Origin of the sequence: Enterobacter sp. EC_50 (genome assembly GCF_019584525.1) — a bacterium.
Taxonomy (GTDB): domain Bacteria; phylum Pseudomonadota; class Gammaproteobacteria; order Enterobacterales; family Enterobacteriaceae; genus Enterobacter; species Enterobacter roggenkampii.
Window position 1 is genome coordinate 57,351 of record NZ_VDAF01000009.1, and the last position, 56,113, is coordinate 113,463.

Here is a 56,113-nt window from a genome sequence, read left to right on the forward strand (position 1 = left end):
GTTTGGCTTCAACGCCGGCTCAGCAAGTGCGGCCAACGAAATCGCCGCGCTGGCCTTCGTGAACACCGTTGTGGCCACGGCGGGTGCAATCCTCTCCTGGGTGTTTGGCGAGTGGGCGGTGCGCGGTAAACCTTCCCTGCTGGGTGCCTGTTCAGGTGCGATTGCCGGTCTGGTTGGTATCACCCCTGCGTGTGGTTATGTCGGTGTCGGCGGCGCGCTGCTGGTCGGCCTGGTGTCTGGTCTGGCGGGTCTGTGGGGCGTCACCGCACTGAAACGAGTTCTGCGCGTGGATGACCCTTGCGATGTGTTCGGCGTGCACGGCGTCTGCGGGATTGTCGGCTGTATCATGACCGGTATCTTCGCGGCGAAATCGCTCGGTGGCGTGGGCTACGCAGAAGGCGTCACCATGGTTCATCAGGTGCTGGTGCAGCTGGAAAGCATCGCTATCACCGTGGTGTGGTCTGCAGTCGTCGCTTTCATCGGCTACAAGCTGGCGGACATGACGGTCGGCCTGCGCGTACCGGAAGAGCAGGAACGCGAAGGTCTGGATGTGAACAGCCACGGCGAGAATGCGTATAACGCATGATCTGAGTGTCTTGCCGGGTGGCGGCTTCGCCTTACCCGGCCTACAACAGCACAAAACGTAGGCCCGGTAAGCGTCGCGCCACCGGGCTTTTTACATTAACCTCTGTTACGCATTACCCCTTCCTGCACCGTTGAAGCCACCAGCACGCCGTCCTGAGTATAAAACTCCCCACGCACAAACCCGCGGGCACTGGATGCCGACGTACTCTCCACGCTGTAGAGCAGCCACTCATTCATGTTGAAGGGACGGTGGAACCACATCGAGTGATCGATGGTCGCGACCTGCATCCCTTTTTCGAGGAAGCCGACGCCGTGCGGCTGCAGCGCCACCGGCAGGAAGTTGAAGTCAGACGCATAGCCCAGCAGATACTGATGGACGCGGAAATCTTCCGGCACGGTGCCGTTGGCGCGGATCCACACCTGGCGTTTTGGCTCGGCGGTGTGGCCTTTCATCGGGTTGTGGAACTCGACGGGGCGGATCTCAAGCGGCTTATCGCAGAGAAACTTCTCTTTAACCTGCGGCGGCAGGAGATGCGCCAATGCGCGAGCGATATCCGTTTCCGATTTAAGATCGTCCGGCGAGGGGGCAGGGGGCATGACTTTCTGATGCTCGTAGCCCGGCTCTGGCGCCTGGAAAGAGGCGGTCATGTAAAAGATCGGCTTACCGTTCTGAATGGCCGCGACGCGGCGCGCGCTGAAGCTGTTGCCGTCTCGCAGAACTTCAACGTCATACACGATGGGTTTCGCGCTATCGCCAGGGCGTAAAAAGTAGCTGTGGAATGAATGCACCAGACGGTCTGCCGGGACAGTCTCCTTTGCAGCGTACAGCGCTTGTCCAACGACTTGCCCACCGAAGACCTGGCGTAAGCCGAGATCTTCGCTCTGTCCGCGAAAGAGTCCTTCCTCAATTTTTTCCAGATTCAGTAATGTCAGCAGATTGTTCAGTGCCTGACTCATAGTTGTCCTCAATAAACGCCGTAGCGAAAGATAGGCAGAGTATAACGCAGAAATGAAAGTGGTCCGATGGGTAGAATAATCTGAATATCGGGATGATTTCAGGCATTAATCAGTGAGTTGTGCCACACTTAAAAACGTTATGTGATTGAAACGACATCGGATGGGATCGATCCCGCTGGTGCATTGATGATAAGGAGACTTCAATGAAACTCGTGCCTATGCTAAGTGGTGTAGCGATTGCGGTGGCGTTGTCCGCCTGTGCCGGTAAGAGCGCCCAGGTGCCAGTGCCAGCAGCTGACCCGAACGGGATTAATACCCTTTCGCAGCAGTCCATTCAGCAGCCTAACGTTTCCGGTACCATCTGGATTAAACAGAAAGTTGCGTTGCCGCCGGATGCGGTATTAACGGTGACGCTGTCTGATGCTTCCCTGGCCGACGCGCCGTCGAAAGTCGTGGCCCAGCGTGCCGTCCGTACTGAAGGCAAACAGGCACCGTTTAGCTTCGTGTTGCCGTATAACCCGTCGGACGTGCAGCCTAATGCCCGTATTCTGCTGAGCGCAGCGGTCACCATCAACGGTAAGCTGGTGTTTATCACCGATACGGTCCAGGAAGCGATTAACAACGGTGGAACCAAAATCGACCTGAACCTGGTGCCAGTACAGCAGACCGAAGTGCCGGTCGCACCGCAAACCAATCAGCCGTCTCTGCCAACCCCACCGACGCAGATGTAATGTGGTTATTCCCCTCTCCTTCGGGAGAGGGGTCAGTACACCCACCGGTACTTCTGTAAATCGATCTGACCCGACCCTGTCACCTGCACCCCTTCTGAAAGTAACGCCTGACGCTGACGCTGTAGATCCGGCCCGGTGAGTGAGATGGCGCCATGACGGTTCACCACCCGATGCCAGGGCAACGTACTGCCTTCCGGCAGCCGTTTCAGGACGCCTCCAACCTGTCGCGCCGCGCGCGGGGAACCGGCCAGGCGCGCGACATCACCATAGGTGGTGACATAGCCTTCCGGGATTGAAGCCACGATTTGCCATACGCGCTGTGGAAAAGAGTCCTGCTCGTCCATACCTTCACCTGCGGGGAGTTTCTGGAGAGCCATGGTAAACGAAGATCGCCATGAATGCTGCGCCTGTTTGCGCAAGAAACCAGCATCCGGTTCCTGGCGGCTTGCAATTGGGCCTTCGCACAGGGATAATGCGCCAGCGCGTTGGTTATCAACGCTCTCAATGGGGGCTCTGTTGGTTCTCCCGCAACGCTACTCTGTTCACCAGGTCAGGTCCGGAAGGAAGCAGCCAGGGCAGACGACGTGTGTGCCGGGATGTAGCTGGCAGGGCCCCCACCCATTTCTGAGCCTCTGCGTTCTTCCCTGATTTTTGCCTCTTCCCTGGACGTTATTCCCTAATAAGATTATGCCTATAGCATGTAATATATATTTCATCGCGCTGAAATATTAATGTCATAAACTTGTAATAATAGTCGGGCATTTTATCCTTGGCCGTCTATTTTCTGGCAAAACTCAAAAAAATATATATCTGGATAACATTGTTAACTTCGTGTATTAAATAAAGTACTTATTCCGAAGGGAAGTGATAAACATGGCTACAGCGGTATTAAACGTTAAGATTGATGACGCGCTAAAAGAAAGGCTTCGCCACTATGCGGAAGTGAATAACGAGAATTTAAGCGTGACGACAGAGAAACTGCTGCTGCTGGCGTTCGAGGCAGTAGAAGAGGCGGGAGTATCGGAAGAGGATATTGATAATCAGCATACGGAAGAAGAGAATGTTTCTCCATTTACTCCTAAAGAAATCAAGGCTCTACGTAAACTTCTGAAGAAGAGAAAATGAAACAACAACTGTCAACTGCCAGTGACTACAAAGAGGCCTGCGATTTGTTGCGTTCAGGCTACGTGAAGCATGTACGCCTTGGCTGGAATGTCGGAAGTGATGAGTTCTTTCGTATTGCGTCTGACTGGTGTGATACTGGCGCAAAAATAAAGAAAGACGGTGAAAACTTCGTTATTTCACTGAAAGGGTTTCCTATTCCTGCTCAGCATTAATTCCGGACTGGTGAAAACTGCTGACTGTATCCATGGCAGTCAGCAGTTTTTATTTTTTATGATCGGCTTCAAACTTTTTGCTATTAAATCACGCTGCGTTTTACAGGTGGCACGTTTTTATTCAGGGCGAGCCATAACGGTTTAATCCTCAGCAGCGCCTGTTCAAGTTCTGTCGGCTCGAGCGAGAAGGGCATCCGCAAATAGCGGTCAAACGCACCCGATAAACCAAACCGCGTACCGGTCCCCAGATTTATCCCCAGAATCTCAGCCCGCGCGGCAAGCTGCGTCGCCAGCATGCCGGGAAGCTCAATCCAGTATGAGAGCCCGCCCTCTGCTTCATGGAATGTCCACTCCGGGAAATGTTCACGCAGCAGTTCACCGCATCGATCGCGTCGTTCCGCCAGCATTTTGCGGCGTGCGGGTAGAAACGTCTCGCTGTTGTTGATGAGCCACAGCGCCGCTAGCTGTTCCAGCAGCGGCGAGCCTAAATCCAGCGTATCGCGCGTCTGGGCAAGCGTGGCGATCGTGCGCGAGGACGCGCGGATCCAGCCGAGACGCAGCCCGCCCCAGAAGCTTTTTCCGGCAGAACCTAAGGTGATGACGGTGGCCTGCGGGTTAAAGGAGGCCAGCGGGGGCGGAGGAGGGGCGTCAAACCAGAGATCCACCATCGTTTCATCCACCACCAGCGTCGTACGGGTTTGCGCAGCAATATCGGTAATGGCCTGACGGGTCGCGACATCCATGCAGCGCCCGGTGGGGTTATGAAAATCAGGCATCAGGTACGCCAGGCGCGGCGCGGTCTGGGCAAGCGTGGCGGCGAAGCCGTCCGTATCCCAGCCCGTTTCCGGCAGCGACACCCCCACGGGCCGACACTGCGCGCCCTGAATGGCGGCAATCGCCAGCGGATAGGTGGGGTGATCGACCACGACGCGATCTCCCGGCCCGGTCATCATCCGCAGGACCAGCGCGAAGCCGCTGACGGCGCCATTGACCACCATCACTTCGTCCGCGCGGGTGGGAAGGCCCCGCGCGGTGTAGCGCGCAGCGATGGCCTCCCGCAGCGTCGGGAGCCCTAGCTGATCGTAACCCGTCAGCGCGAGGTGCTGCGTAATGGCCGTGAGCGCGTGGGTATACGCCTGGTGGATTTCCGGCCCGGCATTGAGGGCGGCAGTGGAGAGATCCAGTGCGGCACTCGCCGCGGAAAGCGTGGGAACGGCGCGCGTATCCGGGAGGATCACGCGTGACCCGCTGCCGTGGCGGCTTTCAAGATATCCCTCCTCGCGCAGATGGGCGAGGGCGCTGCTGATGGTGGTCCGGCTCACGTCCAGCGCCGTGGCCAGCTCGCGCTCCCCCGGCAGCCGTGTATTCAATGCCAGACGTCCGTCAAGGATTAACAGGCGCAGCGCATTGGCCAGCTGCCGCCAGAGCGGCGTGCGGGATGAGGTTTGCTGCCAGTGACCTAAAAGGCGTACCAGCGACTGGCTTCCGAAGCGACGTGACGACATATGCAGTCCACTATTTGAAAACTGGACATTAATCATAGTGCCATTTTAGGCCAGGATGAAAGCCTGGTTCACTGGAGAAGATAAAAATGGTACGTCGTCTGCTACAACTCTATGTCGGTTTAGGACTGTATGGCCTGTCCACCGCGATGTTTATTCGTTCCGATTTGGGTGTCGATCCCTGGGATGTTTTTCACCTTGGGGTGGGGATACAGCTGGGGATGACTATCGGGACGGTGATCATTTTAACCGGTGCTGCGGTGCTGCTGCTGTGGATCCCCCTGCGCCAGATGCCGGGCCTGGGCACCATCAGCAACGTGATTTGTATCGGTCTGGCGGCGGATGCCAGCATGGCGCTGATCCCGGAACTGGACTCGTTACCTGTGCGCATCGCTTTCCTGGTGTCGGGTATCGTGATGAACGCGATTGCGACCAGCATGTACATCGGCGCCGGTTTTGGGCCTGGCCCGCGCGACGGCCTGATGACCGGCATTCATGCCCGGCTGGGATGGTCCATTCGCAGCGTGCGTACCTCCATTGAGGTGTCCGTCCTGCTGATTGGGTGCGTGCTTGGCGGCACGTTTGGGGTGGGAACGGTAGTGTACGCTCTGACCATTGGTCCACTTATCCAGCTCTGTCTGCCCTGGTTCCGCCAGAAGCCGCGGGTTGCTGAAATCGCGCAGCCGGAGCGGGTTGTTTAATTTTGCGAAGCGCTCACATGTTTTAACGGCGTCGCTGTGCCACAATAATGGGCCCCGACTCACGCGATGCCACAATGCATGAAAGCTATCACTCTCTATGATGTCGCCCTCCTTGCGGGGGTTTCTTATCAGACCGTCTCTCGCGTCATTAACGACGCGGAGCATGTCTCTGCCCGTACCCGGGAAAAGGTTCAGCAGGCGATGGCGGAGCTGCACTACGTGCCTAACCTGCGCGCGCAGCAGCTGGCGGGTAAACGCACCCGCACGCTGGGACTCATCACCACCGATCTGGCCCTGCATGCGCCCTCGCAAATTGTGTCGGCGGTAAAATCCCGTGCGGCGGAACAGGGGGCGAGCGTCCTTATCTCCATGGTGGATCAACCGCAGCAGTGTCAGGCCGCGCTTCAGGCGCTGCTGGCACAGCGGGTGGACGCGCTGCTGGTGAATGTTCCGCTTGATGATGAACACGCCGAACAGCTGAGGGCGCTGGCGTCGCCCGTTCCGGTGCTTTTTCTTGATGTCTCGCCTTCAGCACAGGTAAACAGTCTTGTGTTTAACGCCGGGCAGGGCGCGCATCTGGGCGTTGAGCATCTGCTTTCGCTGGGGCATCAGCATATTGCTCTGCTGAGCGGGCCGGAAAGCTCGGTCTCTGCTCGGGCGCGTCTGGCGGGGTGGAAAGCGGCTCTGGCCCGCGCGGGGCATGAAGCCGCTGCGGTGGCCTACGGAGACTGGAGCGCGGCCAGCGGTTATGAGAAAGGACATGTGCTGCTGTCGGGTACCGCATTGCCGGATGCCATTCTGGTGGCGAACGATCAAATGGCGCTGGGGGTAATGCGCGCCTGCGCGGAAAAGGGGATCGCGATTCCAGGTCAGATGTCGGTGGTCGGGTTCGACGATACGGCTGACAGCGCCTGGTTTTCCCCGCCGCTGACGACCATTCGCCAGGCATTTCGCGAGGCGGGCGAGCGTAGCGTGGAGTGGCTGCTGGCGCCCACCGAAGGCGAGACGTGCTGGCAGGTTCAGCTGCCGGTGACGCTGGTTACCCGCCATTCCAGCGCGCGCCGCGCGCCGCAGCAGGCCGAACGCGAGGATCTGGCGCAGCAGCTCAGAAGCCTGGCTCTCCTGGCCGAGCAGCTTGTCCGCAAATAAGACTTTTGTGATCGGACTCGCTAGCCTGCGATTGAATGCTTTACCGTCGCAGAATGCCAGGGCATGTTAACCAAAATTGTGAGCGCTTCGCAAAGAGGTTACTATGTCCAACACATCCCCGCTGACCCTCAGCGACATTCTGGCCCGTCGGGACTGGGAAAACCCCGGCGTTACCCAGTGGAACCGCCTGCCCGCACACGCGCCGTTAGACAGCTGGCGTAATGAATCTTCCGCCAGGGATGACGCTGGATCTATCAGCAGGCGCTCTCTTAACGGGATGTGGCGATTTAGCTATTTTTCTTCACCCGAGCGGGTTCCTGAGGCATGGGTCAGCGAAGATTGCGCGGATGCCGTCGCGATGCCCGTGCCGTCGAACTGGCAGATGCAGGGGTTCGACACGCCTGTCTACACCAATGTCACCTATCCCATCCCCGTTAACCCACCTTTTGTGCCGCAGGAAAACCCGACAGGTTGTTACTCGCTCACATTTGACGTTGATGACGCCTGGCTTCAGCGTGGGCAAACCCGAATTATTTTTGACGGCGTGAACTCGGCATTCCATCTGTGGTGCAACGGGCAGTGGATAGGCTATTCCCAGGACAGTCGATTGCCCGCCGAGTTTGACCTCTCGGCGGCATTACGCCCCGGGCAGAACCGCCTGGCGGTCATGGTCTTGCGCTGGTGCGACGGCAGCTATCTGGAAGATCAGGACATGTGGCGCATGAGCGGCATTTTCCGCGATGTCTCCCTGCTGCATAAGCCGGAGACGCACATTGCGGATTTTCACGTGGTCACCGATCTGAATGCGGAGCTGGACCGCGCGGTGTTGAACGTTGAGGTCGCGCTGGCAGGCGCAGACTACACGGAATGCGAGGTGGCGATCACGCTGTGGCGCAACGGTGAGCGGTGTGGCAGTACTACCCAACGGCCCGGATCTGCCATTGTGGACGAGCGCGGCAACTGGGCCGAGCGGTTAACGGCGGCGATCCCGGTTACAGCCCCCGCGTTATGGAGTGCAGAAACCCCGGAACTCTATCGTCTGACGATCGCGCTTTTGGATGCGCAGGGCAACGTGCTGGAGACGGAGGCCTGCGATGTCGGCTTCCGCCGGATTGAAATCAGCAACGGCCTGCTGAAGCTCAACGGTAAACCGCTGCTGATCCGCGGGGTTAACCGGCACGAGCATCATCCGGAAAACGGCCAGGTGATGGACGAAGCGACGATGCGCCGCGATATCGAGATCATGAAGCAGCACAACTTCAACGCCGTGCGCTGCTCGCACTACCCGAACCATCCGCTGTGGTACCGGCTTTGCGATCGCTACGGACTGTACGTCGTTGACGAGGCCAATATCGAAACCCATGGCATGGTGCCGATGAGCCGCCTTGCTGACGATCCGCGCTGGCTGCCCGCCATGAGCGAGCGCGTGACCCGCATGGTGCAGCGCGATCGTAATCATCCCTCAATTATCATCTGGTCGCTGGGCAATGAGTCCGGCCACGGCGCAAACCACGACGCACTGTACCGCTGGCTGAAATCCACGGATCCGACGCGTCCGGTGCAGTATGAAGGCGGCGGCGCGAACACGGCGGCGACCGATATTGTCTGTCCGATGTATGCCCGGGTCGATCAGGATCAACCCTTCCCGGCGGTGCCTAAATGGTCAATCAAGAAATGGATCGGCATGCCGGATGAAACGCGTCCGCTGATCCTCTGCGAATACGCCCACGCGATGGGAAACAGCTTCGGCGGATTCGCGAAATACTGGCAGGCGTTTCGCAGCCATCCTCGCCTGCAGGGGGGATTTGTCTGGGACTGGGTCGATCAGGCCCTGACGAAACAGGACGAAGAGGGCAATACGTTCTGGGCATACGGCGGGGACTTTGGCGATAAGCCAAACGACCGACAGTTCTGCCTCAACGGCCTGGTCTTCCCCGATCGTACGCCGCACCCGGCGCTGTTCGAGGCGCAGCGCGCGCAGCAGTTCTTCAGCTTTACGCGGGTCAGCACCTCTCCGCTGGTGATTGAGGTGCAAAGCGGGTACCTGTTCCGCCATACCGATAACGAAGTGCTGAGCTGGACGGTTGCCCGGGATGGGAAGGTACTGGCTTCGGGCGAGGTGACGCTGGCGATAGCCCCTGAAGGCGTTCAGCGTCTGGAGATCGCTCTGCCGGAATTGAAAGCCGAGCCGGGGGAAGTCTGGCTGAATGTTGAAGTGCGCCAGCCGCGGGCAACGCCGTGGTCACCGGCTGACCATCGCTGCGCGTGGGAGCAGTGGCTGCTTCCGTCTCCGCTGTTTGTCGCACCGCCAGCCTCTGCGGGCGAGCCGCCGGTTTTAACGCAAAACGACCGCATCCTGGCGATCGCGCATGGTCAACAGCGCTGGCAATTCGATCGCGCAACCGGAAACCTGGCTCAATGGTGGCGAAATGGCGTGGAAACGCTGATGTCGCCTCTGACGGATAACGTCAGCCGTGCGCCGCTGGACAATGATATTGGGGTGAGTGAAGCGACGAAGATCGATCCGCATGCATGGGTTGAGCGCTGGAAAGCGGCGGGCATGTACGATCTCACCTCGCGCGTTCTGTACTGTGAGGCAGCGCAGCACGCAGACAAGGTGGTGGTCACAACCCAGCACGTCCTTGAGTATCGCGGCAACGCGCTGTTTCTGAGTCGTAAAACCTGGCGGGTGGACGATCGGGGAGTTCTGCACGGCGACATTCAGGTGGATATTGCGTCTGATATCCCGGAACCCGCGCGCGTTGGCCTGAGCGTTCATCTCGCCGAAACGCCGGAAAACGTGTCCTGGCTTGGGCTGGGGCCGCATGAAAACTATCCGGACAGAAAGCTGGCGGCGCAGCAGGGGCGCTGGACATTACCCCTGGCGGAGATGCATACGCCGTATATCTTCCCGACGGAAAATGGTTTGCGCTGTGATACGCGGGAGCTGGCGCTGGGAACGCATCAGCTGAACGGCCGGTTCCATTTCTCGGTGAGCCGCTACGGCCAGCAGCAGCTGCGGGAGACAACCCATCACCATCTGCTGCGCAAAGAGCCGGGATGCTGGCTCAATCTCGATGCGTTCCATATGGGCGTGGGTGGCGACGACTCCTGGAGCCCCAGCGTCTCGCCGGAATTCCTCCTGCAGACACGCCAGCTTCGCTATACCTTCAGCTGGCAGCAGAACCCTTAACTGACCCTGGAGATGCGGCCACAGAGTGTGGCCGCAGGCTTACGCCAGAATGCCGCTCAGGCCATGCAGGCTCATATAAATCCCTACCACGGTAATCAGCGCAGCGGAGATCCACGGTGCTTTACGGGAGAATTCGCTAAACCCGGGCCAGCGTTTGGTCGCGTGCTTGAGGCTCAAGGCGGCAATCGCGCCGGAAGCGACAAGCGTTAACGCCAGGCCAATGCTAAAGCTGAACACCAGCGTCGCGCCGAGGGCGAAATGCTTCAGCTGCAGGCAGATCAGCAGAACGGTAATGGACGCCGGGCAGGGGATAAGCCCGCCGGTCAGGCCAAACATCACGATCTGTCCGGTGGTGACGTTTTGGCCGCTGAAGCGCCGGTTAATATCCTGCGCATGCGCGCGCTGGTGGGCGTCCTGCCACTCTTCTTCAACCAGCGGGTGTTCGTGGTGGTGATGTTCATGATGATGGTCATGGTCATGGTCATGGTGGTGGTGATGATCATGGTCGTGATGATGATCGTGTGGCTGGCTCTCTTTCCAGGTTCGCCACGCCATCCACAGGGCGATCGCAACGATCAATACCCCTGAGATCAGCTGGAACCAGGGTTCAGACGTATGCGCATCCCATCCCCGACCAAACCATAAACCCGCCATGGCGATAATCCAGACTACTGCCGTATGCGAAAGCGTAGCGGCCAGGCCGAGCAGGACCGCCTGTTTCAGCGTGCCGCGGATAGCCACGATAAAGGCGGCCATCATGGTTTTTGAGTGACCCGGCTCCAGGCCATGTAGTGCACCGAGCAGGATAGCGCTGGGAACAAACAGCCAGGCATTACCCTGCTGCAGGAGTGAGGCGAAATCGTTCATTGAAATTTCCGGAATGGAAGCGTGCGCAAATAGTACTCCCCCCCAGTAGCTTAATACTACCCCCCAGTAGAAAAATACTCAGGGGGAGTAGAGCGTGATATGCTCTAAAAGCCAAAACTGAGGGAGACAGAGATGTCACATACCGTTCGCGACAAGAAGATGTTACTGACTCGCCTGAAGAAAATTCAGGGGCAGAGCACCGCGCTCGAAAAAATGCTCAACAGCGAACACGAATGCGCCGAGGTGTTACAGCAGCTGGCGGCGATCCGTGGAGCGGTCAACGGCATGATGATGCAGGTGATTGAAGGGCACCTTACCGATCACGTGGTGAAAGAGCCCGAAGAGGCGCAGCGTGAAGCCGATCTTGGCGTGGTGCTGCAGGTGATGAAATCCTACCTTAAGTAGCGTGCGTGCCGAGGTTATTCTCTGCCCAAAGAATAAATTCCGTCTTTGGTAGCGCTTTGCTGTAGTACCAGCCCTGCCCGTACTGCACGCCGTGCTGGTGCAGCCAGGCGAGCTGCCCGGCGGTCTCGACGCCTTCCGCCACCATCGCCAGCTTCAGCGACTTCGCCATTTCAATAATGTGCGGCGTCACGTTTTTATACTCCAGCGCATCCACGAACGATTTATCAATTTTTAGCGTGTCGACATCCAGATCCTGCAGATAGCTCAGGCTGGAATAGCCCGTACCAAAATCATCAATATAGACAGGGTGCCCCGAACGGCGGAATGCGGCGATAGCCGGCGCGCTGATTTTGGGATCGGCAAAGCCGCGCTCGGTAACCTCAAGGGCGATTTGGCCTGGGTGGACCTTCCATTTGTTCAGCAAGTGACTCAGCAGCGGCGGCAGCGTGCCGGAGGTCAAATCGGCGGGCGCGAGGTTGATGGAGATATGCTGATCGGGGTGAAGATGCAGCCAGCTGCCCATATCCTCGAACACCTTTTCGATAACGAGCTGCGTCAGCTGGGAGATAAGCCCGGTTTGTTCAGCAAGAGGGATAAAAATATCAGGTGAGAGGCTGCTTCCGTCCGGCTGCGGCCAGCGCGTCAGCGCCTCTGCGCCGACAGTTTTTCCGCTACACAGCGCCACGATGGGCTGATAGTGAACCACAAAATCGCGGCTGTTAATGGCGTCGAGCAGGCGGTTGCGCGGCGACTGGATGCGACGCAGTATTCGCAGGACAAAGAGCGCGGCAAGCAGGCTTATCAGGATGCCGAAGGGCAGCCACAAAAGCAGCTGCCGGTGCCAGGTTTCAGCCAGCGGTTTGAGCGTAGCCCATGCAACGACGGTAAACCCCAGTTCAGGGACGGGCTTCATAACGTACATTGAACCGTCGTACTGTATGCTGGTCATCTCCTGACCCATGATCATGTCACGGATATGCGGATCGAGCGTATTGCTGCTGGCAAAGATGCGGCGTGTGGTATTTCCTACCAGGGCAGCATCAATCGCTATCTCGCCGAAGGGGATCACATCCACAAGCGAGGCCGGATCGACCAGAACAAGATAGTGACCTTGCCCCAGTACGGCCATGTAGCGATGAAACCCCAGATCGTTTTGCGTGGTCAGCCATGCGCTGTAACCATCTTCGGTAACGCGCATCGGCGGGGGGAAAGGGGCGGCATGGCTGGTTTGTTCAAGAGAGGAGCAGAGTGGCCTGAGGTTGTCGATATAAATCACTTCCTGCACATATCGCCACGAGAAAGCGACCCGTCGCATCTCCCTTAACTGCGGGGGGCTGCACGGCACACCCTCAAAGGCCTGCAGATGATTGAGCGCTTCCTTCGCCTGATCCACGACCTTGTCGGTACGTATCAGCACGCGTGAGGCATAGTTATCCAGCGCATCGACAAATTTATCTTCCGCCTGACGATGAGCCAGCCAGATGCTCAGGCAAATGGGGACCAGCACGGAAAAGATAAGTATGCCAGTCACCAGACTGACCAGATGTCGGGTTTTCATGCTGTCGTTTCCTTCCTCGTATACCCGTTCCTGAGCACTGAGTTCCCTGCCTGAAGAGAAAGATTTTACCGCGAAATGATATAGTTATAGCACGTGGGGGGCGTGGTTTTCATTTTATCTCAGGTAAACCAGAAAATATCGTCAGAAGGAAGGGGTTGTTTTTTTAACCTGGCCTGGATATTATTTTGTTATGTTATAACAAAACACAAAGGATTTACGATGAAACCAAACATCCATCCAGCGTATCGCACCGTGGTATTCCACGACACCAGCGCGAATGAATACTTCAAAGTCGGCTCAACCATTAAGACCGACCGCGAAATTGAACTCGACGGTGAAACGTATCCGTACATCACCATCGAGGTTTCTTCAAAATCGCACCCGTTTTATACCGGTAAGCAGAAAACGTTCTCCACGGACGGCAGCGCAGCGCGCTTCCGCAAGCGTTTTGGCGGTTTTCTCAATGCGAAGCGGGGCTAACCATGCAGGTACTTAACTCATTGCGCAGTGCAAAACAGCGTCACCCGGATTGCCAGATAGTCAAACGCAAGGGACGCCTGTACGTGATTTGCAAATCCAATCCGCGCTTTAAGGCGGTGCAGGGCCGTAAAAAAAGACGCTAAACGCGCGTTTCTCGCCAGCTTTCCAGGGATCTTTTCTGTTTGCCATCGGCAGTAAAATTGTCGGTGGCAAGCCAGCTTTCAAAGGCGTTTGCCAGCGCCGGCCACTCTTTGTCGAGAATCGAAAACCAGTCGGTATCCCGGTTATGACCTTTTATGACCAGCGCCTGACGAAAACGCCCCTCAAACTGAAAACCCAGACGCAGTGCCGCTTTGCGGGAAGGCTCGTTCAAACTATTGCACTTCCACTCATAACGCCGGTAGCCCAGGGTATCGAACACATATCGCATCAGCAGATATTGCGCCTCTGTTGACATGGGCGTGCGGCTTAAAAGAGGCGAGAAGTGAACGTGCCCCACCTCCACGACCCCGTTTTTAGGATCGATCCGCATCAGGGACAGCGTTCCAACGGGGGACTGAGTCCGGTTATCCATCACGGTAAAGTGGATGGGATCGGATAACTCACTTACGCTCGCCACCCATTCGGCAAACTCCTCTGCGGTGGCATCGGGTTCACGCAATAGCCACGTCCAGCTGCGCGTATCTTCAGCCAGGGAATAGGCGGAAAACAGCGCGTTGGCATGCTCCATGCGCAGCGGTTCAAGCCGACAAAAGCGTCCCTGAAGCACGACCCGGGACGGGTGCTGACGAGGCTGCCAGTCGCTAAGCGCTTCGCCTACGGGCTGTCCGAACTGATTGAATGTCTTCATCTTAATTTCCGTGACGTTGAAAAGAGTTCCAGACTAGTGAATTGCTGGTTCCTTAAAAAGAACCACTGCGCTATGTTTTGATGGTGCCACGAGGAGGCGAGATGAATATACCGGGTGATGAATTTTATACCTTGCTCAATGCTGCCCTGCAAAAACGTGGGGAAGAGACGCGCCAGCGCGCGCTTTATCTTGCGTTACGGGAGGCCATACTGTGCGGAAGGCTACTGTCCGGCAGCCAGCTTCCCGGTTCGCGAACGCTGGCTCAGCAGCTCTCCCTTTCCCGCAATACCGTCAATGCGGCGCTGGACCAGCTCACGCTGGAAGGGTATTTGCAGCGCAACCGCCAGGGAACGCGGGTGGCACAGCTCGCTCACCGCTCTGTCGCCCGGACATTGCCGGACCCTGCCATCAGGCTCGCCCGGCGGGTCGGCCTGCTGCCAGCGCCCGTGCCCCGGGACACGCCGGTGCTGGCGTTTACCCCGGGAACCCCGGCTATCAACTATTTTCCGCTACCGCTGTGGCGGCGATTGTACGATCGCGTGATGCGCGAGGAAGGAAGTGCCCTGCTAGGGTATGGCGACCCGGCCGGTGAACCGTCGCTGCGGGCAGCGATTGCCCGACACCTCGCCCTGTCCCGCGGTATCGACTGCGACGCCGGCCAGATAGTGATAACGGAAGGGGCGCTTGAGGGGGTTAACCTGTGCACCATGCTGTTGAGTGAGCCTGGCGATGTCGCGTGGGTGGAAAACCCCGGCTATAGCGGGGCAAAGAGCGCGTTTGTTAAAACAGGCCTGACCATGACGGGAATCCCTGTTGATGACGAGGGAATGTGCTGGGAAGGACGGGATGCGCCTGCTCCCTCGCTGATTTTTACCTCACCTTCACACCAGTTCCCCTACGGAAGCGTGCTCAGTGCCCGGCGACGTCTGGCGCTGCTGGAGCTCGCCCGGCAGCAGAACGCGTGGATCATTGAAGACGATTACGACAGCGAATTCCGTTATGCCGGTGAGCCTGTTCCGGCGATGCTGGGGATGGTCAACAACGCGCCCGTGGTTTATCTGGGAACGTTCAGTAAAACGCTGTTTCCGTCGCTCAGAATGGGCTTCATGGTCTTGCCGCCAGCGCTGGCGAAAGCGGCTCGCCCGGCCATCGGCTCGCTGTTGCGGGGCGGGCATCGTGCCGAACAGCGTACGCTGGCGCTGTTCATTGAAGAAGGCCACTATGCCCGTCATCTTGCCGCCATGCGTCGGCTCTATCGTAAGCGATACCGCCAGCTGCGGGAGGTGCTGGGGGCAGAGCTTCACACGCCGCACCGTATACTGGCCGGTGAAGGCGGGATGCATCTGACGCTGGCGATAGACGATATTGACGACCAGACGCTGGTGGCGCAGGCGAGGGCGTTTCAGCTGGCACCCGCTGCACTGAGCGGGTATTACCTGGAGGCGAAGCAGGGGCAAACCGGTCTGGTTTTAGGTTACGGCAACACCTCTGCTTCGCAGTTTGCGCCGGGGATCCGGCGTCTGCAGGCGTTAATTACGCAGCAGCAGGGCGCGAAAGGGTAAAGACATCATAGAAAGAGAGCTGGCCTTTGGTGGAGACCATTTTCTGCAGCTTCTCTTTTTGCGCTGTTTCAACGGCCGGAGAGAGCATGATGCTGTCGATCAGCTCCGTGGGCACGAAACGTGTGTTATACCATTCACCGTTGTAGCAGACCCGAAAATCGAGAACGTCGATATCTTCGTAACGGTAGCGCGGATTCACGTCGAAAAAGAAAAAGGCGTTAAAGACCACAAACAGCACAACCAGCAGCCAGACGGAGTCCACCAGCGTTTCGGACTTCAGCATCACAATCAGCGTCGCCAGCCAGGCGGCATACATGGCGACAAACAGTCCAGGATGTTTGCGAATAAAGCTAATGCTAAAGCGCGGGCGATTGTCGCGCTTTTCGCGGAGGTTAAGATCGTCGATGGTGGCGGTAAGCAGGCGCTGTATCTCGGTCATTTTTTGCCTTCATAAGAGTTGACAATACAGGGTGTCTGCCAATTTTAGGGGAGCCATCGGGCTGAAAAAAGTAACAGTCAGGCGCTAAAAGACCATAACAGTTGGCTCCCCGCGCCCTTATAAAGTTTTGATGATTTTTGCCGGATTACCGCCCACGACGACGTTAGCCGGGACGTCTTTTGTCACCACGGCGCCGGAGGCCACCACCACATTATCACCGATCGTGACGCCAGGGTTAATGACCGCCCGGCCACCAATCCAGACATTATTCCCAATGTTGACCGGTTTCCCAAACTCCACGCCGCTGTTCCGTTCCTCTGCATCCAGCGGGTGGGTGGCCGTATAAATGTGCACACCCGGCGCGAGCATGCAGTTATCGCCGATGCGAACAGGGCAGACATCCAGCATCACGCAGTCGAAGTTCGCGTAAAAGTTTTTGCCCAGATAAATATTGTATCCGTAGTCGCAGCGGAAGCTCGGTTCTATATAAGCGCCTTCGCTTTGCCCCAGAAGTTCCGCCAGGATGTTCTGGCGTTCTGTTTTTTCATCGGGCGCGGTGTGGTTATAGCGGTAAACCAGATGGCGGGCCCGCAGTCGGTCGGCCCGTAACGTCTCATCGCCGGGGCGATAATGTTCACCGGCAATCATCTTCTGTTTTTCTACGCTCATAGGAAACCTCTCTGGAAATGATTACCGCAGGGTAATCGGAACAGGTCGAGAGGGGAACGTTCCCGAAAAGCCGATGTGACTGTCGTCACAACATTGTTGCTGATGAACACGTTTTACACGGAGACCTGGCCTGGGCACAGGGAACATAACGGGATAGGTAAAAAACTCAGAACGTGGCGTAGAACTCTACAGACACCCTTCAAAGATTAACGGACAAATTTCCATACAGAAGTAGGGATTTTGTCATACAACTTATTCATGGTCAGCTCAGCAAGACGATGGTCAGCGGCTGAATAAAATACGGCCAGTTCATTATCAGAAAGCTCGTATTTATTCTTTTCAATCACGCGTTCGAGGGTGTCAATTGACTGACAACGTCGTAAGCGCATCAAATAATCGATTTTAGTGAGTGGTTTATCAGACATAAATTCACCTTAGTAATTGTAATAATTTTAACAGGAAAGGCTAACCGGGTTAGCTCTGCTCACGTTGACGAAACAGCGGAATAGCCGGTTTCCCGATTTACGCCATTTTTGCAAATCCTGGGCGTTAATGCCGTAACTACTGAACAACATAAAGGTGTCGTCCAGGTATTCATCAATTTGCTCAATGAGCTTATTATCTTCATTGTACTTAATTTTATAATTAAGTGCGAAGGTTGCGATATGCTCTATCAGCTCATTCAACTGTAAATTGATGGCAGACGTTGGGTCGTTTACCCAGCCATGGTTGCTTTCATCAAGGTTGGCAAGGCAGTCATGGTACAAGGATTCGCAGAGAAATTTCAACTGCGCGATATCATGCCTTTTTGGCGAGTACTCGTCCATAGCGCATCCCCTTCTGAGTGATTTCTTACTCACCGAACATCATTGTCGGGATGGATACAACTGACTTAGCTACATGAGTGCTGTGTTCCTGATAACCTAACTATAAGCCACTCCTTCCTGGATTTCATCGCGCTATTACGAAAAATTACAAATAAAACCGTAGACTGCGAGCATGTACGCAATGTTCCACCCTGGACACCCCTTTTTTATCCAAATTAACGCGCTGTTTTATCGCTTCCTTACGTTTCATTGGCTTAGCAAAAATGGCGAGAAAAGTTCAGATTCGAACTTCACGTTGTCAGAACTTCTTATTAGGAATATTCCTAATGGCTTAAGCGGGGAAATGAAATTAAAAAAATCCTGAATTCACCGATTAAGTTATCAGTTAATTATGATATGTCTAATTAAGATGGCAGAAAATAAATTGAATCACAATAAGCGTAATTTATGATTTTTTCTGAAAATGAAAAAGGCCGCTAATGCGGCCTTTTTATCATGTGAAACCGGTATCAGTGAGGTTCTACCGAATGCGCGTGTTCAACATCTTCATTCTTACGGCTGAAGCGGCGGCGAACCACCACGAAGAACACCGGTACGAAGAAGATAGCGAGTACGGTTGCGGTGATCATACCCCCCATAACGCCCGTACCGACCGCGTTCTGCGCACCGGAGCCTGCACCGGAGCTGATAACCAGCGGCAGTACGCCGAGGATAAACGCCAGTGACGTCATCAGGATTGGGCGCAGACGCATACGAACAGCCTCAAGCGTCGCCTCAATAAGACCTTTGCCTTCTTTCTCCATCAGATCTTTGGCGAATTCAACGATAAGTATCGCGTTCTTCGCCGACAAGCCAATGGTTGTCAGCAGGCCTACCTGGAAGTACACGTCGTTGGTCAGTCCGCGGAACGTTGCCGCAAGCAGCGCACCGATAACCCCGAGTGGTACCACCAGCATAACGGAGAACGGAATTGACCAGCTCTCGTACAGCGCTGCCAGACACAGGAAGACGACGATCAGTGAAATCGCGTACAGGGCAGGGGCCTGGTTACCGGACAGACGTTCCTGATAGGACATCCCGGTCCAGTCGTAGCCAACACCCGAAGGCAGTTTGCTCGCCAGCTCTTCCATCAGGTTCATGGCTTCACCGGTGCTTCGGCCCGGCGCAGCCTGACCCAGGATCTCCATTGATGGCAGACCGTTATAGCGTTCCAGACGCGGCGAACCGTATTCCCAGCGTGACGTTGAGAATGCCGAGAACGGTACCATCTGACCATTGCTGCCGCGCACGAACCAGCTGTTGATATCGTTTGGCAACATACGGTACTGCGCCTCGGACATCACGTACACTTTCTTCACGCGACCGCGGTCGATGAAGTCGTTAACGTAGCTACCGCCCCAGGCGGCGCCCAGCGTGGTATTGATGTCACTGATGGACACGCCCAGCGCCTGAGCTTTCTCCTGGTCGATGTCGATTTTGTACTGCGGCGTATCTTCCAGGCCATTTGGACGCACGCCGACCAGCAGGTCAGGGTGCTTAGCCACTTCGCCAAACAGCTGGTTACGCGCCTGCGTCAGTTTTTCGTGACCCAGACCGCCCTGGTCAATTAGCTGGAAGTCGAAGCCGGTCGCGGTACCCAGTTCAACAATCGCCGGCAGGTTGAAGGCGAACACCATCGCATCTTTAATCTGCGAGAAGGTGCCCATCGCACGGCCGGTAATGGCTTCAACCTTGTTCTCTTTGCCCGGACGTTCAGACCAGTCTTTCAGAGAAACGAAGGCGATACCGGTGTTCTGACCACGACCCGCAAAGCCAAAGCCGTTAACCGCAAACACGGATTCAACGTTGTCTTTCTCTTTGGTGAGGTAGTAGTCCGTCACTTCGTCCAGCACTTTCTGGGTACGCTCTTGCGACGCACCCGCAGGAAGCTGTGCCATCGTCAGGAACACGCCCTGGTCTTCATCCGGCAGGAACGAGCTTGGCAGACGAACGAACAGGATCGCCATCCCCGCCACGATGATGATATAGAGCAGCAGGTAACGACCGGTGCTGCGCAGGATGTTGCCCACGCTGTCGGTGTAGTGGTGCGTGCTCTTATCAAACATGCGGTTAAACCAGCCGAAGAACCCTTTATGCTCGCCATGACCGCCTTTCTGAATCGGCTTCAGCATGGTGGCACACAGCGCAGGCGTCAGGATCAATGCGACCAGTACCGACAGCGCCATCGCGGAAACGATGGTGATCGAGAACTGACGGTAAATCGCACCGGTAGAGCCGCCGAAGAAGGCCATCGGGATAAATACCGCAGACAGTACCATCGCGATACCAACCAGCGCGCCCTGGATCTGACCCATTGATTTACGGGTCGCTTCCTTCGGCGGCAGACCTTCTTCCGCCATCACGCGCTCGACGTTCTCTACCACGACGATGGCGTCATCCACCAGCAGGCCGATGGCAAGCACCATCCCGAACATCGTCAGGGTGTTTATCGAGAAGCCAAAGGCCGCGAGGATGGCAAAGGTCCCCAGCAGAACGACCGGAACGGCGATGGTTGGGATCAGCGTCGCGCGGAAGTTTTGCAGGAACAGATACATGACCAGGAACACCAGGATGATCGCTTCTGCCAGCGTTTTAACCACTTCGTGAATCGAAATTTTAACGAATGGCGTGGTGTCGTACGGATAAACGATCTTCAGGCCTGACGGGAAGTACGGTTCCATTTTCTTCAGTTCTGCACGGATCGCCGTGGCGGTATCCAGGGCGTTCGCGCCTGTCGCCAGTTTGATACCCAGACCGGAAGCCGGTTTACCGTTGAACTTCGCGATGATGTCGTAGTTCTCACCGCCCAGCTCGACTTTCGCCACGTCGCGCAGGCGAACCTGCGATCCGTCCTGATTCACTTTCAGCAGAATTTTGCTGAACTCATCCGCGGAGGTCAGACGGGTTTGCGCGATGATCGAGGCGTTAAGCTGCTGGCCCTTCACCGGCGGCGTACCGCCTAACTGACCGGCTGCCACCTGGGCGTTCTGCGCTTTAATCGCGTTAATCACGTCAACCGGCGTCAGCTGGAAGTTGTTCAGCTTGTTCGGATCCATCCAGATACGCATTGCGTACTGAGAACCGAACAGCTGCACGTCACCCACACCGGACGTACGGCTGATGGCGTCCTTCATGTTGGCGCCTACGTAGTCGGAAATATCCTCCTGCGTCATGGTGCCGTTGGTGTTGATAACGCCGACAACCATCAGGAAGCTACTGGACGATTTCTCGACGCTCACGCCCTGCTGTTGTACTTCCTGCGGCAGCAGCGGCATCGCCAGCTGCAGTTTGTTCTGCACCTGAACCTGCGCAATGTCAGCATCCGTACCTGACTCGAAGGTCAGGGTGATCTGAACTGTACCGGTAGAGTCACTGTTTGAGGACATGTACATCAGGTTATCGATACCGTTCATGTTCTGTTCGATAACCTGAGTGACGGTGTCCTGCACCGTTTTTGCATCAGCCCCTGGGTAGGTTGCGGAAATCGTCACCGCCGGTGGCGCAATCGTTGGATATTGCGCGACAGGCAGCTTCAGGATCGCAAGTCCCCCGGCCAGCATGATGATAATGGCGATCACCCACGCAAATATGGGGCGATCGATAAAGAAATTAGGCATGTCTTAACGGCTCCTGTTTAAGTTAAGACTTGGTTTGTTCTGACTGGCCAGCGGCCGAAGCTTGTTGTTTATCGTCAGATTTCACTTCCTGTGCTTTAACCTGCGCGCCAGGACGAACTTTTTGCAAACCAGTAACAATCACGCGATCGCCATCTTTCAGACCTTCCGTCACCAGCCATTTATCCCCAATCGCCTGGGTGGCGGTGATATTGCGCATTTCGACTTTGTTATCAGCCCCAACAACCAGTGCGCTCGCATCGCCGCGTGGCGTACGGGTCACACCCTGCTGTGGAACCAGAAGGGCGGTTGGATTCGTTCCTTCTTCCAGACGTGCGCGAACGAACATACCTGGCAGCAGATTTTTGTCAGGGTTCGGGAAAATCGCACGTAAGGTGATGGAACCGGTGGTCTGGTCGACCGTCACGTCAGAGAATTCCAGCGTCCCTTCCTGCGGGAACTTGATACCGTCGTTGGTAATCAGCTCCACTTTGGCTTTGCCGTTTTCCTGTTTCAGGGTGCCGTTAGCCAGCTCCTGTTTCAGGCGCAGGAAATCATTGCTGGACTGCGTGACGTCAACATAGATCGGATCGAGCTGCTGCACGGTCGCCAGCGCAGTGGTCTGACCGTTCTGCACCAGAGCCCCTTCCGTGACGGAAGATTTACCAATACGACCGCTGATAGGGGAGGTCACTTTGGTATAGGCCAGGTTAATGCGCGCGGTTTCGACGGCCGCTTTGGCTGCCACCACGGCGGCGTTAGCCTGCTGGGCATCCGCCAGGGCGGTGTCGTAATCCTGCTGACTGATGTACTTGGTACCGAGCAGTTTTTGATAGCGGTTCAGCGTCAGCTGGGCAATTTTAGCCGCGGCCTGTGCTTTAGCCAGATCGCCTTTCGCGCTTTCATAAGACGCCTGATAGGTTGCGGGATCAATCTGATACAGAGACTCACCGGCCTGCACATCACCGCCTTCGGTGAAGTTGCGTTTCAGGATAATGCCGCTAACCTGAGGACGCACTTCCGCAATGCGGTAAGCATTTGTACGGCCGGGTAATTCGGTGGTGATTTGTAGAGGTTCAGATTTGAGCGTCACAACGCCTACTTCTGGCGCCTGCTGAGCTCCTTGTTGAGCCGGTTTGTCGTCACATCCTGTTAGCGCTAAGCTGCCTGAAAGCATCAGAACGACCGCCAGAGGCGTTAACCCTCTGTTTTTGTTCATATGTAAACCTCGAGTGTCCGATTTCAAATTGATCAAGGGTCCTGAGTCTAAAACCCATTGCTGCGTTTATATTATCGTCATGCTATGGTACATACATTCACAAATGTATGTAAATCTGACTCCTGTAAATTCACTCACCTATGGCACGAAAAACTAAACAACAAGCGCTGGAAACCCGACAACATATTCTGGATGTGGCGATACGTTTGTTCTCGCAGCAAGGTGTTTCAGCAACCTCGCTGGCGCAAATTGCTCAGGCCGCCGGTGTGACGCGAGGAGCGATTTACTGGCATTTTAAAAACAAGTCAGATCTGTTCAGTGAAATCTGGGAGCTTTCAGAGTCCAGCATTAGCGATCTCGAGAGTGAGTATCGGGCAAAATTCCCAGACGATCCACTCTCAGTATTGAGAGAAATATTAGTATATATCCTTGAAGCAACGGTAGTTGAAGAACGTCGCAGATTAATGATGGAGATTATTTTTCATAAATGCGAGTTCGTGGGCGAGATGGCGGTCGTGCAGCAGGCGCAACGAAGCCTCAGTCTGGAAAGCTATGACCGTATTGAGCACAACCTGAACCTCTGTATGGAGGCAAAACTACTACCGGCCAATCTGTTGACCCGTCGGGCGGCGATTCTGATGCGCAGCTACATTTCTGGTCTGATGGAAAACTGGCTTTTTGCACCGCAATCGTTTGATCTTAAAGCGGAAGCTCGCAGCTACGTGGCGATTTTACTGGAAATGCTACAGCTTAGCCCGACGCTGCGCAGCGACGCGCCTTCGCTAACGGCCTGACCCCTTTCCAGGATTTATCTCAGAGGCTTACGTTCGCGCTATTCTGCATCTGACGAGCGTGATATTCTTCACGCCGGACTATTTTCGGTCATCTTCTGACATCATTCACAACTATGCTGCCCATCAATCGCTCGCAACATCCTGTTTTTGCATTGCTCTTTGCGATGCTGTTTTTCTTCGCCACGGCGCCGCTGACCTGGGCCCGCGCCGATAACAGCAACGATATTCCCACGCGTGCTGACGTTCAGTCGCAGCTCGACACGCTGAACAAACAAAAAGAACTCTCTCCTCAGGAAAAACTGACGCAGCAGGATCTGACGGAAACGCTGGAAACGCTGGATAAAATTGAACGCGTTAAGGCTGAAACCGCCCAGCTTCGTCAGAAGGTGGCGCAGGCCCCTGAAAACATGCGCAAAGCGACGGAGTCGCTGAATGCCCTGAGTGACGTTGATAACGACAACGAAACGCGCAAAACGCTCGCCACGCTCTCCTTACGCCAGCTGGAATCGCGCGTTGCCCAGTTGCTCGACGATCTGCAAACCGCGCAGTCCGATCTCGCGACCTACAACAGCCAGCTTGTCTCCCTGCAAACCCAGCCCGAGCGCGTGCAAAATGCGATGTATACCGCATCTCAGCAGCTGCAGCAGATCCGCAACCGCCTGAACGGCACGACGGTGGGCGAAGGCACGCTGCGCCCGACGCAGCAAACCCTGCTGCTGGTTCAGCAGTCGTTGCTCAATGCGCAGATCGAACAGCAGCGTAAAAGCCTGGAAGGGAATACGGTGCTGCAGGACACTCTGCAGAAACAGCGTGATTACGTCACCGCGAACATTAATCGTCTGGAGCATCAGCTTCAGCTATTGCAGGAGGCGGTTAACAGCAAACGCCTGACCCTGACGGAAAAAACCGCCCAGGAGGCCGTATCCCCTGACGAAACCGCCCGTATTCAGGCCAACCCGCTGGTAAAACAGGAGCTTGAGGCTAACCATCAGCTCAGTCAGCGCCTGATACTGGCGACGGAAAACGGCAACTCGCTGGTTCAGCAAAATATCAAGGTGAAGAACTGGCTGGATCGCGCCCTGCAGGCGGAACGCAACATCAAAGAGCAGATCGCGGTCCTGAAGGGCAGCCTCCTGCTGTCGCGTATTCTCTACCAGCAGCAGCAGACGCTTCCGTCCGCCGACGAGCTGGAGGACATGACCAACCGCATTGCGGATTTACGTCTGGAGCAGTTTGACGTCAACCAGCAGCGCGATGCCCTTTTCCAGAGCGATACCTTTGTCGCCAAAATTGAAGAGGGGCATTCCAGCGACGTGAACCCGGAAGTGCACGACGCGCTGCTCCAGGTCGTGGATATGCGTCGCGAGCTGCTGGACCAGCTCAATAAACAGCTGGGTAACCAGCTGATGATGGCCATTAACCTGCAAATCAACCAGCAGCAGCTGGTGAGCGTCTCGAAAAGTCTGCAGGAGATCCTGACCCAGCAGATTTTCTGGGTAAACAGCAACAAGCCGATGGACTGGGACTGGGTTAAATCCTTCCCTGAGACGCTGAAAACGCAGATTAAGAGCATGAAGATCACCGTAAACTGGGAGAAAGCCTGGCCTGCGGTAATGATTGCTTTCCTGGCCGGTTTGCCGCTGCTGCTGATTGCTGGTCTTATCCGCTGGCGTCTGGGCTGGCTGAAAAAATACCAGGCGAAGCTGGCCTCCGAAGTAGGGCAGCTGCGCAATGATAGCCAGCTCCATACGCCAAAAGCGATTCTGATTGACCTTATTCGCGCCCTGCCGGTGTGCCTGATCATTCTGGCCGTGGGTCTGATTCTGCTCACTATGCAGCTCAACGTCAGCGATCTGCTGTGGGCGTTCAGTAAAAAACTGGCGCTGTTCTGGCTGGTGTTTGGCCTGTGCTGGAAGGTACTGGAAAAAGACGGCGTGGCGGTGCGTCATTTCAACATGCCAGCGCAGCTGACCAGCCACTGGCGTCGTCAGATCGTGCGCATCAGCCTGGCGCTGCTGCCGCTGCACTTCTGGTCGGTTGTCTCTGAGCTTTCCCCGCTGCATCTGATGGATGACGTGCTGGGCCAGCTGGTCATCCTGCTGAACCTGCTGCTGATTGCGATCCTGATGTGGCCGATGTGTCGCGACAGCTGGCGTGATAAAGAGTCCCACAATATTCGTCTGGCCACCGTGACGGTGCTGGCGATCATTCCGCTGGCGCTGATGGTGCTGACGGCAACGGGCTACTTCTATACCACGCTGCGCCTGTCCGGGCGCTGGATTGAAACGGTCTATCTGGTGATCGTCTGGAACCTGCTCTATCAGACCGTACTGCGTGGCCTGAGCGTGGCGGCGCGCCGCATTGCCTATCGCCGCGCCATCGCGCGTCGTCAGCATCAGGTGAAAGAGGGGGCCGAAGGCGCTGAGCCGCAGGAAGAGCCGACCATCGCGCTGGAGCAGGTTAACCAGCAGACGCTGCGCATCACCATGCTGGTGATGATCGCCCTGTTTGCGGTGATGTTCTGGGCGATCTGGTCCGATCTTATTACCGTTTTCGCCTATCTCGACAGTATTACCCTCTGGCAATACAACGGAACCGAAGCCGGCGCGGCGGTCATGAAAAGCGTGACCATGGGCAGCCTGCTGTTTGCGCTGGTGTCGTCGGTGGTGGCCTGGGCGCTGATCCGCAACCTGCCAGGCCTGCTCGAGGTGCTGCTCCTGTCACGTTTGAATCTTCGCCAGGGGGCGTCCTACGCCATTACCACGATCCTCAACTACGTCATCATCATTGTCGGAGCGATGACGGTCTTTGGCTCGCTTGGCGTCTCGTGGGATAAACTGCAGTGGCTGGCGGCGGCCCTCTCGGTCGGTCTTGGTTTTGGCCTGCAGGAGATCTTCGGTAACTTTGTGTCCGGCCTGATCATCCTGTTCGAACGTCCGGTACGTATCGGCGATACCGTCACCATCGGCACGTTCTCGGGAACGGTCAGCAAGATCCGCATTCGTGCCACCACCATCACCGACTTCGATCGCAAAGAGGTGATCATCCCGAACAAAGCGTTCGTGACCGAGCGTCTGATCAACTGGTCGCTTTCCGATACGGTGACGCGCGTGGTGATCCGCCTGGGCGTGGCCTATGGATCGGATCTGGATAAGGTGAAAGAGGTGCTGCTGAAGGCGGCGTCTGAGCATCCGAAAGTGATGCACGATCCGGCTCCGGCGGTGTTCTTTACCACCTTTGGGCCGAGTACGCTTGATCACGAGCTGCGTTTATACGTGCGTGAACTGCGTGACCGCAGCTACACGGTGGATGAGCTTAACCGCTCTATCGATCGTCTGTGCCGTGAAAACGATATTAATATCGCCTTCAACCAGCTTGAGGTTCACCTGCGTAACGAGAAAGGTGATGAGCATACGGAAGTGAAGCGCGACATTAAGGGCGACGACCCGACTCCGGCTTAATCTATTTTCCCTCTCCCCGTGGGAGAGGGTTAGAGTGAGGGGGAAGTTTCCCCTCAAAATCCCGCCGCACAATCTCCAGCGCCTTAAGCACCGTCTCGGCGGGGATCTCATGATTCTCCAGCAGCATAATCAAATCGACGGCCAGCTTGACCTCATCGGGTGCATTTTCCAGTGACATGGGTGTGGCTCCTGTTAACGGGTCAAACGTTCTATGACGCGTTCAATGTCATCCAGCGCCTGACGGCAGCGGACGATGCGTCCTTCCAGCGCGCTAATCTCGCGCATCAATAGCTGCTGCTCTTCCAGCGTTTCGCTGTTGTTCAGACGCACCTCGCGTTCACGCTTCATCTCAAACAGCCGGCGCTCAAACTCCTGGTTCTCGAGCCGCTTGCGCTGCCATTTGCCGAGCCCCGGCGAGGCGCTGTCCCAGGCGCGCAGCGGCCAGGCGGCGATTTCGCGATGCAGTGCGGTGATCTGCTCGGTGAGATGCTCTGCAAGCCACGCCACCTGTTCCTGTTGTTCATTCTCAACCGCATGGCGAAGCTCGTCGAGGTTCGTCTGCGCTTCAGCCAGGTAATCCTGAATGACGGTGCTGCGGGTACGAAAAAGCTGCCGGTCAAAGCGCGGCTTCAGCGTGGCGTGCCCCATCAGCGGCGTGGCCTGCGCCCGCAGAGCGATCAGCTGATTTTGCAGCCTCTCAAGAAGCAGTGCTGTTTTCAAGGCGCTCTCCAGTGGTAAAGTAGCCGTTCAGTTTGATAACGATTCGCATTATGCAGCGTACTATTTTAATCATCATTGGCTGGCTTGCGGTAGTGCTGGGCACGCTGGGTGTAGTATTACCCCTGCTGCCGACCACGCCGTTTATCCTGCTGGCGGCCTGGTGCTTCGCCCGCTCGTCGCCGCGTTTTCACCACTGGCTGCTCTACCGCTCGTGGTTCGGCGGCTACCTGCGGTACTGGCAAAAACACCGTGCCATGCCGCCTGGTGCGAAGCCGCGCGCGATCGCGGTGATCCTCATTACCTTCGCCATTTCATTATGGCTGGTGAAAATGATGTGGGTGCGGATCCTGCTGCTGATCATTCTCTCCTGCCTGCTTATCTTTATGTGGCGGATCCCCGTGGTTGATGAAAAGCAACAAAAGCACTGAAGCCTCATCATGGCTGTTGCAATTATCACGCGCAGCCAGTAAATTCGACCGTTTTCGAGCACAGGTGCGCCTGGTCAAAGGTTAAACAATTGTTGCCTTGGCCGACTCGTTGCGCGCTGTGAGTAACACTGTTTCATTTAGGCACAAACCGATGACCGCAACTGCACAGCAGCTTGAATATCTGAAAAACAGCATCAAAAGCATCCAGGACTACCCAAAGCCTGGCATTCTTTTCCGTGATGTCACCAGCTTGCTGGAAGACCCGAAAGCGTACGCACTCAGCATTGAACTGCTGGTCGAGCGTTACAAAAACGCCGGGATCACCAAAGTAGTAGGTACCGAAGCCCGTGGCTTCCTGTTTGGCGCACCGGTTGCGCTGGCAATGGGCGTGGGTTTTGTGCCGGTGCGTAAGCCGCGCAAACTGCCGCGTGAAACCATCGCAGAAAGCTACGAGCTGGAGTACGGCACCGATCAGCTGGAGATCCACGTTGACGCGATCAAGCCTGGCGACAAAGTGCTGGTGGTCGACGATCTGCTGGCAACCGGCGGAACCATTGAAGCGACCGTGAAGCTGATCCGCCGTCTGGGTGGGGAAGTGACCGACGCGGCCTTCATCATCAACCTGTTCGATCTCGGCGGTGAACAGCGCCTGGAAAAACAGGGCATTACCAGCTACAGCCTGGTGCCTTTCCCGGGTCACTAATCCCGGTTTTCACAACCTCGCTCAATGGGTGAGGTTGTGATAGCATTCCCCTCCATAAATTCACCTTCCAGCGTTGCAGAGCCTGCCCATGAGTTATCAGGTGTTAGCCCGTAAATGGCGACCACAAACCTTTGCTGACGTTGTCGGTCAGGAACATGTGCTGACGGCCCTGGCGAACGGCTTGTCGCTAGGTCGCATCCATCACGCCTATCTTTTTTCCGGCACCCGCGGCGTCGGTAAGACCTCTATTGCCCGTTTGCTGGCAAAAGGTCTCAACTGCGAAACCGGGATCACCGCCACGCCGTGCGGCGTGTGTGATAACTGCCGGGAGATCGAGCAGGGGCGTTTTGTCGATCTGATCGAGATCGACGCCGCTTCGCGCACCAAAGTGGAAGATACCCGCGACCTGCTGGACAACGTCCAGTACGCCCCGGCGCGCGGCCGCTTCAAGGTCTACCTGATCGATGAAGTGCACATGCTCTCGCGCCACAGCTTCAACGCCCTGCTGAAGACGCTGGAAGAGCCGCCCACGCACGTGAAGTTCCTGCTGGCGACCACCGATCCGCAAAAGCTGCCGGTCACGATTTTATCGCGCTGCCTGCAGTTCCACCTGAAGGCGCTGGACGTCGAGCAGATCCGCGCGCAGCTCGAGCACATTCTCGATGAAGAGAACATTGTCCACGAACCGCGCGCCCTGCAGCTGCTGGCCCGCGCCGCAGACGGCAGCCTGCGTGATGCGTTAAGCCTCACCGACCAGGCGATTGCCAGCGGTGACGGCAAGCTCTCGACTGACGCGGTCAGCACCATGCTCGGCACGCTGGATGACGATCAGGCGCTATCGCTTATTGAGGCGATGATTGCCGCCAACGGTGAACGCGTGATGTCGCAGGTGAATGCGGCCGCTGCCCGCGGTATTGAGTGGGAAGGGCTGCTGGTTGAGATGCTCAGCCTGCTGCACCGGGTGGCAATGCTGCAGCTTTCTCCCTCCGCCATTGGTGCGGATATGGCCGCCATTGAACAGCGGATGCGTGAGCTTGCCCGCACCGTGCCGCCTGCCGACGTGCAGCTTTATTACCAGACGCTGTTGATTGGTCGCAAAGAGCTACCGTTTGCGCCGGATCCGCGGATGGGCGTTGAAATGACGCTGCTGCGCGCGCTGGCGTTCCACCCGCGCATGCCGCTGCAGGAGCCGGACGTGCCCCGACAGTCTTTCGCCCCGGTTGCGCCGACGGCGGTGATGTCACCGCAGCAGGTGCCGCCGCAGCCGACGCCGCCACCGCAGCAGAACGTACCGCTGTCGGATGCCACCAGTTCGGTGCTTGCCGCGCGCAGCCAGCTGCAGCGTGCTCAGGGAGTAACCAAACCAAAAAAGAGTGAACCGGCAGCGCCAGGAAGAGCGCGGCCGGTGAACAACGCCGCGCTTGAACGACTGGCCTCGGTAACGGAGCGCGTACAGTCGCGTCCGGCACCGTCCGCGCTCGAGCAAAAAGCCCCGGTGAAAGAAGAGGCTTACCGCTGGAAGGCAACCACCATCACCGAAACGGTGAAGGAAGAGGTTGCCACGCCGAAAGCGCTGAAAAAGGCGCTGGAGCATGAAAAAACGCCGGAGCTGGCCGCGAAGCTTGCCGAAGAGTCCATTGCGCGCGACGCCTGGGCCGCCGAGGTCAGTAAGCTCCAGCTGCCGAAGCTGGTGGAGCAGGTCGCGCTGAACGCCTGGAAAGAGCAGGACGGCAATCAGGTGCGTCTGCACCTGCGTCCGGGCCAGCGGCACCTCAATTCCCCTGGCGCGCAAAAGGCGCTGGCCGAGGCGCTCGCCACATTACAGGGTGCGCCGGTTGAATTGACTATCATTGAAGATGATAATCCGGCAGTGAAAACGCCGCTCGAGTGGCGCCAGGCCATTTATGAAGAGAAGCTCGCGCAGGCGCGCGAGGCGATTATTGCGGATAACAACATTCAGACCCTGCGCCGGTTCTTCGACGCCGATCTGGATGAAGAGAGTATTCGCCCCATTTGATCGTGAGTCTGACTTACGGTTGTAATCCTTAAACGTGAAAGAAGAGAGAAGCCTATGTTTGGTGGAAAAGGCGGTCTGGGTGGCCTGATGAAGCAGGCTCAGCAGATGCAGGAAAAAATGCAGAAGATGCAGGAAGAGATCGCTCAGCTGGAAGTCACGGGTGAGTCCGGTGCCGGTCTGGTCAAGGTGACCATCAACGGTGCGCACAACTGCCGTCGCGTGGAAATCGACCCGAGCCTGCTCGAAGACGACAAAGAGATGCTGGAAGATCTGGTTGCAGCCGCGTTTAACGATGCCGCTCGCCGTATCGACGAAACCCAGAAAGAGAAAATGGCCTCCGTTTCCAGCGGCATGCAGCTGCCGCCTGGCTTCAAGATGCCGTTCTGATGCAAACCAGTCCGCTGCTCACGCAGTTAATGGAAGCACTGCGCTGCCTGCCGGGCGTTGGCCCGAAGTCGGCGCAGCGCATGGCGTTTACGCTATTGCAGCGCGACCGCAGCGGCGGGATGCGCCTGGCGCAGGCTCTGACCCGCGCCATGTCAGAAATTGGTCACTGTGCGGATTGCCGCACCTTTACCGAGCAGGACGTGTGTAACATCTGTACGAACCCGCGTCGTCAGGAAAACGGCCAGATTTGCGTGGTGGAGAGTCCGGCGGACATCTACGCCATCGAACAAACCGGGCAGTTTTCCGGGCGCTACTTCGTGCTGATGGGGCATCTGTCCCCGCTGGACGGCATCGGCCCGGACGATATCGGTCTTGACCGCCTTGAACAGCGTCTCGAGTCCGAAACCATCAAAGAGGTGATCCTCGCCACCAACCCCACGGTGGAAGGGGAGGCAACCGCCAACTACATCGCCGAGCTGTGCTCGCAGTATGGCGTTGACGCCAGCCGCATCGCCCACGGCGTGCCGGTCGGCGGCGAGCTGGAGATGGTCGACGGCACCACGCTGTCGCACTCTCTGGCCGGACGTCACAAGATTATTTTCTGACCAAACGGAGGCTGCGCGAGCCGCCTCCGCTTGAAAATTTCCCCCCGTATCCCCATCTCTCCCTCAACGTTTTAAAACCCCATTAAATGGCATTGTTGAGGTCGACATAGATGAAAGGACAAGAAACCCGTGGTTTCCAGTCAGAAGTAAAACAGCTTCTGCACCTGATGATCCATTCCCTGTATTCCAACAAAGAAATTTTCCTGCGTGAGCTGATTTCCAACGCCTCGGATGCGGCGGACAAGCTGCGCTTCCGCGCGCTGTCTAACCCGGATCTGTACGAAGGCGACGGCGAGCTGCGCGTGCGCGTCTCGTTTAATAAAGAGAACCGCACCCTGACCATCGCCGATAACGGCATCGGGATGAACCGCGACGAGGTGATCGACCACCTCGGGACCATCGCGAAATCCGGCACCAAGGCGTTCCTGGAGTCCATGGGCTCTGACCAGGCGAAAGACAGCCAGCTGATCGGCCAGTTCGGCGTCGGTTTCTACTCGGCGTTCATCGTGGCGGATAAAGTCACCGTGCGCACCCGTGCGGCAGGCGACAGCGCCGAGAATGGCGTGCTGTGGGAATCCAAAGGGGAAGGCGAATACACCGTTGATGACATCACCAAAGCGGACCGCGGCACCGAAATCACCCTGCACCTGCGTGAAGGGGAAGATGATTTCCTGAACGACTGGCGCGTGCGCTCCATCATCAGCAAGTACTCCGATCACATCGCGCTGCCGGTAGAGATTGAAAAACAGGAAGAGAAAGACGGTGAAACCGTGGTTTCCTGGGAGAAAATCAACAAGGCGCAGGCGCTGTGGACGCGCAACAAGTCTGAGATTAAAGACGACGAGTACAACGAATTCTACAAGCACATCGCCCACGACTTTACCGACCCGCTGACCTGGAGCCACAACCGTGTGGAAGGTAAGCAGGAGTACACCAGCCTGCTGTACATCCCGGCACAGGCGCCGTGGGACATGTGGAACCGCGATCACAAGCATGGCCTGAAGCTGTACGTGCAGCGCGTATTCATCATGGACGACGCCGAGCAGTTCATGCCGAACTATCTGCGCTTTGTGCGCGGCCTGATCGATTCCAACGATCTGCCGCTGAACGTCTCCCGCGAAATTCTGCAGGACAGCACCGTCACCCGTAACCTGCGCAACGCCCTGACCAAACGTGCGCTGCAGATGCTGGAAAAACTGGCGAAAGACGATGCGGAAAAATACCAGACCTTCTGGAAACAGTTCGGTCTGGTGCTGAAAGAAGGCCCGGCTGAAGACATGGCGAACGTTGAAACCATCGCCAAACTGCTGCGCTTTGCTTCTACGCACACCGACTCCTCCGCGCAGACCGTATCGCTGGAAGAGTACATCTCCCGCATGAAAGAAGGGCAGGAGAAGATCTACTACATCACCGCCGACAGCTACGCCGCGGCGAAGAGCAGCCCGCACCTGGAGCTGCTGCGTAAGAAAGGCATCGAAGTGCTGCTGCTTTCCGACCGCATCGACGAGTGGATGATGAACTACCTGACCGAGTTCGACGGTAAGGCGTTCCAGTCCGTTGCCAAAGCCGATGAGTCCATCGACAAGCTGGCAGATGAAGTGGATGAAAATGCGAAAGAAGCCGAGAAGGCGCTGGAGCCGTTCATTGAGCGCGTGAAAACCCTGCTGGGCGACCGCGTGAAAGAGGTGCGCTTCACGCATCGTCTGACCGACACTCCGGCCATTGTCACCACCGATGCCGACGAAATGAGCACCCAGATGGCGAAGCTGTTCGCCGCGGCGGGCCAGGCGGTACCGGAAGTGAAATATATCTTTGAGCTTAATCCGGATCACCCGCTGGTGAAACGCGCGGCGGATACCCAGGACGACGCCCGCTTTGCCGAGTGGGTTGAACTCCTGCTGGATCAGTCCCTGCTGGCCGAACGCGGCACGCTGGAAGATCCTAACCTCTTCATTAAACGTGTGAATGCGCTGCTGCTGGCGTAACTGACCACGCATCTCCTGGTCTTCTCCCTCTCCCCGAGGGAGAGGGCCAGGGTGAGGGCACCAGACCGCACTATCCCAAATTATCTCCCCCCATTAACCGTTTCAGCCTTCCTGCCTTCCTTGAGCGATGCCCGTTCTGGTGGTATTGTTTAGCGCTTTTGAAAAATTGAAACGACTTTTGAGGGGATTTTCGCAATGCGTATTATTCTGCTTGGCGCTCCGGGCGCGGGTAAAGGAACTCAGGCTCAGTTCATCATGGAGAAATACGGTATTCCGCAAATCTCCACCGGTGATATGCTGCGCGCCGCTGTTAAATCTGGCTCCGAGCTGGGTAAACAGGCGAAAGACATCATGGACGCAGGCAAGCTGGTGACCGACGAGCTGGTCATTGCTCTGGTCAAAGAGCGCATTGCTCAGGAAGACTGCCGTAACGGTTTCCTGCTGGACGGCTTCCCACGTACCATTCCTCAGGCTGACGCCATGAAGGAAGCGGGCATCAACGTGGACTACGTTCTGGAGTTCGACGTACCGGACGAGCTGATCGTTGACCGTATCGTTGGCCGTCGCGTACACGCTGCCTCTGGCCGCGTTTACCACATCAAATTCAACCCACCTAAGGTTGAAGGCAAAGACGACGTGACCGGCGAAGAGCTGACCACCCGTAAAGACGATCAGGAAGAGACCGTGCGTAAGCGCCTGGTGGAATACCATCAGATGACTGCGCCGCTGATCGGCTACTACACCAAAGAAGCGCAGGCGGGTAACACCAAATACGCCAAAGTTGACGGCACCAAAGCCGTGGCTGACGTGCGTGCTGAGCTGGAAAAAATCCTCGGCTAATCGCATCTCTCTCACCCGGGCCACCGGGTGAGAAGAATTCTCATCTTACCTATTACAGCAATGGGTTTCGTTTAAACGCATTTCCGCTACAATTGACAACCATTCAAATGGTTAAGAGGCGTGAATGAGTCAGGCGAAAACCGGCATCCTGCTTGCCAATCTGGGCACTCCAGAAGCACCTACATCAGACGCGGTAAAACGCTACCTGCGACAATTTTTAAGCGACACGCGCGTCGTGGATTTTCCGCGACTGCTGTGGTGGCCGCTGCTGCGTGGCGTCATTCTGCCGATCCGTTCTCCGCGCGTCGCCAAACTCTATCAGTCCGTCTGGATGGAAGAGGGCTCGCCGCTGATGGTCTACAGCCGTCGTCAGGAGAAGGCGCTGGCCGCCCGCCTGCCGGAGATGCCCGTCGCGCTCGGCATGAGCTACGGCAAACCGTCACTGGAAAGCGCGGTGGACTCGCTGCTGGCGCAGGGCGTGGACCATATCGTCGTGCTGGCGCTCTACCCGCAGTACTCCTGCTCGACGGTGGCCGCCGTCTGGGACGAGCTGGCGCGCATTCTGGCGACCCGCCGCCGCATTCCGGGCGTAACCTTTATTCGCGACTACGCGGATAACGAGCTGTACATCAAGGCGCTCGCCAACAGCGCGCGCGCGTCGTTTGAAAAACACGGCGAGCCGGATCTGCTGCTGCTCTCCTATCACGGCATCCCGCAGCGTTTCGCCAATGAAGGGGATGATTACCCGCAGCGCTGCCGCGATACCACCCGCGAGCTGGTTTCCGCCCTCGGCCTGCCGCCGGAGAAGGTGATGATGACCTTCCAGTCGCGCTTCGGCCGCGAGCCGTGGCTGACGCCGTATACCGATGAAACCCTCAAAATGCTGGGTGAGAAGGGCGTGAAGCACATTCAGGTGATGTCGCCGGGCTTCTCGGCAGACTGTCTGGAGACGCTGGAGGAGATCGCGGTGCAAAACCGGGAATTTTTCCTGGAGGCTGGCGGCGAAAAGTACGAGTACATTCCGGCGCTTAACGACTCCCCTGAGCATATCGACATGATGGTCTCGCTGGTAACGAACGGTCGCTGATCGCACTCCGGGCCGGGTTTGTGCTACCATTCCCGGCCCATATTCTTCGTACAGTTCAGACCATGAAATTTCCCGGTAAACGCAAATCCAAACACTACTTCCCCGTGGATGCCCGCGATCCGCTCCTGCAGCAAATCCAGCCAGAAAATGAAACCAGCGCGGCGTGGGTCGTGGGTATCGACCAGACGCTGGTGGACATTGAAGCGAAAGTGGATGATGCGTTTGTCGCCCGTTACGGTCTGAGCGCCGGTCACTCGCTGGTGATTGAAGATGATGTTGCCGAAGCGCTGTACCAGGAGCTGGTGCGCGAAAACCTGATTACCCATCAGTTCGCCGGCGGCACCATCGGCAACACCATGCACAACTACTCCGTGCTGGCGGACGACCGCTCTGTCCTGCTCGGCGTAATGTGCAGCAATATCGAAATCGGTGGCTACGCCTATCGCTACCTGTGCAACACCTCCAGCCGTACCGATCTGAACTATCTCCAGGGCGTCGACGGGCCGATTGGCCGCTGCTTTACGCTGATCGGTGAATCCGGCGAGCGGACCTTTGCCATCAGCCCGGGCCACATGAACAAGCTGCGCGCGGAAAGCATTCCCGAAGAGGTGATCGCGGGCGCCTCGGCGCTGGTGCTGACCTCCTACCTGGTGCGCTGCAAGCCGGGCGAGCCGATGCCGGAAGCGACCATGAAGGCGATTGAGTACGCGAAGAAGTACGACGTGCCCGTCGTTCTAACGCTGGGGACCAAATTCGTGATCGCCGATAATCCTGAATGGTGGCAGGCCTTCCTGAAAGAGCACGTCTCGATTCTGGCGATGAACGAAGAGGAGGCCGAAGCGCTGACCGATGAAAGCGATCCGCTGCTGGCGTCTGACAAAGCGCTGGACTGGGTGGATCTGGTGCTCTGCACCGCGGGTCCGGTTGGGCTGTATATGGCTGGCTTCACCGAAGAAGAGAGCAAACGCAAAACCCAGCACCCGCTGCTGCCCGGCGCGATTGCCGAGTTCAACCAGTACGAGTTCAGCCGCGGCATGCGTTTTAAAGACTGTGTTAATCCGCTGCGTATCTACTCGCACATCGCCCCGTATATGGGCGGGCCGGAGAAGATCATGAACACCAACGGCGCGGGCGACGGCGCGCTGGCCGCGCTGCTGCACGACATCACCGCTAACGCCTACCACAAAACCAACGTGCCAAATTCCAGCAAGCACAAGTTCAGCTGGCTGACCTATTCGTCGCTGGCGCAGGTATGCAAGTACGCCAACCGCGTAAGCTATCAGGTGCTGAACCAGCACTCACCGCGCTTAACGCGTGGCCTGCCGGAACGGGAAGACAGCCTCGAAGAGGCGTACTGGGACAGGTAAAAGCAAAACGGCAACCTGTGGTTGCCGTTTTTAGTGTTTGTTCCCTCTCCCTGTGGGAGAGGGCCAGGGTGAGGGCATCAGGCCACTCAAAACCTACCCCGTCACCGCCTCTTCAACCGGCGGTTTTTCCAGCAGCGTCAGCATCGTATTCGCAATCTCGCGCTCGCCCATCACCACCTTATCCGCACCGCGCTCGGTAATGTAATCTACCTCGTCGTCGTAGTGCGCCCGGGCGATAATCTCAATGTTTGGACACTTCGCGCGCGCGGAGGCGACAATCTCACCCGCCTCATAGCCGTTGGGAATGGTCAGCAGCAGCCAGCGGGCGCAGTCCAGATGCGCCAGCTCCATGATCTCTTCGTTCGCCGCATTGCCCAGCACCGCACGAATACCGCGCTCGCGCAGCTCGTCAACGCGGGTGCGTGACGTTTCAATTACCACCAGCGGAATGCCCTGCGCCATCAGCTTCTCGCCAAGCAGGCTGCCGACGCGGCCAAAGCCGACCAGCAGAGCGTGATTGCAAATATCGACCGGGATCTGCTTCTCTTCTTCGATGGCCTCTTCCAGCGTCTGCTCTTCCAGCGTTTCGGTTTTATCGAGGTATTTTTCCAGCAGGGCAAACAGCACCGGGTTCAGCATAATTGACAGGATCGCCCCCGCCAGCACCAGGTTTTGTCCGGCCTGCGGCAGCAGGTTAAGGGCCATGCCCAGACCGGCCAGAATAAAGGCGAACTCGCCAATCTGCGCCAGGCTGGCGGCAATGGTCAGCGCCGTCCGCGGAGAGTGGCCGAACATTCGCACCAGGAAGAAGGCGGCGAGCGACTTACCAAAGATAATGATCGCCAGCGTGCCCAGCACGGCCAGCGGCTGCTGGATCAGAATAAGCGGGTCAAACAGCATCCCGACGGAGACGAAGAACAGCACGGCAAAGGCGTCGCGCAGCGGCAGGGTGTCGTGTGCGGCGCGGTGGCTCAGCTCGGATTCGTTCAGCACCATCCCGGCAAAGAACGCGCCCAGCGCGAAGGAGACATCAAACAGCTCAACGGCGCCAAAGGCGATACCGAGCGCCAGCGCCAGCACGGAGAGGGTAAACAGTTCGCGGGATCCGGTCGCCGCACTGCGGGACATGATCCACGGCACCAGACGGCGACCCACCAGCATCATGATGGCGATAAACGCCACCACCTTCCCGATGGTGATGCTCATATCCAGCGCCAGCGAGGCGAAGCCGATATTGTCTTTTTCCATCATGCCGGCGACGGCGGGCAGCAGCACCAGCGTCAGGACCATCACCAGATCTTCCACAATCAGCCAGCCTATCGCGATCTGCCCGCGCTGGCTGTCTATCAGCTGTCTCTCCTCAAGCGCGCGCAGCAGCACCACGGTACTGGCGGTTGAAAGACACAGCCCAAATACGATACCGGTCATCAGCGACCAGCCCAGCACGGCCGAAAGCGCCATCCCAAGCAGCGTCGCCACCCCTATCTGGGCGATCGCTCCCGGTATGGCAATCGACTTTACCGCCATCAAATCCTTCAGGGAGAAGTGCAGGCCGACGCCGAACATCAGCAGAATCACGCCCAATTCCGCCAGCTCAGGGGCCAGTTTGGTATCAGCAACAAAACCTGGCGTAAACGGTCCCGCCAGCACACCTGCCAGCAGATAGCCGACAAGAGGAGAAATACGCAGCTTATTGGCAATCATGCCGAGAATAAAAGCGAGCACAAGTCCACCAACAATGGTGGTGATAAGCGGTGTGGCGTGGTGCATTCCGTCTCCTTTCGTGGTGAGTGTTCCATTTTTGGCGTGAATACCAAAAAACCAGGTAATAGTTTATGACAATTTTTACCCTTATGTTTATGAATAATTGTTGAAGTTTGAATAAAAAAGCAATATGCACGTAAAAAAGCGCATTTTGATAAATTCAGCGCGGGGATGAAGAGGAAACCCTTATGGTATAAGGGTATCAGGTAGCTAAAGCATAAGTTTAGCTACCCGTAATTCACGCTTTATGGCGGTTATCAGGCAGGAATATGGTCAACATGCCAAGAAGTGGCAGGAAAGCGCAGATTTTATAAACCAGGAAGATGCTGGTGTGATCCGCAACCATCCCTAACACCGCTGCACCCAGCCCGCCCATGCCGAAGGCGAAACCGAAAAACAGTCCGGAAACCATACCGATACGTCCGGGCAGCAGCTCCTGGGCATAAACCAGAATGGCGGAAAACGCGGAGGCGAGAATAAAACCAATAATCACGGTCAAAATCCCCGTCCATTCAAGGCTGGCGTACGGCAAAATGAGGGTAAAAGGCGCTACGCCGAGGATAGAGCCCCAAATGACATATTTACGGCCAATCTTATCGCCCACCGGCCCGCCAATTACCGTCCCTGCGGCCACCGCGAACAGGAAGGCAAACAGGTGGATCTGCGCGTTTTGTACCGATAATCCGAATTTTTGCATCAGATAAAAGGTGTAATAGCTGCTGATGCTCGCCATATAGAAGTATTTCGAGAAAATCAGCACCAGCAGGACGGCAACCGCCAGGATAACCTTATTGCGCGGCAGGGGGTTGATAACCTTCGCTTTAGGTTTTCCTTTATTCACCCGATGCTGAGCGGCATACCAGCGGCTAATCTGCGCCAGCACGATAATCGCCAGCAGCGCGGCCAGCACAAACCACGCCACGTTGCCCTTACCGTACGGCGCGATGATCACCGCGGCCAGCAGCGGGCCGAGAGAGCTACCAAAGTTACCGCCTACCTGGAAGAGGGACTGCGCCAGCCCGTGACGCCCGCCGGACGCCATACGCGCCACGCGGGAAGACTCCGGATGGAAAACGGACGAGCCGGTGCCTACCAGTGCGGCGGCAATCAGCACGGCTTCAAAACTTCCGGCCATGGCCAGCAGCACCAGCCCGCTTAGGGTAAAGCACATGCCTATGGGCAGCGACCACGGCATAGGATATTTATCCGTCCAGTAGCCCACCACCGGCTGCAGCAGAGAGGAAGCCAGCTGGAAGGTCAGGGTGATCATCCCAATCTGCACAAAGGTTAACGAAAATTCGGACTGCAGCAGCGGGTAAATTGCCAGAATCAACGACTGGATCATATCGTTGAGCAGGTGCGAGAGACTGATTGCGCCTAAGACTTTAAAGGAGGTGCGCGACGTCGGCGCACCCGGAACGGGCTGGGTTGAGTCACTGATTGCCATAGAGAGAATTACCACGTCTTGAGTTATTAGCGATGCAGGGTGTAATTATTATCCGACTAACATACCCGCCCGGGACATTTGAAGAAAGTCGCAATTCTGAAAACTTATTTGTCTATTCTTATTAGTCACTGTAATTTCTGCCTTTGTCTATTGGTCAGGGAGAGAGAAGATGAAGTTAATGAAGCGGGGCGTCGCGCTGGCGCTCATCGCGGCGTGGGGGCTGGTAAGCCTGCCCGTGCAGGCGTATGAAAAAGACAAAACCTATAAAATCACTATTCTGCATACCAACGATCACCACGGTCATTTCTGGCGCAGTGAATACGGCGAATATGGCCTGTCGGCGCAAAAAACGCTGGTGGACGGCATTCGTAAAGAGGTGGCAGCCCAGGGCGGCAGCGTGCTGCTGCTGTCGGGAGGCGATATCAATACCGGCGTGCCGGAATCCGATTTGCAGGACGCCGAGCCCGATTTCCGCGGCATGAACCTGATTGGCTACGACGCGATGGCCGTCGGTAACCATGAGTTTGATAATCCGCTGAGCGTCCTGCGTCAGCAGGAGAAATGGGCCAAATTCCCGTTCCTCTCCGCCAACATTTACCAGAAAAGCACCGGCGAACGCCTGTTCAAGCCGTGGGCGCTGTTTAAGCGTCAGGATCTGAAGATCGCGGTCATCGGCTTAACCACCGACGATACGGCGAAAATTGGCAACCCTGAGTTCTTCACCGATATCGAATTCCGCAAACCGGCAGACGAAGCGAAGCTGGTGATTCAGGAGCTGCAGCAAAACGAAAAGCCGGACGTGATTATCGCCACCACGCACATGGGGCACTACGACAACGGTGAGCACGGCTCCAATGCGCCGGGCGACGTGGAGATGGCGCGCAGCCTGCCGGCGGGCTCGCTGGCGATGATTGTGGGTGGTCACTCACAGGATCCGGTCTGCATGGCATCCGAGAATAAAAAGCAGGTGGACTACGTGCCGGGCACGCCGTGTGCGCCAGACCGTCAGAACGGTATCTGGATTGTGCAGGCGCACGAGTGGGGCAAATACGTAGGCCGGGCGGACTTCGAGTTCCGGAACGGCGAGATGAAGCTGGTTCATTATCAGCTCATTCCGGTCAACCTGAAGAAGAAGGTCACCTACCCGGACGGGAAAAGCGAGCGCGTACTTTACACCCCAGAGATTCCAGAAAACCAGCAGATGCTCTCCCTGCTGACGCCGTTCCAGAACAAAGGCAAGGCGCAGCTGGACGTGAAAATCGGCACGCTGAACGGTCGTCTGGAGGGGGACCGCAGCAAAGTTCGCTTCGTGCAGACCAACATGGGGCACCTGGTGCTGGCGGCGCAAATGGCGCGCACCGGGGCTGATTTTGGCGTGATGAGCGGCGGCGGCATTCGTGATTCCATCGAAGGTGGAAACATCACCTATAAAGACGTTCTGAAGGTGCAGCCGTTCGGTAACGTGGTGGTTTATGCCGACATGAGCGGGAAAGAGGTCATTGACTACCTGACCGCCGTGGCGCAGATGAAGCCGGATTCCGGGGCCTATCCGCAGTTTGCCAACGTGAGCTTCGTAGCGAAAGACGGCAAGCTTAACGACCTGAAGATCAAAGGCGAACCGGTTGACCCGGCGAAAACCTACCGTCTGGCGACGTTAAGCTTTAACGCCACCGGCGGCGACGGCTATCCGCATATTGATAATAAACCGGGATACGTGAACACCGGCTTTATCGATGCAGAAGTGCTGAAGCAGTATATCGAGCAGAATTCGCCGATTGACGTGAATGCGTATGAGCCGAAAGGTGAGGTGAGCTGGCAGTAGTGCGGTTGTGTTGCCGGGTGGCGGCTTCGCCTTACCCGGCCTACATTCGAATCGTAGGCCCGGTAAGCGCAGCGCCACCGGGCAATTTTCTCAATCCCGTCGCGCAATATCCGCAAACTTCGCGTCCAGCATTTTCGCCAGGTCGCCCGCGGCCAGCTCAATATCCAGCCCGCGCTTGCCGCCGGAAATATAGATGGTCTCAAATTCCTGTGAAGGGGCATCGATCAGCGTCGGCAGGCGTTTTTTCTGCCCGAGCGGGCTGATGCCGCCCACCAGGTAGCCCGTGGTGCGCTGCGCCACCATCGGATCCGCCATATCCACCTTCTTCGCCCCCAGCGCTTTAGCGACCTTCTTCAGATCCAGCTGTCCCGCCACGGGAGTCACCGCCACGGCGAGGTGCTTCATATCGCCGTTAACCGCCACCAGCAGCGTTTTATAGACCTGGTCCGCGTTCAGCCCCAGCTTACGCACCACTTCATCACCAAAGTTGGTTTCATTCGGATCGTGATCGTAGGTGTGGATCCGGAAAGAAATGTTGTTTTTTTCAAGTAATTTAACGGCGGGAGTCATAGCTATCCTTCTTACGACAGACAATTCATGCAGCCAGCATACGCCTGACGTTTGTCTAAAAAATAGCACCATCTTGCGCAATAGTGTTGGCAGTGATGGTCACTTTGAGCGACAATCGGCTCAGCCGAAGGTCACTTCGGTATAATAAAAACGATGAAATTCCTCTTTGACGGGCCAATAGAGATATTGGCCATTTTTTTATTTCAGCAACGACGGCAAATTCCCTTCGCCGTATAAATGTAACGCCCCAACCGCCACCACGTATTCCCCCGCTGGCAGAGCATGCAGCGTCTCTCGCCAGGCTTTGTTACGCGCATTCATCAGCACATCATACAGCGATTCACTGAACGTCGACGGTAACGCCAGCCTGCCGTCCGCGGGCGGTGTATCCAGCCACCAGCCAATCATGGTCTGCAGCAGGCGTGCGTTGGTGTGCCAGTGGGTGAGGGTATCATCCAGCAGCATCAGACCGTCGTCGGGAAGCTCTCGCAGGAGCGCAATCTGGCTGTCCGTACCTTCCAGTTCGATGATCGGCATACGGCGCGCCCGCGCCACGTTCAGCAGCTGGTAATCAATGCCGTAATCACCCCGCAGCCCCAGACGCTGGGCCTGCGTGGCCTGTAATACCATTGCGATTTGCCACAGCGGCAGAGTGTCAATCATGGAGAGCGATACGCCGGTTTCCTCGGCGACGCGCGTCAGTTCCGCGAGCTGGGCCTCATTCAGACGTTCCGCCAGCGGGAGATCGCTTTCAAGCCCGGCAAACGGTGACTCATGGCCCGAGATGTCCGCCTCGACGACCAGCGCGTCGGCGCGCTTCAGGCGCTTTATCAGACCGGGCGGCAGAGGTGACATACCCTGCGTGCCCATATGGATACTGCCGACCAGGTGCAGGTGTTGCCCGCCGGGAAGCGAGATATCCAGACCGGGCCAGGCGTAACGGCGAGGGAAAAGGGCGCGAAACGATGTTTTTATACGATGAAACAGACCCATACGCGCTCCATAAACGGAAAGGTTCATGCTAGCGCGTACGGGTACAAGGTTCAATCCTTCGGTTTAAACCGCAACAGCCGGTTGGCGTTGCTGACCACGGTGATGGAGGAGAGCGCCATCGCCGCGCCCGCGACCACCGGGTTCAGCAGCGTACCGGTCAGCGGCCACAAAATACCGGCCGCGATTGGGATACCGAGTGAGTTATAGATAAACGCCCCCAGCAGGTTCTGCTTCATGTTGCGCAGCGTGGCTTTCGAAATGGCCAGCGCATCGGCCACGCCCATCAGGCTGTGGCGCATCAGCGTAATGGCCGCGGTTTCGATGGCCACGTCGCTGCCGCCGCCCATCGCGATCCCCACATCCGCCTGGGCCAGCGCCGGGGCATCGTTGATGCCGTCGCCGACCATTGCCACCTGACGGTCCTGGCGTTGCAGGTTTTTAATGGCGTCCGCTTTGCCATCCGGCAGTACGCCCGCAATCACCTCATCAATACCGGCTTCTTTCGCGATGGCGTTGGCGGTGTTCGGGTTATCCCCGGTCAGCATCACCAGACGGTAGCCCGCACGGTGCAGGCGCTGTAAGGCGTCCACGCTGTCCTGGCGAAGCGGATCGCGCACGGCCAGCAGCGCGGCAGCTTTGCCGTCCACCGCCAGCAGAACCGGGGTAGCGCCCTGAGACGCCTGCGCCTTCAGCTCGTTTTCCAGCGCGGCGGTATCAATACCGTTTTCATTGAGCAACGCCTGGTTGCCCAGCAGCAGCGCGTGGCCTTCTGCCTCACCGCTCACGCCGAGCCCGCGCAGGGTGCGGAAGTTGCTCACCTGCGGCAGGGCAGACGCATTGGCTTTATCGAGAATAGCGCGCGCCAGCGGATGGCTTGAGCCTTGCTCCAGCGCGGCGGCGAGACGCAGCGCCTCCTCTTCGGCAATGCCTGCGGTCGTGACGGCGACCACCTTCGGTTTGCCTTCCGTCAGCGTGCCGGTTTTATCAAACACCAGCGTGTCGAGGGTGCTGGCCCGCTGCAGCGCGTCCGCGTCCCGCACCAGTACGCCAAATTCGGCCGCGCGCCCTACGCCGGAGATAATCGACATCGGCGTCGCCAGTCCAAGGGCGCAAGGACAGGCGATGATCAGCACCGTGGTGGCGATCACCAGGGTATACACAATCTGCGGCGCGGGGCCGAAGAAGTACCAGATCGCCGAGCTTAGCAGGGCAATGCCGACCACCACCGGCACAAAAATGGCCGAGATTTTGTCAGCAAGCTGGCCAATCTCCGGCTTGCTGCTTTGCGCCTGGCGCACCATGCGGATAATACGCGACAGCGTGGTGTGGCTGCCGACGGCGCTGGCGGTGAACAGCACGCTGCCGTCCTGCACGACCGTACCGGCATGCACGGCGTCGCCGTCGGATTTCTGCTGGGGAATAGGCTCCCCGGTCAGCATCGCTTCATCCAGCCAGGCTTCGCCCTGGCTTATCTTACCGTCAACGGGAACGCGGTCGCCGGTGGTCAGACGCAGCGTCATGCCGGGCTGAACCTCGGCCAATGGAACGCTCTTTTCCCCCTCGTCCGTGACCACGCGGGCCGTCGGCGGGGTTAAATCAAGCAATCTTTCCAGCGCTTTCGAGGAACGCTGACGGGCGCGGGCTTCCAGCATATGGCCTAAGTTGATCAGGCCGATAATCATCGCGCTCGCTTCATAATAGAGATGCCGCGCTTCCATCGGGAACCACTGGGGCCAGACGTTCACGCTCATGGAATAGAGCCACGCCGCGCCGGTCCCGAGGGCGACCAGGGTATCCATCGTCGCGGTGCGGTTTTTCAGGCTCTTCCAGGCGCTGGTATAGAAATGCCCGCCTGCAAACACCATCACCGCAAGGGTAATCAGACCAATCACCAGCCACAGCGTGCGGTTGTCGTCGGTGACCATCATGTTGTCACCCATCATGCCCCACACCATCACCGGAATACCCACCAGCAGGGCGACAATCGCCTGCCAGCGGAAGCGCTTCATGGTGGCGATAGCCGTTTCCTGCTGGCGCTCGCGGCGTTCGGCATCATCTTCGATGGCCTCCGCGCCGTAGCCCGCTTTTTCAACGGCCTGCACTAATTCTGCGGCGGAGGCGCTGCCCATCACCAGCGCAGTACGCTCCGCAAGATTCACCCGTGCCTGCGCGACGCCCGGTACCGCCTGCAGGGCGTTTTGTACCCGGGAGACGCAGCTGGCGCAGCTCATGCCGTTGATCAGCAGCTGTTGGCTGTCATCAATATCATCCGCTGCCGGAAGCTCAGGAGTGGCCGCTGTCAGTGCTTCCGACGGGGATGATGACTCTGCCAGCGGTTTAGCCTTTGGGTGGCTTAACTCCGCCCCGTAACCGGCCTGTTTGATGGTATCAATCAGCGCGTCGGCGCTGGCGCTGCCGGTCACGGCGGCATGGTCGATAGTCACTTCAGCGCTTTCAACGTCAGGACGCTGTTCCAGGCTTTCTTTAACGCGTTTGACGCAGTGGCCGCAGGAGAGGCCGTCCAGCGTCAGGTCGATAGTGTGAGACATAACAAAACTCCCGTATAATATATTGGTCAGTTGTTGACCGGAGTAACGCTTTTCGCTAACTGTTATGAAGGTAAACCTTCCATCAAGGGGAAGGTCAAGGGGGAAATGTGAATATCAGTGACGTGGCAAAAAAAACCGGCTTAACCAGCAAAGCGATCCGCTTTTATGAAGAGAAGGGGCTGGTAACGCCGCCGCTGCGCAGTGAAAACGGCTACCGCAGCTACACGCAGCTGCATCTCGATGAGCTGACGCTGCTGCGCCAGGCAAGACAGGTCGGGTTTAATCTGGAAGAGTGCGGCGAGCTGGTTAACCTGTTCAACGATCCTAAGCGTCACAGCGCCGACGTGAAAAAACGCACCCTGGAAAAGGTGGCCGAAATTGAACGCCACATCGTCGAGCTACAGTCGATGCGCGAACAGCTGCTGCAGCTCGCGGACTCCTGTCCGGGGGATGACAGCGCCGACTGCCCGATTATTGATAATCTTGCCGGCTGCTGCCACCGCAAAACCCACGCTTAACAGGCTTTTACCCGCAGGGTAATACCTTCCACCGCAATGACTTCAACCCGCGTGCCGGCGCTGAGGTCATCGTCGGCCACCACCGGCCACGAGCTGTCGCCTACGCGCATGTGCCCGCGTCCGTTCACCAGCGCGGTGTCGAGGGTAAAACGCTTGCCGACAATCTGCTGTCCGCGCTGGTTAAGGTGGGCGTCCACCGGTTTCTGCTCGTTAACCCGCCGGTTAAGCCAGCGCCACCACAGCCAGGCGGCCACCAGCGTCAGCGCGGCAAACAGCGCCCCCTGCCACGCCCAGTCCAGGGGAAGGATCCAGACCAGAAGACCGGTAATGACGGCGGCCACACCGCTCCAGAGCAGGTAGCCGTTGCCGCCCAGCATCTCCGCTGCCAGCAATAAGCCACCGAGACTTAGCCAGAAGGCATGAGGATGTGCAACGATGAGCTCAATCATTTTTTACGCTCGTTTCCGCTGTCCTTAATCAGTTCGGCGATCCCCGCGATAGAGCCCATCAGGCTGCTGGCATCCAGCGGCATCATCACCACTTTGCTGTTGTTCGCCGAGCCGATCTCTTTCAGCGCGTCGGTATATTTTTGCGCAACGAAGTAGTTCACGGCCTGAATATCACCGGCGGCAATTGCCTCGGACACCATCTGGGTCGCGCGGGCTTCCGCTTCGGCGGAACGTTCACGCGCTTCCGCCTGTAAGAACGCGGACTGACGGTCGCCTTCCGCTTTCAGGATCTGCGACTGTTTTTCCCCTTCCGCTTTGAGGATCTCCGCCTGGCGTACCCCTTCGGCTTCCAGAATGTAGGCGCGCTTGGTTCGCTCGGCTTTCATCTGGGCGTTCATGGAGGCGATCAGTTCCGCCGGCGGGCGCACGTCGCGGATCTCGATGCGGGTGACTTTGATCCCCCACGGGTTGGTGGCCTCATCGACAATGTGCAGCAGGCGGGTGTTAATGCTGTCGCGCTGGGAAAGCATCTCGTCCAGCTCCATCGAGCCGAGTACGGTACGGATGTTGGTCATCGTCAGGTTGACGATCGCCAGCTCCAGGTTGCTGACCTCATAGGCCGCTTTCGGCGCATCAATCACCTGAATAAAACAGACGGCGTCGATGGTGACGTTGGCGTTATCCTTGGAGATCACTTCCTGGGACGGAATGTCCAGAACCTGCTCCATCATGTTGATCTTGCGGCCTATCCTGTCCATGAACGGGACAATCAGGCTTAAGCCGGGCTGGAGCGTGTTGGTGTAACGGCCGAAACGCTCGACGGTCCACTGATAACCCTGAGGGACAATTTTGACGCCAGCGCCCACGATAACCAGCGCAACGAAAATAAGGACGGGAACAACGATAAGCATAAAAACCTCCTGTTTTGCATGCCGTGATGAGTGAAAGTGTGTGTTTATTGCTCGTAAGTATAGGTAAAGTCAGAGATGAAGCCATCACCCGCTTCGGCAATGGCTTTGGATAATCCCTGGTAGTAATGCTCCAGCCCCCGCGCTTCGATACGCTGGATCTGTTCGCGAAGGGGGGCGCAGAATAGAACGGCATTTCCCGCCTCAACGCGTTTGTTATTCGGTGGAAGGTCGCCCGCGATGGCTTTAAACCAGGTTCTGATGCCCTGCTTTAAATTATGCGGCGCTTTTGCCAGGTTATCCATGCCCGTCAGGATCTGCAGAGTAGGGAACTCATCGGCCTGCACGGCGGTTTTCATGCGCGCAAAGAACTGGCTGAACAGCTCGAACGAGCCCAGATCGGTGACGCGGGGCTTGGTGGTTTTACCGTTTTTATTGCCGATTTTACCTGCCGCTGACGCCGTGGCCGGAACCGCGTTCACCTTTTCCAGCTCCAGTCCGAACAGCAAATTGCAGTGCGCGCGGCGCGCTTTCAGCGGGTAGGACATCAGGACGTCAATGAACTGGGTGGCTTTCACATCCGCAAGATTGTGGTTGATAAGCCACTGGGTGCGCGAAAATTCCGCCGGAGAGACGAACCAGTCCGGCACCTCATTGAAGCGTTTTGATTTGCCTTTACCGTCAAATTCAAGGAAGTGTGTCCCGTTGTCGAAGGCAAAATAGCAATTTTTGAAGCTGCCGATCGTGGTGTTCACGATGAGCGCCTTCTTAACAAAATCGACCACCTCTTCACCCATCACAAAACGCGTGCGTTCCGACGATTTGATGACGTCCATTAATGTTTCGACATCAGGAACACCAGGCTTCAGGGAGGGAAACTCATAAAAAATATGTGCCATGCTGCATACTTCCTGTAGTGATGGTGGTGACAATTTACAAACAAAAAGCTTAACACTTGCTTCAGCGTGAGGCTATTCGCGCTGCGCGGGCGAAAGGATTATGCTACAGACGGTTATGACAAAAAGCGGTCAACGGAAGCGCAATGAACGATAAAAAAAACGTATTACTGCTCAGGGATGTCGGATTTCGAGTCGGGGAAAACACGATCCTGCAGCACGTCGGGTTTAGCCTGTCGCCGGGCGAGTTTAAATTAATCACGGGTCCCTCAGGCTGTGGGAAAAGCACGCTGCTGAAGATTGTGGCGTCACTCCTCAGCCCGACGGAAGGAGCCATTCTGTTTGAAGGCGAGGATATCGCCTCGCTTTCCCCGGAAAGCTATCGCCAGCAGGTCTCGTACTGCGTGCAAACGCCCGTGCTTTTTGGCGATACGGTCTATGACAACCTGATTTTTCCGTGGCAAATCCGCAATAAAACGCCGGAGCCGGAAAAGTTTATCCACGATCTGGCCCGCTTTGGGCTGGCGCAGGAGACGCTGAGCAAATCCATCAACGCGCTGTCGGGCGGCGAAAAGCAGCGGGTCTCGCTGATCCGCAACCTGCAGTTTTTACCGAAGGTGTTGTTGCTGGACGAAATCACCAGCGCGCTCGATGACGTCAACAAGCGCAACGTTAACGAGATTATTCATCGTTACGCCCGGGAGCAGAACATTGCCGTGCTCTGGGTGACGCACGACGCTAACGAAATAACCCATGCGGATGACGTAATCACGCTCCAGCCGCACGGCGGGAAAATGCAGGAGGCAAACCGTGGGTGAGCATAACATTACGAACGAATCGCTGGCCTTTTCGATGGTGCTGGTGCTGATTGCGATTGTGGTCAGCTACCGGGAAAAGCTGGGGCTGGAAAAAGATATCGTGTGGAGTATCTGCCGCGCGGTGATTCAGCTCATCATCGTCGGCTATGTGCTGAAGTATATCTTCAACGTTAACCACGCGGTGCTGACGCTGCTGATGGTGCTGTTTATCTGCTTTAACGCGGCGTGGAATGCGCAAAAGCGCAGTAAATACATCGATAAGGCGTTTGTCTCATCGTTTATTGCGATTACCACCGGAACGGCGCTCACGCTGGCGGTGCTGGTACTTTCCGGCTCGATTGAGTTTACGCCGATGCAGGTCATCCCTATTTCCGGGATGATTGCGGGGAACGCGATGGTGGCCGTTGGGCTCTGTTATAACAATCTCGGCCAGCGTTTCAGCAGCGAACAGCAGCAGCTGCAGGAGAAACTAAGCCTGGGGGCAACGCCAAAAGTGGCCTCGGCGCGGCTGATTCGCGAGAGCATTCGCTCATCGCTGATCCCTACGGTAGATTCCGCCAAAACGGTGGGGCTGGTGAGCCTGCCGGGCATGATGTCGGGGCTGATTTTTGCCGGTATCGATCCGGTAAAAGCGATTAAGTATCAGATCATGGTGACGTTTATGCTGCTTTCCACGGCAAGCCTGTCCACCATCATTGCCTGCTACCTGACCTATCGGAAGTTCTACAACGCGCGCCACCAGCTGGTGGTGACGCAGTTGAAAAAGACGGGGTAACATCGTCTTTGTAGGCCCGGTAAGGCGAAGCCGCCACCGGGCTTTTTTATCAATACAACAGCGCGTAAAGCTGACGACGATACTTCGACGCCAGCGCGTCGCCGGTGCCCAGCGCGGCCAGGATCTCCTGGAACATCTTGCGCGCCTGACCGTCTGCGGCGGCTAAATCTTTTTGCAGATGGCTGAAGAGCAGCTCAAGCGCCTCTTCGTTACGCCCCACCTGATGCAGCTGCAGCGCAAGCTGGCTTGCCAGCGCGGCATCCGCCGGATTGTCGGCAACCTGCTGCTGCAGCTGTTGAATTTCCGGGGTATCCGCCGCCTGCTTCAGCAGCTCAATCTGTGCAACCAGCCCCTGATAGCGGGTGTCCTGATCCTGCAGCGGAACCGTCTTGAGTACGGCCTCCGCGTCTTCTGAGCGGTGCAGGGCGATCTGCGTCTCCGCCAGCAGCAGGCCAATCTGGCTGTTCTGTTTTGACAGCTGCCACGCCTCTTTCAGCAGCGGCAGCGCCTCGTCGTATTTGCCTTCCTGCATCAGCGCCATGCCTTCCTGCGCTTTCAGCTCTTCTTCGCGCGGCAGCACCTTATCCAGCAGGGCGCGGATAGCCTCTTCCGGCTGCGGCCCCTGGAAGCCATCAACAGGCTGGCCGTTCTGGAACAGATAGACGGTAGGAATGGCGCGCAGACCAAACTGAGACGCGACCATCGGCTCGGCGTCACAGTCCAGCTTTGCGAGAATGAACTGACCGTTGTACTGGGCGGCAAGGCTTTCCAGCACCGGCGTCAGCTGCAGACAGTGTTGGCTACGTTCAGACCAGAAGTAGAACAGGACCGGTTTGGTCATCGACTGTTCAAGAGTCTGTTGCAGGTTAGCTTCTGTGATATTGACGATATTCTGTACGGACATGCGGCTTTCTCTTTTGTCGGTTTGTTCTTTACATGGGGATGCGCGTCGTCGCTTCAACTCAACCGTGTAAAATTTTGTCCATTATTCGGCCCGGCAGCAGGCGTTTTAACCAGCCGACGGCGTGGGTGACCAGCGTCACCGGATAGCGCATTTTGGGATGTTCACTCTCAAAAGCATGGCGCACTTTGGCCACCACCGCCTCGGGCCCGAGGGTAAAACGTGCGGCGATGCCGGGGTTCTCGACCGGTTTATCCGCCTGCGTCTGGTTAACGTTTTCGGTAAAGCGGGTGCGGATCGGGCCGGGTTCAATCAGACTGACCTTTATGCCGCTGTGGCGTAGCTCCATGCGCAGGGCGTCGGACCAGGCCTCCAGCGCATATTTACTGGCGGCGTAGGCGCCGCGGCCCGGGGTGGAAATCAGCCCCATCACTGACGATGTCATCACGATGCGCCCTTCACCGTGCGGCAGCATCGCGGGGAGCAGACGCATGGTGAGCTGATGTACGCCGAAAAAGTTGGTCGAAAACTGCTTCTCCAGCGTTTCGCGGGAGAGGGTGTCCAGCGGGCCATACACGCCGTAACCGGCATTATTAAACAGGCCGTAAAGACGATTACCGGTCAGGGAGATCACCTCATCGGCGGCGTGGTCAACGCTCTCCGGCGAGTCCATATCCAGCAGCACGCCGGTAAAGCCCAGCCCGTTCATGCGTTCGACATCGTCGGGTTTGCGACAGGCTGCCAGCACCCTGAATCCCTGGCGCTTTAGTTCAAGCGCGCTTTCAAGGCCGATTCCGCTGGAACATCCTGTAATTAAGACCGATTTTTGCATAACTTTACCTGTCAGGATCTCCGCTTAATCAGGAGTCATGTTTAACTAAAGGAGCCAGCCGCGTTGCCATCCAGTCGGCAATAAACGGCTGCGCATCGCGATTGGGGTGGATCCCGTCGTCTTGCATCCACTGGGGTTTGAGATAGACCTCTTCCATGAAAAATGGCAGCAGCGGAATATCAAACTCTTTGGCAAGCTTGGGGTAGATCGCGCTAAAGGCCTCATTATACCGACGACCGTAGTTGGCGGGCAGGCGAATTTGCATCAGCAGCGGCTGGGCGTTTGCCGCCTTGATCTCCTGCAAAATGGTGCGCAGCGTATCCTCCGTTTGCTGTGGCTGGAAACCGCGCAGGCCATCATTACCGCCGAGCTCAACCAGCACCCAGCGCGGCTGATGCTGCTTGAGCAGCGCAGGCAGGCGCGATAAACCTTGCTGTGAGGTATCGCCGCTGATGCTGGCGTTGATTACAGGCGTTTTGCTCTGCCATTTGTCATTGAGCAGAGCGGGCCAGGCCGCGCCAGCCGCCATGCGATAGCCTGCGCTCAGGCTGTCGCCGAGAACCAGTAACGTGTCCGCTGCCGCCGCGCGGAAGGTCATCAGAATCAAAAACAGGAAGGGCAAATGCCAGCGGAAAACAGTGTTGAAGTTCATCATCTTAAGAAGTCCGTCGGTCAGGGGGAACACGAGCTTTCCATCCTTACTGGAGTTGAACTCGTTGTCAAACGCGCCGAAACCATCGCGCTGATTGGCGAATCCGGTTCCGGTAAGTCCACGCTGCTGGCGATTTTAGCCGGTCTGGACGACGGCAGCAGCGGCGAGGTCCACCTTGTCGGGCAGCCGCTGCATCAGCTTGATGAAGAGGCGCGGGCCGCGCTGCGCGCGCGTCACGTTGGTTTTGTCTTTCAGTCCTTTATGCTGATCCCAACCCTGAACGCCCTGGAAAACGTCGAGCTCCCGGCGCTGTTGCGCGGTGAAAACAGCCGTGAAAGCCGCGCTCATGCGAAGGCGCTGCTGGAACAGCTCGGTCTGGGCAAGCGCCTCGACCATCTTCCCGCCCAGCTTTCCGGCGGTGAGCAGCAGCGCGTGGCGCTGGCCCGCGCGTTTAACGGCCGCCCTGAGGTGCTCTTTGCCGATGAGCCTACCGGCAACCTTGACCGTAAAACCGGCGACAGGATTGCCGACCTGCTGTTTTCGCTCAACCGCGAGCACGGCACCACGCTGATCCTCGTCACCCACGATCCGCAGCTCGCGGCGCGCTGCGACCGTCGCCTGCGGCTGGTGAACGGTGTTCTGCAGGAGGAAGCATGATTACCCGCTGGTTCTGGCGCGAGTGGCGCTCGCCCTCGCTGCTGATTGTCTGGCTGGCGCTCAGCCTGGCGGTGGCCTGCGTGCTGGCGCTCGGCAGCGTCAGCGACCGCATGGAAAAAGGGCTCAGCCAGCAGAGCCGGGAGTTTATGGCGGGGGACAGGGCGCTGGAAAGCTCCCGCCCCGTGCCGCCGGGCTGGATTGAAGCAGCGCGCAAAGAAGGGCTGAAGGTGGGAGAGCAGCTCACCTTCCAGACCATGACCTTCGCGGGCGACATGCCGCAGCTGGCGAGCGTCAAGGCCGTCGATGATATCTACCCGATGTACGGTGACTTACAGACCAGTCCGCCGGGGTTAAAGCCGACGCCCGGTACGGTGCTGCTGGCATCGCGTCTGATGGCGCTGCTGAACCTCAAACCCGGCGACAGTATCGACGTCGGCGACGCCACGCTGAAAATCGCCGGGGAAGTGGTGCAGGAGCCCGACGGCGGATTTAACCCGTTCCAGCTTGCGCCGCGTCTGCTGATGAACACCGCGGATGTCGCGGCCACCCATGCGGTACAGCCGGGCAGCCGCGTCACCTGGCGCTATAAGTTTGGCGGCACGCCCGCCCAGCTTGCCGCGTATGAAAAATGGCTTCTGCCGCAGCTCAAACCGGAACACCGCTGGTACGGGCTGGAGCAGGACGAGGGGGCGCTCGGTAAATCTCTGGAGCGCTCTCAGCAGTTCCTGCTGCTGTCGGCCCTGTTGACCCTGCTGCTGGCGGTGGCGGCGGTGGCCGTGGCGATGGGGCACTACTGCCGCAGCCGCTACGACCTGGTGGCGATCCTCAAAACCCTCGGGGCGGGGCGGGCGCAGCTGCGCAAGCTGATTGTCGGCCAGTGGCTGATGCTGCTGGTCCTGTCGGCGCTGACCGGCGGAATAATGGGGCTGCTGTTTGAAAAACTGCTGATGGTAATGCTGAAGCCGGTGCTCCCGGCCGCCTTGCCGCCGGCCAGCCTCTGGCCGTGGCTGTGGGCGATGGGCGCGATGACGGTGATCTCGGTGCTGGTGGGGCTCCGGCCCTACCGCCTGCTGCTCGCCACGCAGCCGCTGCGCGTGCTTCGCAACGATGTGGTGGCGAACGTCTGGCCGCTGAAGTTCTACCTTCCGGTGATTATTGCGGTGGCGGTGGGGCTGCTGGCGTGGCTGATGGGCGGCAGCACGCTGCTGTGGGCGGTGCTGGCCGGGGCGGTTGTGCTGGCGCTGCTGTGCGGCGTGCTGGGCTGGATACTGCTCAACCTCCTGAAAAGGGTGACGGTAAAATCCCTGCCCGTGCGCCTGGCGGTCAACCGTCTGCTGCACCAGCCCTGGTCTACGCTCAGCCAGCTGTCGGCGTTCTCGCTGTCGTTTATGCTGCTGGCACTGCTGCTGGTGCTGCGCGGCGATCTGCTCGACCGCTGGCAGCAGCAGCTTCCGCCAGAAAGCCCGAACTATTTCCTGATCAATATCGCCCCTGAGCAGGTTACGCCGCTGAAGGGCTTCCTGGCGGAGCATCACATCATCCCCGAGTCGTTCTATCCCATCGTTCGCGCGCGTCTGACGCAGATCAACGGCCAGCCAACGGAGGGGAATAAGGACGAGTCGCTTAACCGCGAGCTGAATCTGACATGGCAGGATAAACGCCCTGATCACAACCCGATAACCGCCGGCACCTGGCCGCCAAAAGCGGGGGAGGTGTCGATGGAGGAGGGGCTGGCGACGCGCCTGAACGTGAAGCTGGGAGACAGCGTGACCTTCACCGGCGATACCCAGGATTTCACCGCGAAAGTCACCAGCCTGCGTAAAGTGGACTGGGAAAGCCTGCGGCCCAACTTCTTCTTTATCTTCCCGCCGGGGGCGCTGGACGGGCAGCCGCAGAGCTGGCTGACCAGCTTCCGCTGGGAATACGGCAACGGCATGCTGACCCAGCTCAACCGGGAGTTTCCGACGGTCAGCCTGCTGGATATCGGCGCGATCCTCAAACAGGTGGGGCAGGTGCTGGAGCAGGTGAGCCGCGCGCTGGAGGTCATGGTGGTGCTGGTGACGATCTGCGGCGTGCTGTTGCTGTTGGCCCAGGTTCAGGTGGGCATGCGCCAGCGCCATCAGGAACTGGTGGTTTACCGCACGCTGGGGGCCGGTAAGCGGCTGCTGCGAATGACGCTCTGGAGCGAGTTTGCGCTGCTGGGGCTGGTGGCCGGTCTGGTGGCCGCCATTGGCGCAGAGACGGCGCTGGCGGTGCTGCAGACAAAGGTCTTCGACTTCCCGTGGGAGCCTGACTGGCGTCTTTGGTTGACTCTGCCTCTGTGCGGCGCGGGGCTGCTTTCTCTCTGCGGAGGCTGGCTCGGCACGCGGCTGTTAAAGGGCAAAGCCCTGTTCCGTCAGTTTGCGAGTTGATTTAGTATAGTGATAATTACGCACCGGATTTTTATGCCGGTGCGTAGTGTTTAAATAGCACAAAGTGATAATA

At 57.4% G+C, this 56,113-nt stretch carries 52 protein-coding genes, 1 other RNA gene, 1 pseudogene and 1 other annotated feature (1 of these 55 running past the window's edge); of the genes and pseudogenes, 29 read left to right on the top strand and 25 right to left on the bottom strand.

What is annotated here, in order from left to right:
• Positions 1-586 carry the 3' end of an ammonium transporter AmtB gene (amtB, locus tag FHC48_RS09385; RefSeq protein ID WP_008503303.1) on the top strand. 704 nt of this gene lie to the left of the window's left edge, so 586 of the gene's 1,290 nt are visible here — the last part of the coding sequence; the start codon falls outside the window, past its left edge; the stop codon is at positions 584-586.
• A 95-nt stretch (positions 587-681) separates the two neighbouring features.
• Here the strand turns inward: amtB and tesB are convergent, their stop codons facing one another.
• Positions 682-1,542, bottom strand: coding sequence for an acyl-CoA thioesterase II (tesB, locus tag FHC48_RS09390; RefSeq protein ID WP_023293157.1), 861 nt, complete (start codon positions 1,540-1,542; stop codon positions 682-684).
• Positions 1,543-1,745: 203 nt separating this feature from the next.
• Between tesB and FHC48_RS09395 the strand changes: the two genes are divergently transcribed.
• Entirely contained in the window at positions 1,746-2,273 is a 528-nt protein-coding gene (locus FHC48_RS09395; RefSeq protein ID WP_008503301.1) for a YbaY family lipoprotein, read from the top strand.
• A 32-nt stretch (positions 2,274-2,305) separates the two neighbouring features.
• On the opposite strand, the pseudogene FHC48_RS09400 reads toward FHC48_RS09395, so the two are convergent.
• Positions 2,306-2,703, bottom strand: a pseudogene (locus tag FHC48_RS09400) (MGMT family protein).
• A gap of 84 nt (positions 2,704-2,787) precedes the next feature.
• Here FHC48_RS09400 and ffs point away from each other — a divergent pair.
• The 3 genes from ffs (at position 2,788) to FHC48_RS09415 (ending at position 3,610) form a co-directional block, all read left to right on the top strand.
• An RNA gene (gene ffs, locus FHC48_RS09405) (signal recognition particle sRNA small type) lies at positions 2,788-2,884 on the top strand.
• 262 nt (positions 2,885-3,146) lie between these two features.
• Positions 3,147-3,398 carry a hypothetical protein gene (locus FHC48_RS09410; RefSeq protein ID WP_021241644.1) on the top strand — a complete coding sequence of 84 codons (252 nt, stop codon included), beginning with the start codon at positions 3,147-3,149 and terminating at the stop codon, positions 3,396-3,398.
• Entirely contained in the window at positions 3,395-3,610 is a 216-nt protein-coding gene (locus FHC48_RS09415) for a hypothetical protein (protein ID WP_008503298.1), read from the top strand. The genes FHC48_RS09410 and FHC48_RS09415 overlap by 4 nt, the downstream gene beginning before the upstream one ends.
• Positions 3,611-3,693: 83 nt before the next feature.
• Here FHC48_RS09415 and FHC48_RS09420 read toward each other — a convergent pair whose 3' ends face one another.
• Positions 3,694-5,115 (bottom strand): PLP-dependent aminotransferase family protein, encoded by a 1,422-nt coding sequence (locus FHC48_RS09420; RefSeq protein WP_059363290.1) that lies wholly within the window; start codon positions 5,113-5,115, stop codon positions 3,694-3,696.
• An 86-nt stretch (positions 5,116-5,201) separates the two neighbouring features.
• Here FHC48_RS09420 and FHC48_RS09425 point away from each other — a divergent pair, with 86 nt between their 5' ends.
• From FHC48_RS09425 to FHC48_RS09435, 3 genes are all read left to right on the top strand, one after another.
• Positions 5,202-5,813, top strand: coding sequence for a YitT family protein (locus FHC48_RS09425; RefSeq protein WP_032656565.1), 612 nt, complete (start codon positions 5,202-5,204; stop codon positions 5,811-5,813).
• Between the two features lie 78 nt (positions 5,814-5,891).
• The gene (locus FHC48_RS09430; RefSeq protein ID WP_063929704.1) at positions 5,892-6,962 is read left to right on the top strand and encodes a LacI family DNA-binding transcriptional regulator; all 1,071 of its coding nucleotides are present in this window, start codon (positions 5,892-5,894) and stop codon (positions 6,960-6,962) included.
• A 103-nt stretch (positions 6,963-7,065) separates the two neighbouring features.
• On the top strand, positions 7,066-10,155 hold the full coding sequence (locus tag FHC48_RS09435; RefSeq protein WP_059362224.1) for a beta-galactosidase: 3,090 nt from the start codon (positions 7,066-7,068) through the stop codon (positions 10,153-10,155).
• Positions 10,156-10,194: 39 nt separating this feature from the next.
• On the opposite strand, the gene FHC48_RS09440 is transcribed toward FHC48_RS09435, so the two are convergent.
• Positions 10,195-11,022, bottom strand: a complete 828-nt coding sequence (locus tag FHC48_RS09440; protein WP_039265850.1) for a nickel/cobalt efflux protein RcnA — start codon at positions 11,020-11,022, stop codon at positions 10,195-10,197.
• Between the two features lie 132 nt (positions 11,023-11,154).
• Here FHC48_RS09440 and FHC48_RS09445 point away from each other — a divergent pair, with 132 nt between their 5' ends.
• The gene (locus FHC48_RS09445) at positions 11,155-11,427 is read left to right on the top strand and encodes a metal-sensing transcriptional repressor (protein WP_008499280.1); all 273 of its coding nucleotides are present in this window, start codon (positions 11,155-11,157) and stop codon (positions 11,425-11,427) included.
• Here the strand turns inward: FHC48_RS09445 and FHC48_RS09450 are convergent.
• Positions 11,420-12,985 carry an EAL domain-containing protein gene (locus FHC48_RS09450; RefSeq protein ID WP_059362221.1) on the bottom strand — a complete coding sequence of 522 codons (1,566 nt, stop codon included), beginning with the start codon at positions 12,983-12,985 and terminating at the stop codon, positions 11,420-11,422. The two genes, FHC48_RS09445 and FHC48_RS09450, sit on opposite strands and share 8 nt — an antisense overlap.
• 219 nt (positions 12,986-13,204) lie before the next feature.
• Between FHC48_RS09450 and FHC48_RS09455 the strand changes: the two genes are divergently transcribed.
• Positions 13,205-13,465 (top strand): type B 50S ribosomal protein L31, encoded by a 261-nt coding sequence (locus tag FHC48_RS09455; protein ID WP_006176933.1) that lies wholly within the window; start codon positions 13,205-13,207, stop codon positions 13,463-13,465.
• A 2-nt stretch (positions 13,466-13,467) separates the two neighbouring features.
• On the top strand, positions 13,468-13,608 hold the full coding sequence (gene ykgO / locus FHC48_RS09460) for a type B 50S ribosomal protein L36 (RefSeq protein WP_003859006.1): 141 nt from the start codon (positions 13,468-13,470) through the stop codon (positions 13,606-13,608).
• On the opposite strand, the gene FHC48_RS09465 is transcribed toward ykgO, so the two are convergent.
• Positions 13,605-14,315, bottom strand: coding sequence for a GNAT family N-acetyltransferase (locus FHC48_RS09465; RefSeq protein WP_021241637.1), 711 nt, complete (start codon positions 14,313-14,315; stop codon positions 13,605-13,607). The genes ykgO and FHC48_RS09465 overlap by 4 nt on opposite strands.
• Before the next feature lie 101 nt (positions 14,316-14,416).
• Here FHC48_RS09465 and FHC48_RS09470 point away from each other — a divergent pair, with 101 nt between their 5' ends.
• A complete protein-coding gene (locus FHC48_RS09470; RefSeq protein ID WP_008499284.1) occupies positions 14,417-15,877 on the top strand; it encodes a PLP-dependent aminotransferase family protein in 1,461 nt (486 codons plus the stop codon).
• On the opposite strand, the gene FHC48_RS09475 is transcribed toward FHC48_RS09470, so the two are convergent.
• The 6 genes from FHC48_RS09475 to acrA all read right to left on the bottom strand — a co-directional run bounded on the left by FHC48_RS09475 (position 15,849) and on the right by acrA (position 22,684).
• Positions 15,849-16,316, bottom strand: a complete 468-nt coding sequence (locus FHC48_RS09475; protein WP_059362219.1) for a YlaC family protein — start codon at positions 16,314-16,316, stop codon at positions 15,849-15,851. The two genes, FHC48_RS09470 and FHC48_RS09475, sit on opposite strands and share 29 nt — an antisense overlap.
• Positions 16,317-16,433: 117 nt before the next feature.
• Positions 16,434-16,985 (bottom strand): maltose O-acetyltransferase, encoded by a 552-nt coding sequence (gene maa, locus FHC48_RS09480; RefSeq protein ID WP_008499286.1) that lies wholly within the window; start codon positions 16,983-16,985, stop codon positions 16,434-16,436.
• A 206-nt stretch (positions 16,986-17,191) separates the two neighbouring features.
• Positions 17,192-17,410: an HHA domain-containing protein gene (locus FHC48_RS09485; protein WP_008499287.1), complete on the bottom strand. Its 219-nt coding sequence runs from the start codon at positions 17,408-17,410 to the stop codon at positions 17,192-17,194.
• 27 nt (positions 17,411-17,437) lie between these two features.
• The gene (gene tomB / locus FHC48_RS09490; RefSeq protein WP_008499288.1) at positions 17,438-17,812 is read right to left on the bottom strand and encodes an Hha toxicity modulator TomB; all 375 of its coding nucleotides are present in this window, start codon (positions 17,810-17,812) and stop codon (positions 17,438-17,440) included.
• Positions 17,813-18,321: 509 nt separating this feature from the next.
• Entirely contained in the window at positions 18,322-21,468 is a 3,147-nt protein-coding gene (acrB, locus tag FHC48_RS09495) for a multidrug efflux RND transporter permease subunit AcrB (RefSeq protein ID WP_008499289.1), read from the bottom strand.
• Positions 21,469-21,490: 22 nt separating this feature from the next.
• Positions 21,491-22,684: a multidrug efflux RND transporter periplasmic adaptor subunit AcrA gene (gene acrA, locus FHC48_RS09500; RefSeq protein WP_021241633.1), complete on the bottom strand. Its 1,194-nt coding sequence runs from the start codon at positions 22,682-22,684 to the stop codon at positions 21,491-21,493.
• A 140-nt stretch (positions 22,685-22,824) separates the two neighbouring features.
• Between acrA and acrR the strand changes: the two genes are divergently transcribed.
• Positions 22,825-23,478, top strand: coding sequence for a multidrug efflux transporter transcriptional repressor AcrR (acrR, locus tag FHC48_RS09505; protein WP_008499291.1), 654 nt, complete (start codon positions 22,825-22,827; stop codon positions 23,476-23,478).
• A gap of 113 nt (positions 23,479-23,591) precedes the next feature.
• Positions 23,592-26,939, top strand: a complete 3,348-nt coding sequence (gene mscK, locus FHC48_RS09510) for a mechanosensitive channel MscK (RefSeq protein WP_023293140.1) — start codon at positions 23,592-23,594, stop codon at positions 26,937-26,939.
• A gap of 1 nt (position 26,940) precedes the next feature.
• Here the strand turns inward: mscK and rsmS are convergent, their stop codons facing one another.
• Both rsmS and priC read right to left on the bottom strand, forming a co-directional pair.
• The gene (gene rsmS / locus FHC48_RS09515; protein ID WP_119312007.1) at positions 26,941-27,117 is read right to left on the bottom strand and encodes a pleiotropic regulatory protein RsmS; all 177 of its coding nucleotides are present in this window, start codon (positions 27,115-27,117) and stop codon (positions 26,941-26,943) included.
• A gap of 14 nt (positions 27,118-27,131) precedes the next feature.
• A complete protein-coding gene (gene priC / locus FHC48_RS09520) occupies positions 27,132-27,659 on the bottom strand; it encodes a primosomal replication protein N'' (RefSeq protein WP_023293139.1) in 528 nt (175 codons plus the stop codon).
• Positions 27,660-27,709: 50 nt separating this feature from the next.
• Here priC and FHC48_RS09525 point away from each other — a divergent pair, with 50 nt between their 5' ends.
• From FHC48_RS09525 to FHC48_RS09565, 9 genes are all read left to right on the top strand, one after another.
• Positions 27,710-28,087, top strand: a complete 378-nt coding sequence (locus FHC48_RS09525) for a DUF454 family protein (RefSeq protein WP_059362733.1) — start codon at positions 27,710-27,712, stop codon at positions 28,085-28,087.
• Positions 28,088-28,238: 151 nt separating this feature from the next.
• Positions 28,239-28,790, top strand: coding sequence for an adenine phosphoribosyltransferase (apt, locus tag FHC48_RS09530; RefSeq protein ID WP_000127359.1), 552 nt, complete (start codon positions 28,239-28,241; stop codon positions 28,788-28,790).
• Positions 28,791-28,878: 88 nt separating this feature from the next.
• A complete protein-coding gene (gene dnaX, locus FHC48_RS09535) occupies positions 28,879-30,807 on the top strand; it encodes a DNA polymerase III subunit gamma/tau (RefSeq protein WP_059362730.1) in 1,929 nt (642 codons plus the stop codon).
• Positions 30,137-30,201 (top strand) — a sequence feature (DnaX frameshifting element). It overlaps the preceding gene by 65 nt.
• 54 nt (positions 30,808-30,861) lie before the next feature.
• Positions 30,862-31,194 carry a YbaB/EbfC family nucleoid-associated protein gene (locus tag FHC48_RS09540; RefSeq protein ID WP_003858972.1) on the top strand — a complete coding sequence of 111 codons (333 nt, stop codon included), beginning with the start codon at positions 30,862-30,864 and terminating at the stop codon, positions 31,192-31,194.
• Positions 31,194-31,799, top strand: coding sequence for a recombination mediator RecR (gene recR / locus FHC48_RS09545; protein WP_008499298.1), 606 nt, complete (start codon positions 31,194-31,196; stop codon positions 31,797-31,799). The genes FHC48_RS09540 and recR overlap by 1 nt, the downstream gene beginning before the upstream one ends.
• Positions 31,800-31,909: 110 nt before the next feature.
• Positions 31,910-33,784, top strand: a complete 1,875-nt coding sequence (gene htpG / locus FHC48_RS09550) for a molecular chaperone HtpG (protein WP_021241627.1) — start codon at positions 31,910-31,912, stop codon at positions 33,782-33,784.
• A 195-nt stretch (positions 33,785-33,979) separates the two neighbouring features.
• On the top strand, positions 33,980-34,624 hold the full coding sequence (gene adk / locus FHC48_RS09555) for an adenylate kinase (RefSeq protein WP_006809841.1): 645 nt from the start codon (positions 33,980-33,982) through the stop codon (positions 34,622-34,624).
• Positions 34,625-34,748: 124 nt separating this feature from the next.
• Positions 34,749-35,711 (top strand): ferrochelatase, encoded by a 963-nt coding sequence (gene hemH / locus FHC48_RS09560; RefSeq protein WP_023343508.1) that lies wholly within the window; start codon positions 34,749-34,751, stop codon positions 35,709-35,711.
• A gap of 62 nt (positions 35,712-35,773) precedes the next feature.
• Positions 35,774-37,078, top strand: coding sequence for an inosine/guanosine kinase (locus FHC48_RS09565; protein WP_059364411.1), 1,305 nt, complete (start codon positions 35,774-35,776; stop codon positions 37,076-37,078).
• Positions 37,079-37,171: 93 nt separating this feature from the next.
• Here the strand turns inward: FHC48_RS09565 and ybaL are convergent, their stop codons facing one another.
• Together ybaL and FHC48_RS09575 are read right to left on the bottom strand one after the other, a co-directional pair.
• Positions 37,172-38,848 carry a YbaL family putative K(+) efflux transporter gene (gene ybaL, locus FHC48_RS09570; RefSeq protein ID WP_008499303.1) on the bottom strand — a complete coding sequence of 559 codons (1,677 nt, stop codon included), beginning with the start codon at positions 38,846-38,848 and terminating at the stop codon, positions 37,172-37,174.
• 232 nt (positions 38,849-39,080) lie between these two features.
• The gene (locus tag FHC48_RS09575; protein ID WP_023326815.1) at positions 39,081-40,289 is read right to left on the bottom strand and encodes an MFS transporter; all 1,209 of its coding nucleotides are present in this window, start codon (positions 40,287-40,289) and stop codon (positions 39,081-39,083) included.
• A gap of 169 nt (positions 40,290-40,458) precedes the next feature.
• Here FHC48_RS09575 and ushA point away from each other — a divergent pair, with 169 nt between their 5' ends.
• Positions 40,459-42,111, top strand: coding sequence for a bifunctional UDP-sugar hydrolase/5'-nucleotidase UshA (gene ushA / locus FHC48_RS09580; RefSeq protein ID WP_023326816.1), 1,653 nt, complete (start codon positions 40,459-40,461; stop codon positions 42,109-42,111).
• 90 nt (positions 42,112-42,201) lie between these two features.
• On the opposite strand, the gene ybaK is transcribed toward ushA, so the two are convergent.
• The 3 genes from ybaK to copA form a co-directional block, all read right to left on the bottom strand.
• Positions 42,202-42,681 carry a Cys-tRNA(Pro)/Cys-tRNA(Cys) deacylase YbaK gene (ybaK, locus tag FHC48_RS09585; protein WP_021241623.1) on the bottom strand — a complete coding sequence of 160 codons (480 nt, stop codon included), beginning with the start codon at positions 42,679-42,681 and terminating at the stop codon, positions 42,202-42,204.
• Between the two features lie 198 nt (positions 42,682-42,879).
• Positions 42,880-43,674 (bottom strand): TraB/GumN family protein, encoded by a 795-nt coding sequence (locus tag FHC48_RS09590; protein WP_059364408.1) that lies wholly within the window; start codon positions 43,672-43,674, stop codon positions 42,880-42,882.
• Positions 43,675-43,724: 50 nt separating this feature from the next.
• Positions 43,725-46,223, bottom strand: coding sequence for a copper-exporting P-type ATPase CopA (copA, locus tag FHC48_RS09595; protein WP_059364407.1), 2,499 nt, complete (start codon positions 46,221-46,223; stop codon positions 43,725-43,727).
• A gap of 107 nt (positions 46,224-46,330) precedes the next feature.
• Between copA and cueR the strand changes: the two genes are divergently transcribed.
• Positions 46,331-46,741, top strand: coding sequence for a Cu(I)-responsive transcriptional regulator (gene cueR, locus FHC48_RS09600; RefSeq protein ID WP_008499310.1), 411 nt, complete (start codon positions 46,331-46,333; stop codon positions 46,739-46,741).
• On the opposite strand, the gene FHC48_RS09605 is transcribed toward cueR, so the two are convergent.
• The 3 genes from FHC48_RS09605 to FHC48_RS09615 are packed head-to-tail and all read right to left on the bottom strand — an operon-like array spanning position 46,738 to position 48,997.
• Complete coding sequence (locus FHC48_RS09605) at positions 46,738-47,190, bottom strand: NfeD family protein (protein WP_008499311.1); 453 nt, start codon at positions 47,188-47,190, stop codon at positions 46,738-46,740. The two genes, cueR and FHC48_RS09605, sit on opposite strands and share 4 nt — an antisense overlap.
• Positions 47,187-48,101, bottom strand: a complete 915-nt coding sequence (locus tag FHC48_RS09610; protein WP_008499312.1) for an SPFH domain-containing protein — start codon at positions 48,099-48,101, stop codon at positions 47,187-47,189. Before FHC48_RS09610 ends, FHC48_RS09605 begins: the two co-directional genes overlap by 4 nt.
• A gap of 44 nt (positions 48,102-48,145) precedes the next feature.
• Positions 48,146-48,997, bottom strand: a complete 852-nt coding sequence (locus FHC48_RS09615; RefSeq protein WP_023326818.1) for a hypothetical protein — start codon at positions 48,995-48,997, stop codon at positions 48,146-48,148.
• A 143-nt stretch (positions 48,998-49,140) separates the two neighbouring features.
• Between FHC48_RS09615 and fetA the strand changes: the two genes are divergently transcribed.
• Both fetA and fetB read left to right on the top strand, forming a co-directional pair.
• Entirely contained in the window at positions 49,141-49,812 is a 672-nt protein-coding gene (fetA, locus tag FHC48_RS09620) for an iron efflux ABC transporter ATP-binding subunit FetA (protein WP_008499314.1), read from the top strand.
• Complete coding sequence (gene fetB / locus FHC48_RS09625; protein ID WP_023293126.1) at positions 49,805-50,587, top strand: iron efflux ABC transporter permease subunit FetB; 783 nt, start codon at positions 49,805-49,807, stop codon at positions 50,585-50,587. Before fetA ends, fetB begins: the two co-directional genes overlap by 8 nt.
• Before the next feature lie 49 nt (positions 50,588-50,636).
• Here the strand turns inward: fetB and FHC48_RS09630 are convergent, their stop codons facing one another.
• The 3 genes from FHC48_RS09630 to tesA are packed head-to-tail and all read right to left on the bottom strand — an operon-like array spanning position 50,637 to position 52,975.
• Positions 50,637-51,491: a co-chaperone YbbN gene (locus tag FHC48_RS09630; RefSeq protein WP_023293125.1), complete on the bottom strand. Its 855-nt coding sequence runs from the start codon at positions 51,489-51,491 to the stop codon at positions 50,637-50,639.
• A 58-nt stretch (positions 51,492-51,549) separates the two neighbouring features.
• Positions 51,550-52,320: an SDR family oxidoreductase gene (locus FHC48_RS09635; protein ID WP_059364405.1), complete on the bottom strand. Its 771-nt coding sequence runs from the start codon at positions 52,318-52,320 to the stop codon at positions 51,550-51,552.
• A 28-nt stretch (positions 52,321-52,348) separates the two neighbouring features.
• Positions 52,349-52,975, bottom strand: a complete 627-nt coding sequence (gene tesA, locus FHC48_RS09640; RefSeq protein ID WP_122008371.1) for a multifunctional acyl-CoA thioesterase I/protease I/lysophospholipase L1 — start codon at positions 52,973-52,975, stop codon at positions 52,349-52,351.
• Between tesA and ybbA the strand changes: the two genes are divergently transcribed.
• On the top strand, positions 52,943-53,629 hold the full coding sequence (gene ybbA, locus FHC48_RS09645; RefSeq protein ID WP_008499319.1) for a putative ABC transporter ATP-binding protein YbbA: 687 nt from the start codon (positions 52,943-52,945) through the stop codon (positions 53,627-53,629). The genes tesA and ybbA overlap by 33 nt on opposite strands.
• Positions 53,626-56,040, top strand: a complete 2,415-nt coding sequence (ybbP, locus tag FHC48_RS09650) for a putative ABC transporter permease subunit YbbP (protein ID WP_059364404.1) — start codon at positions 53,626-53,628, stop codon at positions 56,038-56,040. Before ybbA ends, ybbP begins: the two co-directional genes overlap by 4 nt.
• The last annotated feature ends 73 nt before the right edge of the window (positions 56,041-56,113 follow it).

Excerpts from the sequence above, each read along its gene's own strand:
- tesB (WP_023293157.1), bottom strand. The coding sequence starts at position 1,542 with ATGAGTCAGGCACTGAACAATCTGCTGACATTACTGAATCTGGAAAAA.
- FHC48_RS09395 (WP_008503301.1), top strand. The coding sequence starts at position 1,746 with ATGAAACTCGTGCCTATGCTAAGTGGTGTAGCGATTGCGGTGGCGTTG.
- FHC48_RS09410 (WP_021241644.1), top strand. The coding sequence starts at position 3,147 with ATGGCTACAGCGGTATTAAACGTTAAGATTGATGACGCGCTAAAAGAA.
- FHC48_RS09415 (WP_008503298.1), top strand. The coding sequence starts at position 3,395 with ATGAAACAACAACTGTCAACTGCCAGTGACTACAAAGAGGCCTGCGAT.
- FHC48_RS09420 (WP_059363290.1), bottom strand. The coding sequence starts at position 5,115 with ATGTCGTCACGTCGCTTCGGAAGCCAGTCGCTGGTACGCCTTTTAGGT.
- FHC48_RS09425 (WP_032656565.1), top strand. The coding sequence starts at position 5,202 with ATGGTACGTCGTCTGCTACAACTCTATGTCGGTTTAGGACTGTATGGC.
- FHC48_RS09430 (WP_063929704.1), top strand. The coding sequence starts at position 5,892 with ATGAAAGCTATCACTCTCTATGATGTCGCCCTCCTTGCGGGGGTTTCT.
- FHC48_RS09435 (WP_059362224.1), top strand. The coding sequence starts at position 7,066 with ATGTCCAACACATCCCCGCTGACCCTCAGCGACATTCTGGCCCGTCGG.
- FHC48_RS09440 (WP_039265850.1), bottom strand. The coding sequence starts at position 11,022 with ATGAACGATTTCGCCTCACTCCTGCAGCAGGGTAATGCCTGGCTGTTT.
- FHC48_RS09445 (WP_008499280.1), top strand. The coding sequence starts at position 11,155 with ATGTCACATACCGTTCGCGACAAGAAGATGTTACTGACTCGCCTGAAG.
- FHC48_RS09450 (WP_059362221.1), bottom strand. The coding sequence starts at position 12,985 with ATGAAAACCCGACATCTGGTCAGTCTGGTGACTGGCATACTTATCTTT.
- FHC48_RS09455 (WP_006176933.1), top strand. The coding sequence starts at position 13,205 with ATGAAACCAAACATCCATCCAGCGTATCGCACCGTGGTATTCCACGAC.
- ykgO (WP_003859006.1), top strand. The coding sequence starts at position 13,468 with ATGCAGGTACTTAACTCATTGCGCAGTGCAAAACAGCGTCACCCGGAT.
- FHC48_RS09465 (WP_021241637.1), bottom strand. The coding sequence starts at position 14,315 with ATGAAGACATTCAATCAGTTCGGACAGCCCGTAGGCGAAGCGCTTAGC.
- FHC48_RS09470 (WP_008499284.1), top strand. The coding sequence starts at position 14,417 with ATGAATATACCGGGTGATGAATTTTATACCTTGCTCAATGCTGCCCTG.
- FHC48_RS09475 (WP_059362219.1), bottom strand. The coding sequence starts at position 16,316 with ATGACCGAGATACAGCGCCTGCTTACCGCCACCATCGACGATCTTAAC.
- maa (WP_008499286.1), bottom strand. The coding sequence starts at position 16,985 with ATGAGCGTAGAAAAACAGAAGATGATTGCCGGTGAACATTATCGCCCC.
- FHC48_RS09485 (WP_008499287.1), bottom strand. The coding sequence starts at position 17,410 with ATGTCTGATAAACCACTCACTAAAATCGATTATTTGATGCGCTTACGA.
- tomB (WP_008499288.1), bottom strand. The coding sequence starts at position 17,812 with ATGGACGAGTACTCGCCAAAAAGGCATGATATCGCGCAGTTGAAATTT.
- acrB (WP_008499289.1), bottom strand. The coding sequence starts at position 21,468 with ATGCCTAATTTCTTTATCGATCGCCCCATATTTGCGTGGGTGATCGCC.
- acrA (WP_021241633.1), bottom strand. The coding sequence starts at position 22,684 with ATGAACAAAAACAGAGGGTTAACGCCTCTGGCGGTCGTTCTGATGCTT.
- acrR (WP_008499291.1), top strand. The coding sequence starts at position 22,825 with ATGGCACGAAAAACTAAACAACAAGCGCTGGAAACCCGACAACATATT.
- mscK (WP_023293140.1), top strand. The coding sequence starts at position 23,592 with ATGCTGCCCATCAATCGCTCGCAACATCCTGTTTTTGCATTGCTCTTT.
- rsmS (WP_119312007.1), bottom strand. The coding sequence starts at position 27,117 with ATGTCACTGGAAAATGCACCCGATGAGGTCAAGCTGGCCGTCGATTTG.
- FHC48_RS09525 (WP_059362733.1), top strand. The coding sequence starts at position 27,710 with ATGCAGCGTACTATTTTAATCATCATTGGCTGGCTTGCGGTAGTGCTG.
- apt (WP_000127359.1), top strand. The coding sequence starts at position 28,239 with ATGACCGCAACTGCACAGCAGCTTGAATATCTGAAAAACAGCATCAAA.
- dnaX (WP_059362730.1), top strand. The coding sequence starts at position 28,879 with ATGAGTTATCAGGTGTTAGCCCGTAAATGGCGACCACAAACCTTTGCT.
- FHC48_RS09540 (WP_003858972.1), top strand. The coding sequence starts at position 30,862 with ATGTTTGGTGGAAAAGGCGGTCTGGGTGGCCTGATGAAGCAGGCTCAG.
- recR (WP_008499298.1), top strand. The coding sequence starts at position 31,194 with ATGCAAACCAGTCCGCTGCTCACGCAGTTAATGGAAGCACTGCGCTGC.
- htpG (WP_021241627.1), top strand. The coding sequence starts at position 31,910 with ATGAAAGGACAAGAAACCCGTGGTTTCCAGTCAGAAGTAAAACAGCTT.
- adk (WP_006809841.1), top strand. The coding sequence starts at position 33,980 with ATGCGTATTATTCTGCTTGGCGCTCCGGGCGCGGGTAAAGGAACTCAG.
- hemH (WP_023343508.1), top strand. The coding sequence starts at position 34,749 with ATGAGTCAGGCGAAAACCGGCATCCTGCTTGCCAATCTGGGCACTCCA.
- FHC48_RS09565 (WP_059364411.1), top strand. The coding sequence starts at position 35,774 with ATGAAATTTCCCGGTAAACGCAAATCCAAACACTACTTCCCCGTGGAT.
- ybaL (WP_008499303.1), bottom strand. The coding sequence starts at position 38,848 with ATGCACCACGCCACACCGCTTATCACCACCATTGTTGGTGGACTTGTG.
- FHC48_RS09575 (WP_023326815.1), bottom strand. The coding sequence starts at position 40,289 with ATGGCAATCAGTGACTCAACCCAGCCCGTTCCGGGTGCGCCGACGTCG.
- ushA (WP_023326816.1), top strand. The coding sequence starts at position 40,459 with ATGAAGTTAATGAAGCGGGGCGTCGCGCTGGCGCTCATCGCGGCGTGG.
- ybaK (WP_021241623.1), bottom strand. The coding sequence starts at position 42,681 with ATGACTCCCGCCGTTAAATTACTTGAAAAAAACAACATTTCTTTCCGG.
- FHC48_RS09590 (WP_059364408.1), bottom strand. The coding sequence starts at position 43,674 with ATGGGTCTGTTTCATCGTATAAAAACATCGTTTCGCGCCCTTTTCCCT.
- copA (WP_059364407.1), bottom strand. The coding sequence starts at position 46,223 with ATGTCTCACACTATCGACCTGACGCTGGACGGCCTCTCCTGCGGCCAC.
- FHC48_RS09605 (WP_008499311.1), bottom strand. The coding sequence starts at position 47,190 with ATGATTGAGCTCATCGTTGCACATCCTCATGCCTTCTGGCTAAGTCTC.
- FHC48_RS09610 (WP_008499312.1), bottom strand. The coding sequence starts at position 48,101 with ATGCTTATCGTTGTTCCCGTCCTTATTTTCGTTGCGCTGGTTATCGTG.
- FHC48_RS09615 (WP_023326818.1), bottom strand. The coding sequence starts at position 48,997 with ATGGCACATATTTTTTATGAGTTTCCCTCCCTGAAGCCTGGTGTTCCT.
- fetA (WP_008499314.1), top strand. The coding sequence starts at position 49,141 with ATGAACGATAAAAAAAACGTATTACTGCTCAGGGATGTCGGATTTCGA.
- FHC48_RS09630 (WP_023293125.1), bottom strand. The coding sequence starts at position 51,491 with ATGTCCGTACAGAATATCGTCAATATCACAGAAGCTAACCTGCAACAG.
- FHC48_RS09635 (WP_059364405.1), bottom strand. The coding sequence starts at position 52,320 with ATGCAAAAATCGGTCTTAATTACAGGATGTTCCAGCGGAATCGGCCTT.
- ybbA (WP_008499319.1), top strand. The coding sequence starts at position 52,943 with ATGCCAGCGGAAAACAGTGTTGAAGTTCATCATCTTAAGAAGTCCGTC.
- tesA (WP_122008371.1), bottom strand. The coding sequence starts at position 52,975 with ATGATGAACTTCAACACTGTTTTCCGCTGGCATTTGCCCTTCCTGTTT.
- ybbP (WP_059364404.1), top strand. The coding sequence starts at position 53,626 with ATGATTACCCGCTGGTTCTGGCGCGAGTGGCGCTCGCCCTCGCTGCTG.